Origin of the sequence: Mesomycoplasma ovipneumoniae (assembly GCF_038095975.1) — a bacterium.
GTDB classification, from domain to species: Bacteria; Bacillota_I; Bacilli_A; order Mycoplasmatales; family Metamycoplasmataceae; genus Mesomycoplasma; species Mesomycoplasma ovipneumoniae_C.
This window is the reverse complement of sequence record NZ_CP146003.1, coordinates 230687-288357: the sequence shown is the minus strand read 5'-3', so window position 1 is coordinate 288357 and position 57671 is coordinate 230687. Positions and strand designations below refer to the sequence as shown.

The window sequence follows — 57671 nt, the reverse complement described above, 5'->3', positions numbered from 1 at the left end:
AATAGGGATAAATTAGTACATATTAAAACAAAAACACCTAAAAAGGTTACGCTTTTTTAGGTGTTTTTTTCATCTTTAGTAGTTAAATCAGTTAAATATTGCTTACCTTTTGAAGTTATTCGGCGACCTCTGGGAGTTTTTTCAATTAATTCTTTTTCAATCAGTGGTGGCTCAATTATATTAATAATTGTTTGGCGATGTTCTTTTAAAACATTGGCAAGCACATCGAGTGCGACAGATTTTCCTTTAAAAATTTTGAATAGGGTATTTAAATATTCAATGTTTATTTGCGAAAGACCTTGGTTATAAATACCAATGCTGTCAAAAGTTTTGTTGACAATTTCACGGTCAATTTTCTTTTTATTCAAAACAAGTGCAAAATCGCGAATTCTTTTTAATAAATTATTAGCAATCCGGGGAGTGTTGTTTGAAAAACTAGCAATGTATTTAATAATTTCCTTGTTGACTTCCAGTTTCAAAATGGCTGCCGAATTTGAAATAATTTGAACCATTTCATCAGTTGTATAGTTGACAATTTTAGCAATATAACCAAATCTGTTTTGCAAAGGTGTTGAAATTTGTGCTAGTTTTGTTGATGCAGCAATTAGTGTAAAATGAGGTAATTTCATCCGCATAATTTTTTGCTCGCCATCAACACCAATTTGTAGATCAATTACAAATTCCTCCATTGCTGAATATAAAAGCTCTTCAATATTTTTATTAATTCCGTGAATTTCGTCAATAAAAAGAATTGTGTCTTGAGAAATATTTGCTAAAACAGCAAGAACATCGGCCTTTTTTTCGAGCAATGGTCCTTGGACGTACTTAATTTTGGATTCAAGAACGTTTGCTACAATATTTGCTAAGGTGGTTTTGCCCGTTCCAGGAGGTCCATAAAATAAAATATGGTCTAAGGCCTGTTTTCGTTTTTGAGAAGATGAAATTAAAATTTTCAGTGTTTCAACCAATTTTTGTTGGCCAATAAAATTATCAAAATTTGTTGGCCTAACTTCTAAATTCTCTGGCATTTGAAATAATCTTGATAGCTTGTTCTATTAAGTTTTCGAAATTTTCATTAGGCTCAACTTTTGTCAGTGCATAATTAATTTGGTTAGGTTTAAAGCCAAGCATTTTTAGCGTTTCTTCAAGTTCGGATGATGTTTTTTCTTCGACTGAATTATTTTGGAGAATTTCATCATTCAAATCATCAGTTTTATCAACTTCTTTAGAATCAGTTTCAAGAATATTTTCCTGATTTTGTTTTTTGTCATTCTCAAGGAATTTTTTGTATTTTCCGTGAAATTCAAAAACAATTTGTTTAGCATTTTTTTCGGAAAGATAAGGAATTTTTGAAAGACCTTTTCAATCATTTCCAGCTATTAAATTAATTGTGTTTTGCACACCGCCGTTAAGAACAGAAATAGCAGTTTTTGGACCAACCCCTTGAATTGAAATTAGATCTTCAAATAAAATTCTTTCACGGAAGCTTGCAAATCCGTAAGTTATTTTTGAATAATCATTTTCATATTCGTAAAGATAAATTTTTCTATTTTCATCGATATTAAAACGGTCAATCCGCGGCACATACAGTAAATATCCGCTTCCTTGATTTTCAATAATTAAATAATTTTTATTTTTTGAGACAATTTTTCCATATTGATAAATTTGCATTTTTGCTCCCTTATAGTAATTTGTTGCAACCTAAATTAATTTTTTAACCGCTTTTGGCCAAAAAAAGGAAAAAATTAGGAAAAAGAAGCAAATTTTACTATTTTTTACCAATAATAGAGAGGAAAATTCTTATTCCCAAAGTTAAATTTTGTTATATCTTGCTTTTTAAAAACGACTTTTACTTTTTCACGACGTGCATATTCGCCAAGTGATGAGACAACAATGTCATTTCCATCGCTAAAATCGGTAAAATCATTAAGATTTTTAATGAATAAAAAAGGCGGTTTATTAATTGCTAGATAATAAAAAAGCTTAGAATCAACTATTTTTTGATAACAAATATTAGGAATATGACTAATATTTGTTTCTGGTATATTAATTTCTGTTTCAATTAAAAATGTTAATTTTCCAAAATCAATTGGAAAATTACGAAGTTTTTGTGCGATTATATAGTTAATTTTGTAAATATTTTGCGAATGATCATATGACGGGTTTTGAGTTAAAAATTTTAATATTTCATCGATTTTTTGGTTGCTATGAAAGTCCAAATCAAAGACGCTATAAACAGGGTTTTTATTATCAAATTGATAAATATGGGCAAGAAAATGATTTTGTATATTAAATGTTTGCTGAACTTGACTTTTATTGTCAATAATTGACTTAAACTGCCCGCTGCTTGAATTTACCTCGAGAAATGAGGCTTTTTTTGCTGTTATTAGGTTAAAAAATTTTTTTATTTCTATTTTTCAGTCATAATTTATTTGACTGTCTAAATTTATAATTACTCAAGACAAAAAGTTACCTAAATTATGGGTTTTTGCAAAATTTTTGTATGAATTTCTAATTTTTTCCAGCATTTTAGGTGATTTTGCACATATTTGCATAATCAAAATATTTTCAAAGTAAAAAATGGAAAAATTAGAAATTTTAACAAAAAAAGGCAGAATTTTGTTGTACGAAATATAAAAATTTTTAGCAAAATCAGCCGTTATTTCAAAAGGAAAACTAAAACTTACCAGAAAACTTGGACTTGCAAAATCAAGAATTAGTTTGTCAACTAGTCGATTTTTAAATTTTTTTTTGTATTTAGCTATGTCAAAAATTGATTTTTGGATTTGGATCAGAACAAAGCCGTTTTTTGAGCTATCCTGAAAAAAAACTTGAAAATTATTGTTAAAAAGGAACCTTTTTTGAAATTTGACTGTAATTGAACCTTTTCTTCAATGGTTAATCCGTGAAAGAAATAATTTTTGGTATGGCTCTTCAAGGAGCGAAATAAAATCAGATTGACTCACCCAAAGTCCTGTTAGTAAATTGTTGTTTTCAACAATATATTTCAAACTAGGAAGTGAAAAAACATCGCTCACACGGATTCTTTTTAAATCGGCATCATAAGTAAAAGGAATTAAAGGGAGAATTTTTGTTTTTTTATTATTGGCAAAAAGTAAAACTATGATCAAAAAGCAAACAAAAAAAATACTAATTAGCAAAATTAGCGCAACTATTAAATAAGTTTGAATTTGTGCAGACATTTTTACGAAATTTTTTCAATGGACTTATGAGTTTTAACAAGTGTTTTTATCCCTTTATCACCAGGAATATCGAAAAATTTGACCAAAATTGAGTCAGCGCGCACTTCCAAAATGATTCCTTTACCAAATTTTAGATGAGATATGTGATTTCCAGGGGCAAATTCAACATTTTCTGAATCAGTTTTTTGGTAATTAAGCTTTCCAGTTGCATCAAGTTTACGAAATTGATAAAACTGTTCAGCCTTAATTTTCATCTCTTTAATAAACGGTGAAATTGAATTTTGATTAGATTTTCAACGGCGACCAAAATCATTATGAAAACTACCACGAAATCCGTTTGTTATATATAAAACTTTTTTTGCACGGGTTACTGCGACAAATGCTAGCCTTCTTTCTTCTTCGTATTCGCTCTCAAGATTTTGGTCAAGAACTTTTTGCGAAGGGAAGACCCCTTGATTCATTCCAACTAAAAAAACATACTCAAATTCAAGTCCTTTTGAAGAATGAACAGTTAATAAGTTAATTCGATTTGGGCTTTCAGTTTGTTCAAAGTGAGAAATAACTGCATAATCAAGGTAGTCAGCTAATTTTTTGTTAGGATTTTGGATTTGTCAATTATCTAGTGATTCGTAATATTTTCCTAAAAGTTCTTTTGTGTCTTCTTCTTGTTTAGGGTCTTTTATTGAGCTAAAGTAGTTAATTTTTTTCAAAAAAGAGTCAAGAACTTGCGAAAAAAGTTTAAAAACTGTCGGATTTTTTTCTTCAATTTCAATCTTGAAACGTCTTGCGGCGGTTATTCGTTCAAAAAGATTTTTAATTTTGGCTTGATTTTCAATAGTTAGCGGAATTTTACCGTGAGTATCTTTTAAATTGATTTTTCCTGAATAGTATTTAAATAAAAAATCGTACAAATTTAGTTCAAATTTAGCCGCCAAATCATTTAGTTTGTTAATTGTTATTGCACCAATTTTTTTTGCAGGCACATTAATAATTTGCTCAAAAGCATAAGGATCAGAATTTTCAATGACTTTTAAAAAATAAATAGCTTCACGAACTTCTTTTTTTGCAGCAAGAGGAGAATTTCCGTGTTTTATATAAGGGATATTGTAGGCATCAAATTTGTTAATTATTTGTGCAAAATAAAAATTTGAACGTGCTAAAATTGCAATATCGCGATAATTTACTTTGTTTTTTGTGATTAAATTTTGGATAGTCTCATAAATTCAATCAACTTCAGCGCCTCTTTCATTGCCAAGATCTTCAAAATGAATATCAATTTTTTCGGTTGAATGAGCTACTAAATTCTTTTTTATTCGGTTTTTATTATTTGCAATTAAATGGTTGGCCGCATCAAGAATATTTTGTGTTGAACGGTAATTTTTGTCAAGAATTACTGTTTGTAAATCAGGATAATCATTTTCTAAATTAAGAATAAGCGATGGATCAGCACCTCTTCAGGAATAAATAGTCTGATCAGGATCGCCAACAACAAATAATTTTGTATTATCTTTGATAAAATATTTTAAAATAGAATACTGAATTAACGAGGTGTCTTGAAATTCATCAACTAGCACAAAGTCAAATTTTTTCTGTCAACGCTTTGCAATTTGTGGGCTTTTTTCAAATGCTATTTTAGTATAAAGCAGTAAGTCGTCAAAGTCAATTATGTTATTTTCCCTTGTTTTTTCGATATAATTTTTATAAACATTGGCCTTAATTAATTCAGCCTTAGTATTTGCGAGCTTGAGCGCTTGAGCTGGGGATTGCTCTAGATTTTTGGCTCTTGAAATAAATTCAATCGCTTGAAATGCACTAATTTTTTTATCGTCTTTATCTTCAGTAGTTTTAAGATTTGCACCTAAAAGTTTTTCAATAATTTTACGCTGATCTTGCTCGTCAATTATATTAAAACGGTAATCATCTATCTGAATTTCGTCAATTTCAACAATATTTTTTGCTTCAGTTCGCAAAATTAAATTACATAGTGAGTGAAAAGTTAAAATTTGGACGTCTTTTGCCTTTTCATGAACCAACTTTTCGACACGAGTTCGCATTTCTTCGGCTGCTTTATTTGTAAAAGTTAAAGCTAAAATCCGATTGGGATATGCCAAGGATTCATTAATAATATAGGCAATTTTTTTTGTTAAAACAGTTGTTTTTCCGGTTCCGGCGCCTGCAACGATTCTGAGATGCGAACTATTGCTAATAACAGCGATTTTTTGTTTGTCATTTAGTTGTGAAAGAATATTTTGTGATGACATGATTAATTAACCTCCCAATGAATTGAACTAAAATTTGCATGAATTGAACTTAAATAATCCGCTTTTATAAGCGTTTTTTTCAAGCAAATAGTTGTTTTAGAAAAAGAATCAATAATTGTTAATTTTTTTGAACCTAAAATTGAGAGGTTATTTACAATTAAGAAGAAAAAGTTAACTTTTGAAAATAAAGCGGGAAAACTTAAGCTAATTTGTTGGAAAAAAGTTAAATTTTGACTTGAACTTTTAAAAGTTTGAAAAAAGTTAAGATCAATTCCAAAACTCAGATCTAAAATAATTGAGGAAAACAAAAGTGAAAATATTCAATTAAGACTTAAAAATGTTTCCCTTTTTAGTAAAATTCAGAATTTTTTGGAAAAATTAGGGTTTTCATCAAAAAAAACAAGTTTAGTTTTTGTTAAAAACAGTCCAATTGTTTGCTTTAAAAAAATAATTAAAAAAATGCGGTAAAAAATTACAAGTAAAAAAACAGTTATAATTCAAAGGTAAAATTTTATTTTTGATCACTCAGTTAATACCAAAAATAGGTAGAAAAATACTAAAAAAGTAAGAAAAAGAAATACAAAATCAATTAATCCTGCAAAGGAACGTCTTCAAAAACCTGCTTTTACAAAATCAATTTTCAATTTAATTTTATCCTTCTTACATTAAAATATTTTTATTTGTTCTTGGGAAAGGAATTACATCACGAATGTTATCAATTCCAGTAACAAACATTAGTAATCTTTCAAAACCAAGACCAAAACCACTTGAGCCAGGGTTACCAAATTTACGCAAATCAAGGTATCATTGGAAATCTTCAACTTTCATATTCAGTTCGTTCATTCGTTCAAGTAGTTTTTCATAACGAACTTCACGTTGAGACCCACCGATTAGCTCACCAATTCCTGGAACTAAAAGATCAAAAGCTGCTACAGTTTTTTCATCATCGTTCTGGTGCATGTAAAATGCTTTTAGCGATTTTGGATAATTAATTACAACAACAGGGGCGCGGAAAATTTGCTCAGATAAAAACCGTTCATGCTCAGTTTTTAAATCAGCACCAAAAAACAGGTTCTTTTCCTCAAATTTATCAATGTGTTCTGAAAGTAATTTAATTGCTTGTTCGTAAGTTACTTGGGCAACTTGAGAATCACAAAATTGAATTAAACGGCGGCGCAAGTTTTTATCGCCAACTTTTTCTAGAAATGCAAATTCATCTTTGTTACGAATTATTACAGCCTTTATTACTTTTTGAAGCAATTTTGTCGCTAATTCAATAATTTCATCAAGATCAAAAAATGCCACTTCAGGTTCAATCATCCAAAATTCAGCAGCGTGTTTTCTAGTATTTGATCTCTCAGCGCGAAATGTAGGGGCAAAAGTGTAGACTTTTTTAAAACCAAGAGCATAGGCTTCAGCATGAAGTTGCCCTGTAACACCTAAAGTTGTTTTTTTGTTAAAAAAGTCTTTTTGTTCATCGTCAACAATAAAAGTTTCACCAGCACCTTCGCCATCATTTGAGGTTAAAATTGGTGCTGAAAAATTAACAAATCCTTGACGACGAAAAAATTTATGAATTTCATAAAAAAGTGAAGATCTTAGTCTCATTAGCACACGAAAAAGTCGAGTTCTGTGACGAAAATGTGGAATTTGCCTTAAAACTTCTAAGGAAATTTCTTGATTTTGAATCGGAAAATTATTGTTATAATTGCGACCTTTAACTTCTAAATCCTCAACTAAAACCTCACCATTTTGTTGGCGCTCAGGGGTGCTTGTAAAAACACCACTAATTTCAATAGCTTCACCAATTGCTAAATTTTCTACTTTTGTAAAGTCAATATTATCACTTTTAAGGACACATTGTAAATTTTTAAATGACGAACCATCGTTCAGTTCAACGAACATTATTTTTAGATTACCGCGAATATTTGTGATTCAACCTTGAACTGTAATTTTCTTCTGATCATACAACTCAGGATGTATAAAAACTTCATTAATTGATACCGACATTTTATTTACCCCATTTTTCAAATATTAAATATTATACCAGAAATTACTGGTATTTTATCTATTTTTTTTAAATTATATAAAAATTAGATTAAAATCCCAAATTTCACAGTTTGATGAGATAATCTTAAAAGAGTGTCTGCTTTTGGACGCTTTTTAACTTTTTTAGCAAACTCAGGAAAAATAACTATCAATGCAAAAACACTAAATTTTAAATCTAACACTCGCGAAAGAAAAATCTACTTATTAATCAAATAAAGCAAACTAAAAAAAGCTATAATTTTTACCTTAAAAAGCAAAATTATGAAATTTCTAAACTACTTTTTTTGTTTAAAACACTGGCAAAAATCAATTTATGATAAAATGACAAAAATCATAAAAAAATACAACTACTATTTAAACTCAATGCAAATAGAAAACTCGTTTTTATTTAAATTGAGCCTAAAAAAATATATGAAGTTTTGAAAGAACAATAAAAAAAGCCTTAAATTTATAGATTTCTAAACAGGTAAATTTAAGGCATACCATCATATTTGAAAATACAATGGAAAAGTCACATTTTCAGATTTTTTTATGACAAAAACATAATCAAGTCCCCCTTAATTCAATATCAATATTTATTAATTCATTCTTAGTGAAACTTATTATAACACAATTTTATTTTTGACCAAACATTTTTTTTTTTTTTTTGCAAAAGATTGATTTTAAAATAATAAAAATTAAGATTCTAGGTAAAAAAACGTATTTACGGGTATTTTTGCATATTTAGATACACTAAAAAGTGAATTTTTGCCATCAAACTGTCAAAGTCAGGTATCTACCCCATTTTTCAAATATTAAAAAAATATACCAGAAAATACTGGTATTTTATTTATTTTTTAAATTATACAAAAATTAGACTGAAAATATAGACCCTAAAAAATTATCGCTTTCCGTCTTCTGCAGTTACAAAATTAACTTTAATATTTTCAACATCAAAAGCAAACTGGAAAGAATTTCCTGATCCGGCCCTAATTCGGTTGATAGTTCAGAAAGTATCGACCTCCATAACTGGAATAATTGGTGCAAATTCACGGATTATTTTTTCAAAAACTAGCACAAATTCAAAAACTCTGTTCTGAGTTCAGCCTTCTTGTTTTTCTTTGTGTGTAAAAATTGCATTAAAAAATGAATCAATTCTGTTGTTATATTCGTCTAAGGGCTCAGAAAATTCTGGCACTAAAATTGGCTTATTATTATAATCAGTTGCAGGAATTTTTTGCTCTTTGTCAAGGTAGACTTGTTTAAAAATAGGCTTTCCTTGGGCGTCAAGTTTTAATTTTCGGGTGATTAGTTCTTCAAATTTCTTTAAAAAAATGTCAGAAATCTCGAGTCTTTTTGCAATTTCAGCTCTTTGCTGAGGTGAAATTTGATTTCACATTTTCCAGTAAGTCATCGAAGAGGCTGGGTTAGATTCAAGTCCTGAGAATTTATTATCACTTGGCGAAATTTCATCTGTGTTGAAAAACGCTTTTATATATGAATGAGGTTGAGAACCACCGATGTTGAAAAAGTCAAAGTTTTTCATTGTCAAGTCAAAATCACCAGTTGAGAGTCTTTGTTGGTAAATTCCATCAGGAAGTCTAACAGGGTCAATTTCGATAAAATTATCGGTATTTCGGGCTAAAATGTCCTGTAGACCGATAGCAACTTTTTCTTCGGCATCATCTTTATAAATAAAAGTTAATTTTACTTTTTCAACATTAGGATTATTCTTTTTAAATCTTTCAAGGAAAAATTTTGAAGTCTGCGGATTATAAGAAGAATCGACTCTTGGGACAGATTCAAATCAAACCCCTTTTGCTAAATGTGAGCCATAATTTTGGGCTAAAACTGGAAATTCAACTTGTTTTCCGTTTGAGTCTAAAAATTCTGAACGGTAGTTTCTGTTTTCCAAAAAGGTCTCTAATGGATAGCCACGAGAAGTTAGTATACTGTCAAAATTAGTTCAAGTTGTCTGTGGAAAAGAGTGGTCAAGACCGTATAAATTGAGTAAATCGATACGATTTATGCCATAAAGAATCGCTTTTCTCAGATCTGAATCTTGAAGATAAGATTTTCCTTTTTTGACATTATCTAAATTAACTTGGATTCCAATTGTACCAAATCCGGTTTGTTTTTCCATGTATCTTCTTGTTCTTTCTTCAGATCAGAATTTAGACTGAAAAGTTGAAGGAATTTTCGTTTTTGCAATGTAACCATCCAAAAAAAGTGACGATAGAAGTTCTGGTTGTTCAGCAAAAAAGACTTTAATTTTATTAGGAATGGTTTTATCTGATGAATAATAACCTTGTCTTTTTGTTAGAATCATTGAACCTTGAGATCCCAAATTAAGTTCAGAAATATCAAAAGGACCGTTAATTAAAAATTTTGACAAATCGGTTCCAAAATTATTAATTCCGCCAGCTTCAATCTCGACAAATTCCCGATTTATCGGGAAAATTATATCAGGATGAATGATCTGTCTAAATAAGTTAATGAATTTTTTTGCCGCTGAGTCTTCAAATTGGATTCTAAGCCCATATTCGTCTCCAGGTAAAAAATCGTATCTTGGGATTAAATTAGGACCGTCAAAAACTTGTGAAGGATCTAAAAATGGATTTTTTGTTAGTTTTATTACTGATATTTGGTTGTTTTGAACAACGTTAATTTCAGTTGAATTAGCACTAAAATTTGGGTTTAGTGATAAATTAGCCTGAACTAGATCAACAACTTCCTTGTTTGTCATTTGTTCAAAAATTTGACCTGTATACATTCCAAAATTTCTTGCATTTTCTTTAAATTGGGCAACATATTCTTCATCACCAGAGTTTTGTGATTCAAAAACTTTTTGGTCAAAATCAAGACTAACTTTGCCAGTTTTTTCATCTTTTATGTATCTTTTTTGACCAAAAGGATTTAGATAAGGATTTCCAAATTTTGAGACATAATCTTGTTGGAGCGAGATCATTTTTTGGGCATTTTTAATATTCACTGAAAGAACTTTGACTAAATTAGGGGATGCGACATTAATATTTAAGACATATAAAATGTAGTCAATAAAATTTTGGGCAATAACAGGTTGATTATTGGCTCATTTTGAGGCACCTTTATTTAGAAAAATTGAAGTTGAAACAATTGACTGTGAAGAATTTTGAATTCCAACAAAAGATTTTGCCCCTCCACTTGAAGGCGCAACCGAACCAAGAGCCAGTCCAAAATCGCTAATTGTAAAAGAAGAACCATCTGGAGAAATACCTGCTGGGTTTTGTAATATTTCATCACCCGCCGTGCTTTGAAGATTTGTATTATAAAGTTCAAAGGAAATTGCCGGTAAATTTAATTTTGCCCCGTATGAATTTGAAGCAGATGGACCTGGTTTTACAAAAGATTCAACTAAAGAATTAAGAATTTGGTGGGAAGAATTATTTTTTACGTAATTTAAAGTGTTAATTGTTGTTGTTGAAACTCCAAAGTCAAATTCTTGACGATTTCTTTCAAGAGCAGAAGCACATGAGAGCAAGAAAAAAGTCGGTATTACAACAAAAGAGTTTAAAATTAGTAACTTTTTAATTTTTTTCATATTAAGTCCTATTTAAATTGAGGTCGAATTACAAGGAATGATTGATTTGCTTTTTGTTCAATGTATGTTGGGGCTAAGTTGAAATTTTTACCATTTTCAGCAAGATATTTTGATTTACCTAATGTAAATAATCCTTCAATTTCATGCCTGTTTTGGTCTGAAAAGTAAATTCTGAATTTTTTTAGACCCTCAGCTCCTGGTCTTAGAAGCGCATTTTTAAACTCACCAATAATTGACCAAGATGAAATTCAAGAACTATATCCTTCATCTTTTAGCGTCCATTTTGTTGATAAGTCAGCCTGTTTTTTTAAGTAAAAAATGTTGTTTGTGTCATTACTTGCTAATTTAATGTAGAATTTTTGGGCTGTTTGTTCATCCTCAAGAGTTAAATATTTAGCTTTAGCAGCATCTTCGTTTTTTAAAAAGCCTCAAAAAGCAACCCTGTCTTGTTTTGAATCACGTCAAATTCCTGAAAGAGATCTTTGGCCAACGCCTTGAGTTTTAAGAGAGTAATATCAAAAAGCCTCAGGTCTGTTTGTGACTTTTTCACCTTTTAGGTTAGTTATTCTTATTGTATTATCCTGAACAGGTTCAAGATTGTCATCATACAATTCTCAATTTAAAACTTTTCTTTGGAACCGATCTTTAAAAAACCCGTTATTTGTAGAGACATTTTGATTAATATAACCATTTCTTCAACGGAAATTACCAACAACAGGTTGAATATTTCCATCACTATATTTTTTTGAATCAGCAAGCTCGCCTTTGTAAGCTGAAAGCACACGAGATAATTCAACTGAAATTTGGGCAAAAATTTCATCTTTTTCGGTTTTATATTTGTTTTTAATTTTCTGAATTTTTTCCTGGTTTTCAATATTAGCTAAAGTTTGATCAATGAATTTTTCAGGTTTAGGTTGATTTTCTATTTCAGCAATTTCCTTCTGTTCTTCTTGGCTAATTACAAAAGATTGATTATAAAGTTCCTGATCCTGAGCTTTTTTGAAAGTTTCTGTTAAATTTTTGTATAAAGAATTTAAATTTTCTGAATTTTTTGAAGTTACATTATTAGCTAGGAAAAAATTAGTAAAAGGACTAATTAAAGTTTGTGAATATCCTTGGGCAATATCAAAAGCTGGAATGAAATTTTTAATCCATTTTCTTGTATAAATTGCATCAACAAAATACTCATTACCGGTGTTAGATTCGGAAATATTTTTAAAACCAGGCATAATATTATCAAGCGTTTTATCACTTGGAGAATAATGAATTTGGACAAAATCTCTTGTTAAAGATTCAGGGAAATTATAGACATAATTGCTGAAAAAATCATCTGGTTTTGTTTCAAATCTTGCTGAATTTTTTGCACGGAACCATGAAAGTTCAAGGTCTGAGTTCATTCGTTGGAATTGCTGAATTCGACTATCTCTGCTAAGTGAATAGTCAACGAAGGTTTTTGTCCCTACTAAGTATTGCAATTTGAACAAATCCAAGTCCTTTGCCTCTATTTTTGCTTGACTTAAAAAGTCCTTAAGTCATCTAAAAACTTCTGATTTTTCTGGATCATTTAAATCTGAATTAACAAATGATTCATCATCTAAAACTAATGAATTTGTTTGGTCATACCCTGCAAAAGTCAATCATGCAATTTTAATTTTATCATTAATGTCTGTAAGTTTACCAAATTTGGTTGCCGGTAAATTTGTCTGTGTTTTTCGAGCAAAATTTTTAAACCCCATAAATCCAACAGATGATAAAAATAGGTGGTCAATATTTTTGTTATCTATTTTTACATTTTTGATCAACAAGTTTAGAGTTGATTGTTCAAAGGCTTCCATCAACGTATTTGCAAAATTTTGTAAATTTTGTTGCAATTCTTCTTGAGAAATATCAAAAATTGACAATAATTTTTCAAATTTTGAGTCAAATTTTTCGCCTTTAACTCATTTAAGCGAAGAATTTTCTGTTTGATTTTCTTTTAATCTGAACTTTTCAGACAATTTATCAAAACCATATTTGTAAAGGTCAAACTTAGAATTAACATAGTCAAAATTTCAATCTCTAACAAATTCACCTTCAGCTTTTTTTGAAATTTTAAGTGCAAATGGATCAATTGAAATAAACTCTAAAAAATCTGAAATTGATGAAAATTCTGTTTGATTTTTATCGTTTTGATATGCAAAATAATTATTTTGGTAATCAAAACCAAAAAGAGTCTTGTCTCAAGCATCAAGATAAATTTTAGAACCATCAATTTTAGAACCATCCGTTCCAGAATTTGTAACATTAAATTTAAAATCTTGGGCAATTCCAAAAAACGGATTTTTAGCACTAACATTTGAAAATTTTAAAAGTTTTCCAAGAGGTGAAGTTCAGCGCTCTGATAAATCTTTTCTCTCATCAAATTCACTCTGATCAAGAACGTTGTCAAGTTGAGTTTGGGCTTGAGTTTGAATTCTAACATTGAAGTCATATTTTGGGTTTTGATAATATTGATTTCCATTTACTGAAATTATTTTTCCATAATATAAACTAGAAAAAATTGGACCGTTAGTTAATTGTGCAATATCTGGATTATTTCTTGGTGATAAAATGTTAAATTCATCTAATGATAAAAGTAAGTGACTAGGATTAATGCTATTTCCATTTTTGTCAGTGAATTTTATAATTTTGTCTAAATTTTCATATAGTTTACCTATAAGTTGGTTCGAAAAGGCTCCAGTCAACATTCTAACCGCAGAATCGTTTTGGGGTTTAGATGAGAAAGAAGTAACTAAAGTTTGAAAATAAACAGTATATAAAGTTTCAAGAATTGAAGCTATTTGAGCTATTTTTCTGAAAAGCGAATCTTTAAAAGTTGAAATATTAGCTAAATTTGTGTGTAAATCCAAATCCTTTTGGCCAGAAATACTAATAATTTGGTTGAGAAGTGGTTGAATTTTATCTTGGAAATTAAAGGATTTTTGAAATTCTGCGATAACTGATGAAATTTGACCCGAAGAACTTGGTTGAGTTCCTTTAAGTAATTTAAAAAAATCAAGAAACTTAAATCCGAAAGATTCTTGTTTATCCAATAAATCTTTTGCTAAATCAGCAACTGGTTGAGGTGTGGTAAGCGAAAATTGAATTTGTGTAAGAAATTGTGACAAATCAAAAATTGAATCAGGAATTTCAACACTAACATTTAAATTTTTCGGGTTTTGACCAATAATTGTTCCAAAAAATGCTTGATTTTCAACAGGATTATGCAAAATTGAATTAAGTGATTTTTCAAACAATGGAGATGATGGCGAAAATCTGGTAAAAGACTGAGGGCTCGAGTCTCATCCATTATCACGAAAGTTTTTGACTATTTTATTCTCAAATTCGTCCTGAATTTGCTTAATTTTTTGCTGTAATTCAGGAAGACTATTAGGATTATTAAATGTTAAAGGATCAATTACTGATTTCCCATTTTCATAAAATAAGTGAACTTTTAAATTGGTAAAAGTTCTTCGGTCCGGGCTTGGTTCAAAGTCGGCAACACGAATTTTTCCTTGTTCGTCAAATTGGATTTTATTTCCGGCTCCATCGGTTAATGAATTAGCAAAAATGCCTTGAATATCGTTAGAATTTATAAATCCTTTTTGTTTTTTAGTCTCTTGATCTGATTCATTTTCAGTATTTTCTTGCGAAGTTGAATTTCTATTTCGGAAAAATTTGGAAACTCCAGAAGTTCCCGGATTTATTGTTCCTGAATCTGGATCAATTGAATTTAGAAGAAAAAGATCATATAATTTTAGTTTTCGAATGTCTGCTGCAGTTTTAAGACCCTCAATAGTTTGCAAAAATCTACGAGATTTTTTGGAAATTAACTCGTCAATATTTTGATTTTCATTTGAACCAAAAATTTGTGACTCACTCTCAAAATTATTTCCATTATCAAAGCTAAAGTTTGGGTAAATTCCTTTATCTTCAGGATTTAAACTAGGAGATGCTTTTCGCAAACTTAGCCCTGAAGATCTTGCATTAAGATATAACTGAAGAACATCAAAATTATAAAAAGACTGTAAACCTAGTCCTGCGTTTGTCGAAATCGCGTTCAAAACTACGTTTGAATCAGGGTCAGAATTATCTTGTGCATAATTCAAAGTTTGGTGATGTCCATACTCATGAGCACCAACATATTTTAGATAGTTTATTCCTGTTGTTTTAAAAAATGGCGAAGAAGCTTTTAAAAGTGCAATATAAGGAATTCTTGATGAGTGTGAATAGCCGACAAATTCGCCATGTTTTGTGGTATATTTTTTCAAACCGGTTTCTGGATCGATCTCAAAATCAACATAAGTTCCAACAAGATCTTCGCCGTTTGTTAATTTATCTCTTAAAACTTTATCAATTAGCCCGTCAAAAATTTCGCCATAAAGTTGGTAAACTGTTGTGGTTTTTCCGTCTTTAAGAGTTTCAATTTCTTGGATAACCTTTGGAATTGCACGATTTTTTCAGTCAACAGCAATTTTAAAACTATTAAATTCTTCAACATTTTTGGCATAATTTGGATCTTGTGGGTCAAGATTAAAACTTATTGTTTTTGTTGAACTTTCAGGATCTTTTGAATCTGTTAATTCAACTTCTAATTCAGTATTTGATAGTTTTTTGAGCGACTTAATTTGATATGATGATCATAAATTAGCATCAAATTCAGATAAATATTCGTTTTGAGCTTCAATTGAAGGACTTTCAGTGCCAACACCAAGTGGAAAAAATAGCCTATTTTCAGAATCTTTTTGATAAATACCGATCGTTTTTCCAACTGGATGATTTATATTATAAAGATCATAAAACCCGTTTTTTACAATTTCGTCGACTTTTTGGGAAATTTTAGTCGCTAATTCAGCGGCAATAAGTGTTGAAATATCAGGATTTACATTTTGAGTTAATAAAAAATCTGTTGTTTTTTTACCGTTAGCAGGAGTTGTTTGGTCTTCAGAGGTTGAATCAGAATCAAGACCTTCAAGATCTAAAGAAAGAACTCCACGCGGAACATTATTATCGTCATTTTTAAAAGCGGGGCTAATTGTGTTAGAAATATCACGTATTTTATAGGTTTTTTCAAAATCTTGAGGGAAATTTAAACTATAATTTTTAGGTAATTGGATGTCATTTTCATGGGCAAACATGAGAGCTGCTAATTCAAATTTTTTCTTAACATCTTCAATTGTTTGACCTTCGTTTTCAAAGACAAAAAAATTCTCAGGACCGTTAAATTTGTCTAATTTAGCAAGAATTCCTTCATCGTTAGCAAATGTATCTTTTAAAATTTTAACTATGTCATAAAGGTAAATTTTTTCATTTTTAACAAGATCAGTAGCAGGAATTCCAGCAATAATTTTGGATTTATCATAATTTGCTAAAACTTGTTGCTGCGGAATTTTTTTAAAATATTCATCAAGAGCTTCTTTTGAAATTGCATCTTCAAAAATTTTGTAAGTTAAATTGTCCGCTCCATTACCTCTTCCGGCTAATTCTGAATAAATTGGAAATGACCCAAAAAATGAATCTGGATAAAATTCTATTTTTGCTTCTTCTTTTCTAACAGCTGAATGCTGACCTAATAATAAATTATTACCTGATCGAGTTACACCCTTTTTTAGCGCAAAATGTTCTAAAGTTAGAGCATCTGGACCTCAAGAAACATTTTTAGTAAATCATTTTGCATATTGAAGAAATTCTGAAGGAGAAATAGCATCCCAATATTCGTTGACAAACTTCATAACCCCTAATTTTAGTTCAAAAATTGGGGTTTGACGGTTATAATTTATGGCAAATCAGTCTGCAAACTCTGATTCAGTAAAAACTCGTTTTTCTGATTTGATGTTTGGATTTAAAACAATTTCGTATTTGCCGTCTTTGCTGTCTTCTACAGGTACAAATGCAGCAACATTTTCGCCTTGAGCGTTAAAAAAATTAGCATAAACTAACTCACCTTGCTTAGTTTCATCAATGGTGTCTGAGGTAACATCAAGATTGTAAACTCCAAGTTCGTTATTGTTTGCATAAAGTTTAATTCCGCCCATAATTCCGCCAACTGCTGCAGTCAGGCCGCCGCCAGCAAGCAGATAACTAACTAAAATACTAGTTTTTTTCATAATTATAGTCTCCTAATCTCCAACGTTTTACTTCAGAAAAAGTGGCTAAAATATAGTGATTATTTCCTAAATCAATCCACTCAGGTTGGTTAGATTCTGAATATTGGTGCATTTTTGGATCATAAATATATCCTGCAAGTGATTCGCCTTTTGATTCAATTGTTGGGATTGATTCAATTAGTGATTTTGTATAAGGGTGTAAAAATTTTTGGGTTATTTCTTTTGTTGGGCCAATTTCTAAAATTCGACCGCGATAAACAACGGCAATTCGGTCTGAAATATATTCAACCATTCGAAGATCATGCGAAATGAAAAATATTGTTAAATTATATTTTTCCTTTAAATCTTTAAAAATGTTGATAATTTGGGCTTGAATTGAAACATCAAGCGCCGAAATTGGCTCATCGGCCACAAGAATTTTTGGTCTAAGTAATAAAGCACGACAAATTCCGATTCTTTGCTGTTGTCCTCCTGAAAATTCTAAAGGAAATCTTGACAAAACTGAACTGTCAAGTCCAACTGATGCAAGCATGTCAGTAACGTATTTATAAGTAACATCTTTTGTCGGTTTTTCTAAAATATTGTTTAAAAACTGTGACTTTTTTTCAATAAAATCGGTGATTTTTGGGTGAATTGCACTGATTTTTTTAAGGTGATTGATTAAATTTCTAAATAATTCAGGAACTGAAGCCTGGGCTGTGTTTTTGTAAAATAAATCGCTAATTTGGTTTATTAAATTTAGGGGAACTTTTTGGTTTTTAAGAATTTTCACTAACATTTCAAAGGTATTTTGATAATAATGTTGTGAAAATAGTAGTTTGATTGAGCCTTTTTTGCGCTGTTCAAGGTTGACTATTCCTTCGGTGACTACATCATAAATATTTTTATAAGGATTTAGTGAAGAAAGTGGATCTTGGAAAATCATTTGCACATTTGAAACTAGCTGATCAAGAATTTTAGCCCGGATTTTACGAGTATTTTTTGGCAATTCTAAATTATTAATAGTGATTTTCCCAAAACTTCGCGGAATTAAGCCAGCAAGTGCAGACCCGGTTGTTGACTTTCCTGAACCAGACTCGCCAACAAATGAGAGAACCTCACCTTCATAAATATTGAAGCTTATGTCGTGAATAACTTTGTTTTTTCGATTTCCGCTTCCATAAGTAATATCGACATTTTCAAAGCTGACAATTGGTTTTTTGCCGCTAGATTCAAGCATTTTTTTAACACCAGGAGTCAACTGACGCCAAGTTTGACGGACGATCTTACCAAAAAAATAAGTGTTTTTTTCAAGATAAAATTTAGAATTATTGCTCATTGTTTTGCCTCATTTTTTGAAATTGGAGTCATTTTTGGTAAATAATTTTTGGCGGCATAACCTTTGGTGCTTTTGGATCAAGAAGTGCTGATTTTATACGGTGAGTTGGACTTATTTTATAAAATTTTGGCTCAACAAAAAAATCTTGTTCTAAGGCATAATCATTTCTAACCGCAAATGCATCACCGACAATTGAATTTAATGAAGATGGAACTACCCCACGAATTGATGCTAGACGATCACCTTTATTTATGTCCGGCATTGAAGTAATTAGTCCTCAAGTATAAGGATGTCTTGGATTTAAAAGAATTTCGTCTCTTGTTCCTTCTTCAACAACTTGACCAGCGTACATAATTGTGATGTAATTTGCAAGTGAAGCAACTACTCCTAAGTCATGAGTTATAAAAATAATTGTAATTTTCAGTCTTTTTTGCAAATCACGGATAATATCAAGAACTAAAGCCTGAACTGTTGTATCAAGGGCGGTAGTGGGCTCGTCCATAACAATAATTTTTGGCTCAAGTGAAAGAATTGCTGAAATGACAATTCGTTGAATCATACCACCTGAGAGTTCATGAGGATATAATTTCATAACCATTTCAGGATTTACAATTTTTGTCATTTTTAAATATAAAAGTGCTTTTTCATAGGCTTCTTTTTTATTTTTGACAATTTTATTTAACAGCATTCCTTCCATTATTTGGGCGCCAATTTTTTTGGTAGGATTCAAAGTTGACATCGGATTTTGGAAAACAGCAGAAATTATTTTTCCCCGATAATTTGAAAGTTCCCAAGCCCGAAAATCAAAATTATGAACTGGATTGTTAAATAATCTTATTTCTCCTGATTCAACAACAGCATTTTCGCCTGCAAGTCCATAAAGACAAGAAGTAATTACCGATTTTCCTGAGCCGGACTCGCCGATTATTGCATGAATTTTACCTTCATAAAAATCAATTGAAGCATTACGAATTACGATGTTTCGGATTGAAGGATTGGCTGGATTTACAAAGGATAAATTTAAATTTTTAATTTGGGCGACAATTTTGTACTTTTTATTGCCAATTTGTTTATAAAGAACGTTCTTTGAAAAAGCTTCAAAATCAAAGTGAGAACGGTTAAAACTTGTGTGCCAATATTGTTGAATTCTGTTTAAAATAGCTTGGATTTTATAGGATTTTTTTGATTTATAATGTTTTTTTATGTTAACTTCATAAGCTAAAAATTCTTCTTTAAGTTCAAGGAATTTTTCTTGATATTGCTTTGGATCCAAGTTTTTTTGCTTTAAAAGTTCTAAGTCTTTTTTAAACTTTTCTAAATTTTTTGCTAATTTATAACACAAAGTTGGATTTTCAGCATTTTTGCAATCAGAAAATTTGGCCAAAAAATAAGAAATCATTTATCTTTGCCTCCTTAGAGCATCTTGAACTGAATTTCCGATCATTTGAATTGACGAAGTTAATAAAATTAAAAAGAATGAAGGAATTAAAACATAACGAGGATATAAGGTTACAATTGGAATTCCGGAATTAATTGCATTTCCTAAAGTTGGAACGTTTGGTAGTGAAAGACCGATAAAAGCAAGACCAGTTTCGCCAAGAATAGTACCTGGAATTACAAAAACAATATTTGTAATTAAAAGTGGAATAATTACTGGCACAAAATTAAGGAGAATTTTATAAGAAGGAGTCCCTAAAACACGTGAGGCAATTACTCATGTAAAGTTTCTAGCTCTTTTTATTTGAGCGCGAACTTGATTTGCAAGTCCGATTCAGCCGGTAAGTGAAAATGATAAAACTAAAACTCAAAAGCTCGGGCGCAAAACTAATGTCATCAAAATAATTACTAAAATTGTTGGTATATTTGAAACTATTTTAATAATAAAGGTAAAAATTTTGTCAAAAAGGTCAAAATTACCCATTAGTGTTCCAAAAAGAGTTCCAAGCGCAACATCAAAAAGTGCAACAATAAAACTTAAAATCAGTGAAAATTGCAATCCGTGTCATAAAAATGCCCAAACATCGCGACCTTGAGAATCAGTACCTAAAATAAATCCTTGTGTAAAATAGTTTAAGTTTTTCATATCAGGTCGAAGTTGAGTTGGCGATCCAGTTGTAAAAGGGATAATAATTGCTAAAATTAACATGAAAATAATAGTAACAATTCCAAAAACACCTGAAAAGGAACGGGAAAATCTAAGGAAAACTTCGTAAAAATTATTTCGAGGCTTACCAAAATAATTACGATCAAAACTTTTTGACTGAGCAACCATTAATTTTCACATTTGGTATGAAAAGGGTTGCAAAAATGGATTAGGTTTTAAGTTTTGGTCAATATATTTTTCAATTGACGGAAATTGATTCATTATTTTGCCCTCCTTCTAATTCTAGGATCGAGCAATTCGTAACTAATATCACGTAATGTATAAGAAATTATTGTTAAAAGTGAGTAAATAATTACTAAAAAGAGAATAATATTATTATCTTTTGACTGAATTGCATCAATCATGATCCCTCCAGATCCTGAAATTAAAAAGATTTTCTCAACAAAAATCGATCCAACAAAAGAACCTAGAACAACTAAAGGAAAAAATGTTGCAATTGGGAAAAGTGAAGCCTTAAGTGCATGAGTTCAAACGAAGCGATTTCTTGTTAAATTTTTTAAATATGCAAATTTGGCATGCATAGAATTTAACTCATTATTAAGCTCAAATCGAATGTATCGCACATAACTAATTACAGATCCAATTGAAAGGGCGATGGCAGGTAGGACAAAAGTGGAGAAATCCTGTATATTAAAAATGTAAGGAATTCCGGCTTTTTGACCAAAAATTAGAAGAAAAATTGCAAAAACTAGCGAAGGAATTGAGGAAAAAATCGCTATTCAGACTGTCGCTAAATTGTCAAAAAACTTACCTGGATTTTTTCCAACAGCAATTCCGAGTGGAACTCCAACTAAAAGTGTTAAAATAACTGAAACGATACCTATTGAAAAAGATGTGAAAAATCTCTGTCAAATAAAATCGCTAATTTCGACACGGGGTCTAAGACTATATGAAATTCCAAAATCAAAATTAATAAAATTCCAAAGGTAGTTAAAATAACGTTGTGCTTGCGGCAAATCAAGTCCATAAAGTTGTTTTTCTGCTGTTTTTTGAGCATCATTTAGGCCATCAAGAAACCCTGGCTCACCTGGAATTGAGTCAATCAGAAGAAAAACTAAGGTCGCAACAATTCAAGCCACTATTACAAATTCGAGAAAAATTTTTACAATTTTTTTCGAAAAACGGAAAAAAAGCGATTCAAAACCGAAATATTTTAATAGTGGATTTTTCTTTTTCTTTGTTGGCGGAATAGTATAAATAAAGTTATAATCAATAATTTTTCTGTTTATACCTATTTTTAACAGATCTCTGCGATGTTCACCATCATTTTTTAGGGTCATTTTTTTCCTTATTATTTAGTTTTAAGTGTTTTTAAATAAAAAAACGGGTTTTTGGCCCGTTTTCAAATTAAATTTAATGCTATTTTAGAAATTTCACAAAATTAAATTTGAAATGGCCAAGTTTTTAATATTATTAAAAATATTTTTATTTTTGTAAGAGTTAATGGATTTATAAAAGGCATTGAAAAAAGAATATGCAAAAAAACTGATTTTTTTGGAAAAAACCATTGACATAAACTCTCGCATTTTAAAAATATTTAAAATAAATTGCATATTAATTTCCTTATATTATGAAAAACAATTAACATTTTAACACAAAAAATAAAAAATAAGCAAAAATGTTTTTTTTTTTTTTTTTACTCAAACGATAAACTTACGTAAATAACCTAATTTTCATATTTGAAAAAGCTTTTGGATTAGTCAAATTCATAATCAAATTTAAAATTATCGCTTTCAAAATTAGCAACACTGTCTTGATATGGAATAGCAAAACTTTGAATAACAACACGAAAAATAGGGTCTGTGTCTGAAATTTTGAGGGGACTTTCAGGCATTTTTGGATTTAAATCAGAAAAATTAAAACTATAATCAGCAACAGATTCGGGTTGGTCAATATTATTAATTAGCTGTAAATCATACTCAGAGTTTAAATCTTCTTTTGAATTAAGCTTAATTTTGAATGGATTTTCTAAACTTTGATTATGTCAAAAAAGCCTTAAAATAGGGGTTGGTTTTATATTTGGGGCGCTTAATTTTCATTTTTTATCAGATTTTGTCTCAGTTTTTTCATTAGTTTGAGAATTTGAACTGTTAAGAGGGGATGAAAAAATAAATTTATATGCATTAATTAAAAGATAATTTTTATTGTCTTTTTGAATAATATTTGGTTTTAATAACTTAGTTTCAATATAACGTCAGTTTTGCACAAAAATTTTTGAAATTTTTTTATGTTTTTCAAAATTATCTTGATCTGAATCATTTAAAAGGTCGGTATTTCCGTCATTTATTTTTTTACCTGAATAAACTGCAAACGTTTTTTGAAAAATATTTTTCAAAAAATTTGGATTAGTTTCCTCAGATGAGTCAAAGTTGTCCTGAAGAGCTAAAATTCGATTTTTATTATCAAAAACAAAACTTTTTGCAACATCAGAAGCATAAATTTTACTTTTTTCCTCAGGCAGAAGATTAATTAAGCTAGGTTTATTTAAAAATCACTTTAATCTAATAGCATTTACTTCCGAAACATAAAGATCAAATGAGCGCGGATTTTGTTTTTGAAATTCATCCTTGTTTTCTGAAATTGGAATAATCACTGATGGAATAGAAGAAATACTTATTTCTGTTTCTGGTTGAGAGCAGGAAATCAAAAAGATTGGCAAAATTGCTAATCCACTGAAAAATTTATAAAAATGTTTTTTTATTGCCACCAAAAACCTCGCTTTTTAATCATTTTATTTTAGCTTTTTTAATCTTTATTGAAAATTAGAGGTCTAATATTAAATTTTAGAAGTTATTTTTTATTAGGTTTTTACTTTAATTTAATAAAAATTGTAATATAATTTTTAGATATTTTACTAAATTATAATTTAAAGAGACTCAAAATGATTGAAATTAAGGATTTGTCAAAAATTTTTGCCGATAAAGTTTTATTCCAGAATGTAAATTTAAAATTTACAGAAGGAAATACTTATGGAATTATCGGTGCAAACGGAGCTGGAAAATCAACTTTTTTAAAAATTTTAGCTGGTTTTATCGAACCTTCATCAGGATTAATTCAAACTTCACAAAATCAAAGAATTTCGGTTTTATCACAAAATCACTATGAATTTGATGATTTTATTGTTACTGATGTTGTAATAATGGGAAACCAAAAATTATACGAAATTCAACAGGAAAAAGATCAAATTTATGCAAACCCGGATGCAACAGAGGCTGATTATAACCGCGCTGGCGAACTTGAAGAACAATTTGGACTTTTAGGCGGTTGAAGTGCTGAAAATGATGCACAAATTTTACTTTCAGCACTTGAAATTCCTAAGGAATTTTGATACTCAAAAATGTCAGAATTAAAATCATCATATAAAGTTAAAGTACTTTTAGCAAAAGCGCTTTTTGGAAATCCTGATATTTTGATAATGGATGAGCCAACTAACCACTTAGATTTTAAAGCTATTAAATGACTTGAAGAATTTTTGATTAATTATAAAAATATTGTTTTGGTTGTTAGCCATGATAGCGATTTTTTGGATCAAGTTTGCACTCATACTGTTGATATTGATTATGGTGAAGTTAAAATTTTTACTGGAAATTACAGTTTTTGAAAACAATCTTCTGAGTTATTAAGAGAACTTCAAAAAAATGCTAATGCAAAAAAAGAAGAGCAAATTGCAAAATTAGAGGCATTTATAGCAAAATTCTCTGCAAATGCGTCAAAATCTGCCCAGGCAACTTCGCGAAAAAAATCACTCGAGAAAATTCAGCTTGAGGAAATCAAACCTTCATCACGAAAATACCCTTACATTCGTTTTAATGTTTTCCCAAGACCTGGAAAACAAATATTAAATGTTGAAAATTTGAGTTATAAAAATCCTGAAACTGGCGAGTTTCTATTTAAAAATGTGTCTTTTACACTTTTACCAGGTCAAAAAATGGTAGTTTTTGTTGATGATGACTTAATAAAAACTAAATTACTTGACATTATTGCCGGAAAAGAAGCCCCAACTTCAGGGACAATTACTTGAGGCTCAACAATAAAATTTGATTATTTACCAGCAAACACAGATGATTTTTTTAATTCAGATTTAGATTTAATTTCTTGAATTTCACAATGGCCAATTTTTAACACCCAAGACGAAAATAAAGACAATTCAACCCATAGAATGCGTGCTTTTTTAGGAAGGATGTTTTTTAGCGGCGATCAAGTTTTCAAAAAAGTCAATGTTACATCTGGTGGAGAAAAAGTTCGACTAATGTTTTCAAAAATGATGCTAAGTGAATCAAATTTTTTAATTTTTGACCAACCACTTAATCATCTTGATTCTGAATCAATTGATTCTTTCATTGAAGGTTTAAAACTTTATGATTCAGGAGCAATTTTTACAACTTACAATCTTGCCTTAATAAAAGAAGTTGCAAATGCCATTTTGGATATTAAGCAAGATTCCGCTGTATTTTTTCAAGGTTCGCTGGCTGAATATGAGAAAAAAATAGGAATTTAGTACATAAAAGTATTTTTTTTAACTTTTAAATTTAATTTAGGAATATATTAAATGGTTTTTGACACAATTTGTGCGATTGCTTCAGGAGCAATAAATCAGGCAATTTCGATCATTAGAATTTCAGGGCCAAACGCCTTTAAGATCATGGAAAAAATTTTTACCGGGAAAATTGGTAATTCCATGGAAATAACTTTTGGCTGAATTCATGATAATCAAACTAAAATTGATCAGGTTTTAGTTTTATGATTTGCAGGAGATAAAAATTTTGTTGGTGAAGAAACTGTAGAAATAAACGCTCATGGCGGAGTTTTAAATACAAATTTAATTCTTGAAACTATTTTAAAAACTAAACTCGCTAGACTTGCAAATCCTGGAGAGTTCAGTTTGCGTGCTTTTTTAAACGGAAAAATTGACTTAGTTAAAGCTCAGGCGATTAATGATTTAATTCATGCTCAAGTTAAATCACAACACAATGTTGCTCTTAAACAGTTTTCAGGCGTAAGTTCAAACTTTATTAAAAAATTAATCCAACAAATCGAGGAAATTATCGGGACTATTGAGATAAATATTGATTATCCCGAATATGATGATGTTGAAATTCTAACAAATCAGATTCTTATTCCTAAAATTGATGAATTAATAAAAAATTTTAATGAATTAATAAAAATAGCCGATAATTCAAGACTAATTTATGAAGGAATAAGAACATCTTTAATTGGCGAACCCAATAGCGGCAAGTCTTCGCTTCTAAATGCTTTAATTGACGAAAATAAGGCGATAATAAGTGAAATTCCTGGAACAACTCGTGATATTGTTGAAGGTAATTTTGTGATTGACAATTTGCTTTTCAAAGTTTTTGATACTGCCGGAATTAGAAAAACTAAACAAAAAATTGAGCAAATTGGAATTAGTAAAACTTTTGAAAACATGGAAAAATCTGATTTAATTTTACATGTTATTGATACAAGTCAAAAAAAATCTAAACATCTTGATTTAAGTGAAAAAATTAGCGAAAATCAAGTATATTTACAAGTCTATAATAAATCTGACCTAATTCAAAATAAGGAAGAATTTGCTGATAAAATATTAATTAGTGCTAAAAACAAAGAAATTGATAGCTTAATTGAAAAAATTAAAACTATTTTTGCCTTTTTGGGAAAAGAAAATCAGTTTGTCGCTAATTCATTCCAAATTTCACAGATAGAATTGGCAAAAACAGCAATTATTGAGGCTAAAAATAGTCTAGAATCTGGTTTTGGACCTGAAATTGCTATCGTAGATTTGCGTAATGCTTGAAGAGAGTTGCAAACTATTTTTGGCAGAACAGACGATGAAAACTTGCTTGATTCAATTTTTTCACGGTTTTGTCTAGGAAAATAATAAAAATTTCCCACTTTAGCATGATCATATGACGGCATTTTATCTTTAATAATGAATAAATGTACGCTAAATTCGATCACACGAGCAAATTTTTATGCTAATTTATGCGTTAAAACCATTCTTTTTTAAATGTTTTGTGCAAAATCAAAGCTTGTGTACAAAAATTAGTCTGTTATATCGTGATATTTTAAGAAATTTTTTAACTTAAAAATCATTTATTTATGAGTTTTTAATCAAACATTTTGTTTTTTAAATTAACAGGAACTGGGGCTAAAATACTATAAATATACGTTGCACTATCAAGTAAATTAAAATTAGCGCTGTTAGCAATCACAACTCGATAGAAAAATCTTATTTTGAAAATTTGTTTCTACCTTAATTTATAACAAATTTTTGATTCAAATCAATAATTTGTTGATTCTCAGTAGTTTTCATATGCTCCATGATCTTTTTTTGACTTGATTTTGATTGAGATTTTTTTCTTTATACCGGCCTTTAGAGATTGTTTCTGCAAGCTTGACTCTAAAATTTTCACGATTTTTAATTTTAATTTTGTACATTTCATTTTTTTTAACATTCCATAATTTTCCTGTCTCAAGATCTAAGGCTAACATATACGAAGCTGTTTGTAAAAAATGATCATCTGTTAAATAGTTAACAAATTTAAGTTCATAAACTGTATTATCTTTTACAACATCAGCTATTCCGCGAACATTCATTGTAAAATTATTTGCGTTATTATTATATTTTAACGAGCAGGGTTGTTGAATTTTTTCGTTCCTACTAAGCTCCTTTGATAATCTTTTGTTCATTTGTTGAATAACTTTATCATTGACAAAATTTCATTGCGCTTGTTCAATGTATCTTTCTTTGCCTGTTTGCAAATAACGATAAAATAGTATTAAATCGTTTAATGATTTTCTATTTTTATTATTAATAAAATCAATGTATTCGTCTCGTCGTGGTGATTCCTGATTCTTATCATGGTAGTTTGGAATTAAATTTCAAATTTTCTTAACCATATAGTAGGTATTAAAATAATTTGCTTCAAGAAAAATCCCAATACATGGACTAAGATCGATAAACCCATCAAGGTTTTTTACCTCTATTACGGTTTTATCATCAGTATGAATTTGTTCTACATCAAGCATTTGACGCATTTCGATTTTATCTTCATCATAATTATTTTGAAACATTGTTGACATTGAATATTTTTCTAGCCTATCTTTTTGAGGTTCACTAGATAGGGTTTTTATAAGAGTATCTCTGACAAATATTTTATCTTCGTCATGGTCAGGTGGCTTTAAGAATATGATTTTTTCTTTTCCTCTACTTGCCGCTACACAAAATAGATTTCTTAAAATTTCATAATTACTATCAATCTTTTCTAAACGTTTAAATCAATAACTTTTAGTAAAATCAAAAATAACACAAATAGGTCTTTTTATCCATTTTGAGCTATCGAATGTTGTAAAAATAGCCGAATTTTTTTGGGGAAACAAATTTACATCTCTTTCTCATGTAGAAACATAAACGGTTTTTTTATCAAAAATAGCACTATGATTTTTTTCAAGATAATTTAGTACTTTTAACATTTGTCCATCATTTTCGCCTAAACATAAGATATCTGAAGGTTTTTGCTTAGATAAGAATTCCTTAATTTGGTCAAGCTCCATATATTCGACCTGGCAATTTTCATTAACCCCATTAATTGTTTTATTCCAAACTTTACTCAACATATTAGCATGATCTTTAGGCATTGTAAAAGAAATTGTTAATGAACATTTTTTATATGATACTAAAAATTTATCAATAAAATTCTCAACATCTAATTTAGTGTTATCATGAATTTTTTGTTTAATATCCCCGACAGCAACAATTTGGATGTTAGGATTTTGTGTTTTTATTCTTTCTAATAACAAGGATATTAGAAACCCAATATCTTGATACTCGTCAATTAATAAAACATCAAAGGTTCCAACAGATATATCATGGTCTAAAAATATTTTAATTGGATTCCCGGAAGAATGATTAATATCTTGTTGGTCTAACATTGATTTTGCAAAATCATGATAATTTTCTACCGTAATTTTTCTCTTTTTAATCTTATTTTTAAACTTTTTTTTAATCTTGTTTTGAGCTTCAATTTTTAATGGTCAATTGTAGGTTAAGTACAAAATTTTTTTATCAATAGGAAATTTGTCGCACAAAGCTTGAATTACTGTTGTTTTTCCACTCCCAATGCAACCATCAACTAGAACATTTTTGCCTTTTAATGCTAAATTAATCACTTTCTGTTGTTGCGGTGTTAGCTTCATAAATGTCAAATTAGTCCTGTTTTTCTATCCATAATTACTTTTTTATTTGGAAAATTCTAATAATGCCAATATACGTTTCTATTTTTCCGTGATTGATTTTAATTTTTTAGCTATCAAATCTTGTAAAACTGATTCGACAGTATTTTTAGTTTTTAATGAGTAAATTTTTATTATCTTTAAAACCTACAAGACAAAATAAATTAATTAAACAATTAATAAATTATTTTATCATAAATCTTGATTTTTCGAATTAGCTTGGAATTACTACAATTTCAAAAAATTTTTAATCTAATTTATTATTATTCTAATTTATTTTTGCTTTTATAAGTTATAATTTTTAAAAGAAACAACCAAATTTATACTAGCAAGATTTTAAAAAACGCTATAAAAACAAAGGTTATTTTAAAAAAGAGAGGTAAAATGGACAAATTCATTCTTTTTGATATTGGTGGTACAAACATTAAAATGGGAATTATTGATAATAACAATTTTTTTCACCAAACAAAAACTTTTAAAACCAATATCAGTTCAATTCTAAAGAATTTAGAAGAAATTATCAACTCAATTTTAGAAAAATCAGATTTTTCTAAAGACATAAAAGGAATCGCTATTGCTACAATGGGCGGGGTTGATGTTGAAAAAAAGAAAATTATTTTTGTAAATCATAAAACATTACCATATTTTGGCAGCGATTTTTCTATTTTAGAAAAAAAATTTAATTTGCCTATTGTTGTTGAAAATGATGCAAATGCCGCTGCAATTTCAGAAAAATTTTATCACAAAGACCTAAAAAATTACGCAACAGTTACTTTAGGGACTGGCGTTGGAATTGGAATTGTCAAGGATGAATTAATTCGTGGCGAAAATTTTCTTGCTGGTGAATTTGGTTATCTAATTTATGATGGTCAACGGCTTGATGATTGACTTTCTTTTAGTTTGCTTGATAAAGAAATTAGTAAACTTTATAATATTAGAATTTCTGAATATGAAAAGTTTGATGATTTATATAAAACTAACTCTGATTTCCAAAAAATGATTGATGATTATTTCCAAAAAGTTGCTGACTTTACTTATCAACTTGCAATTTTTCAAAATTTAGAAAAAATCTTTATTGGTGGAGGGTTTTCCTATATAAATAAGAAATACTTTGCAAAAATTCAGCAAAAATTCCTAAAAATGTTAGAACAAACTCCTTATAAATGCGAGCTTTTGATCGCCGAATCCAAAAATAATGCCGGTATGCTCGGTGCTTTTTATCTTTTAAGGCAAAAATTTAATTTTTAGTAAATAAATTAACAAAAACTAACAAAAATAAAGAAAAATCCCGTTTTTGAAAAAAATACGGGTTTTTTTATGTCCGGCATGCTGGCGGTTTTTTTATGTTTCACGCCAAAAATTTAATCTTTAGCAGATAAATTAGCAGAAACTGACCAAAATAAAGAAAAATCCCGTTTTTGAAAAAAATACGGGTTTTTTTATATATAATTATTTTATATACAAAAAATAGGAAAATCAACATAAAAGATTTTTCTATAAGAAGGAGGCTAATATGGAAAAATATCATGGATTTTTCCCCGCTTTAATAAGTCCTTTTAACGAAAAAGGCGAACTAATGACTGAAAATCTTGAGGATATTCTTGATTTTTTAATTGATGTCCAAAAAGTTGACGGTCTTTATGTCACTGGATCAACCGGCGAATTTTTGCTAATGTCTGTTGAAGAACGACAAAAAATTTATGAAATTGTAGCTAAAAAAGCAAAAAATAAAGTAACTTTAATTGCTCAGATTGGAAGTTTGAATCTTGATGAAGCAATCCAACTAGGAAAAAAAGCTAAAGAACTTGGTTTTGATGCAATCAGCGCAATCACACCTTTTTATTATAATTTTTCTTTTGATGAAATCAAAAACTACTACGAAGAAATTGCAAAAAACGTTGATTTGCCGATGTTTATTTATTACTTGCCTCAACTTGCAGGCTCAAAAATTAACATTGAACAATTTGGCAGCATTTTAAATCTTAAAAATGTTATTGGCTGCAAATTTGGGTCAAATGACATCTTTTTATTCGAAAGACTAATCAAAACTTATCCAGAAAAAATTTGAATGTACGCTTTTGATGAAGCTTTTGGACTCGCTTACCTTTTAGGAGCTCGCGGATTTATCGGTTCAACTTATAATACAAACGCAATCAAGGCAAGAAAAATTCTTGATTTAGCAAAAAAAGGTGATTTACTAGCCTTTAAAAACGAAATTCATGTCTATAATGACTATATTCAATCACTTTTGGAAGTTGGGCTAATGCAAACAATCAAAGCAATTATGCAACTTTATGGTGTTGATGCTGGTTATAATCGCCTTCCATTTAAAAAAATTTGCCAAAAAACACTGAATCAAAAGGCGCTTGAAATTAAAGAAAAATTTTTAGACTAGCTTTAACTTTTTCAAATTTTTAATTACAAAAAGTTGAAAAAGGGGGAAATATGGATGAAAATAAATCAAGTTTTTCAACAACTGATTGAATTATTTTAGCAATTTATATGCTTTCAATGCTGTTGCTTGGACTATTTTTTTGGTATCAAGAAAAAAACAATAAGCAAAAAAGCACTGATTCTTATTTTAGTAGCCAAGTCAATTAAAGTGCCTTCAATTGTTATTGCTCTTTCGATTTGGGCTACCGGGCTTTCGTCCCTTACATTTTTAGGTCTCCCCGGACTTGCTTTTAAAACAGGATGAATGTGATCTGTCGGGCAAGTGGCAATAATTTTGATTAGTCCGGTTTTAATTAAATGAATTATCCCTTTTTATCGCCAAATTACCGCAAATACAGCCTATGCTTATCTTGAAAGTCGTTATAATTATTTAATTCGGGCTTTAAGTGGCGGTTTGTTTGCTATTTTTCACATTTTTCGGATTGCAATTGTTCTGTATATTCCTGCACTGACTCTGTCACTTTTTGTTGATTTAGACATTTATTTGATTATCGGAATTATGGCGATAGTCGTAATTTTAAACACTTTTTTAGGTGGTTTTAAAGGTGTTTTGTGAACTGATGCAATCCAAGGTCTTGTTTTACTTTTGGGAATTATTTGCATTCTCATTTTTGGACTAGCGCAAACTGACTGAAGTAAAGGCGATATTTATCAGTCAATTTTTAATGCAGGTCAATGAAAAATAAGTGCCGCTAGTGGTGGTATGTTCCTTCTTTTTTTAGGAAAATATGTTGAAACTATTTTCTCATATACAGCATCTCAAGACATTGTCCAAAGATATAAAACCTCTAAATTCATTTCCGGAACTAATAAAACTATCTATATTAATGCAATTTTAACTCTTATTACTATTTTTGTGTTTTATGGCGTTGGTTCAATGTTGTATAGTTACTTTAAATCCCAAGGATTTGATGTTGATGCCAAAAATGCAATTGACCAAATTGTTGGTCGCGAAAACGCGGCAAATAATCAACTTCTTTCATTTTTCATCATAAAAGTTTTGCCAACCGGACTTTCTGGTTTGATTATTGCCGCGGTTTTTGCCGCAAGTCAATCAACAATTTCTTCTTCAATGAACTCGCTAGTTAATGTTATTGTTAGTGACTTTATTCAACCAATTCGTAAATTCCGGAAAAAAGCACCTATAAAAGACCGAATAATGTTGATTATTTCAAAAATTTTAATTACATTTTTCGGAATTCAAGGAATGTTAGTTGCTTTTCTTTTGGCATATTCAGAACAAACTAATTTATTTAACCTTTTCCTTGCAGTAGTTGGACTTTTTGGTGTGCCAATTGGTGCTGTTTTTATGTTAGGAATTCTAACTCGAAGAACAAATTCTTTTGGCGCCGTTCTTGGAATTAGTGTTGCTTTTATTACTGCTTTATTTTTATGAATCTTTACAAACAAAAGACTTGTTCCTGAAAATTTAGCAATTGAATTTGCTAGCGAATATGTAGCGCTAATTTCCTTTTTCCTTACAATTATTTTTGGCTATGTCGGTTCAATAATTTATACTTTTTTTAGTAAAAAAGAGAAAAACTTAACAAATTTAACAATTTGAACAAAAACACCCGAATTTGACCAGCTAATTGCCTTAGAAAAACAAATTGCAAAAAATGACTCTAAGTTGCAAAAAGTTGCCAAAAAAGTTGCAAAAACCGTGCCAAATTTAATGCCAAAATGGCATCAAATTCTAATTTTTGGACATCCTAATTATAGAGAAAATGAGACAATCCAAACAAATCAAGAATTTTCTCAAATTCAAAAAGTTCAAGACGAAAAATTAGACCAATATGAAAAAATAAAGGAAAAATTAGCAAAAATCGCTAGTTAAAGGGTAAAAAATGCGTCTTTTAAAAAATAGTTTCATTGTCTCATGTCAAGCTCTCGAAGATGAGCCGCTTTATGGGCCAAAAATAATGCAAAAAATGATGAAAGCTGCACTTTTAGGCGGGGCTGATGGTATTAGAACTTCCCAAATTGACAATGTTAAAGATTTTTTTGAACTAAACCAAAAAGTACCTTTAATTTCTTTAATTAAAAAAACTTACCCAAATTCAAGTGTTTTTATTACGCCAACATTGGCAGAACTCAAAGAATTAATGCAATTTGATAACCAAATAATTGCAATTGATGCAACTCTGCGCAACAGGCCGGCCGAAAATCTTGATGAAATTGTTGATTTCTTCCATAAAAATCGAAAAAATAACCAATATTTACTTGCAGATTGCGCTGACTATGAAGATGTTGAAAATGCAATTAGATTAAAATTTGACTATGTAGCCCCAACCCTACGCGGTTATACAGAAACAACAAAAAATCACAATAATATTGAAAATAATTACGAGTTTTTACGCTGGATGGTTGAAAAAGTCCGTAATACCGGCATAGAAGTTGTCGCTGAAGGTGGTTTTAATGAACCTCAAAATGTAATTGACGCTTTTAAAATTGGTGCTCATTCAGTCGTTGTTGGTTCAATGATAACTAGACCTTATGTTATAACTAAATTTTTTGTTGACAAAATTCGCAAAGAAATTAACTAAGAATTTAGACCTATTTAAAAATAAAAGCTTCTTGTTGATTAATTCAAGAAGCTTTTATTTTTAAAATTTTCATAAATTTTGCTGAGTTTGTCAGTTTGATGGCTAAAATTCACTTTTTAGTCAATATAAATATACAAAAATACCCGTAAATCCGGTTTTTTCACCCTAAAATCTTAATTTTTATTATTTTGAAATGAACCTTTGCAAAAAAATTTTAAAAAAATGCTTGGTCTAAAATAAAATTATGTTATAATAATCCTAACTAAGAATAGTTAATAAATTTAGAAATCAGAATTAAGGGGGAATTACTTATGTTTTTGCCATAAAAAAATCAAAAAATGCTAATTATCCATTATGTTTTTAAATATAATGGAATGCCTTAAATTTAACCGTTTAGAAATCTTTAAATTTAGGGCTTTTGGTTATTGTTCTTTCAAAACTTCATATGTTTTTTTAGGCTTGCTGCAAATAAAAACGAGTTTTCTATTTGCATTGAGTTTAAATAGTAGTTGTATTTTTTTTGTGATTTTTGTCGTTTTATCCATAAATTGATTTTTACCAGTGTTTTAAAATAGGTAATTAACTTTTGCCAAAAAAGTTAAAAAGTGCCCAAAATCGGACACTTTTTAAGATTATCTCATCAAACTGGTAAACTAGGGAGTAATTTTAAGAAGAAAATAATTTGTCTTTATTTTCTAAAAGAATATCGATAGTTCTTGCGATTGTGTCAGATTTACAGCTTCCAATTTTTCTTGAGGCTACCTCAATTAAATCAGGAGTTGCATCTTGCATTGCAAAACCATAACGAGCTAGTTTTATCATTCCATAATCGTTAGAACTATCGCCAAAAGTTATTAATTTTTTGGTACTTATGTTATTTTTTTCTAGTAATTCTAAAATTGCAGTAGATTTATCGACATTTAAAGGATTAATATCCAAAAAAATTCGGTTTGTTATTGTTACTTTATATAAATTATTTAGCTTTTCAGCCCATTTTTTATGAAGATTTATAATTGCTTTTTCATCATTCCGAAAGGCAATTTGTGTTATTGGATCTGCTTGAATAATTTCTATAATTTCAAAATCATTCAGTTTTGTATAGTGTTTTAGGTCCATTATATGCTGATTTTTTAATCAATCATAATTTTTATGAGGAGAATATTCAAAAAGATTGTGTGGGGTTGAAAAAGCACAAATTGAATTAGTATCTTTACAATCTTTAAATAAATCAAGTGCAACTGATTTTTTAAGTGTGCCTTTGTTTATTGTTTTTTTGGTTTTAATATCATAAATTAGAGTGCCATTATTTGAAACAAGATAATGAAAATATGGATATTGTTTTGCTAAATCAATGCAAGCTGACAAACCTCGACCAGTTGCTACAACTAAAATGTGCCCTAATTCATAGAGTTTCTTTAGCATTTTAACATTTTCAGGATGGATTGTATTGTCATAGCGCAATAATGTTCCATCAAGATCAAAAGCAAAAAATAGTTTCATTTTAATCCTTTTTAGATTTAAGTTGTGGAAATAAAATAACTGACCGAATGGATTCATTATTTGTTAATAACATCACAAGACGATCTATCCCAATTCCGCAGCCTGCCGCTGGAGGCATTCCATACTCAAGAGCTTGAATAAATTCGTGGTCAACTTCTGAAGCTTCTTGATTTCCTTTTTCTTTTTCGTTAATTTGTGCTTGAAAGCGACCTAATTGATCAATAGGATCATTCAACTCATCAAACATATTTGCAAATTCTTTTGTAGCAATAAAGAGTTCTGCTCTAAGCGTAAAATTGCGATTATTAGGATCAGATTTTGCTAAGGGTGAAATTTCAATGGGATGACCGGTAATAAAAGTCGGATTTATTAAAGTAGGTTCAACAAATTTTTCAAAAAATTCGTTGATTAAATGACCTTTTGTAAAAAATGGTTCAATTTTTATATTGTGTTTTTTAGCTTCCTCAACTAAAGCTGAAAAATCTGCATTTTTAAGGTCAAAATTCATTTTTTCCGAAGTTATTTGGACCATATCATACCGTGCAAATTTTTGTGAAAAATCAATTTTATTATCTCCATATCAGTGTTCTGATTGATTTAATCCGAGTTCTTCAAACAAAAAGCGAATTAAATTTTCAGTTTGATTCATTATCTTGTTTAAATCTGAATAAGCTTGGTAAAATTCAATTGAGGTAAATTCGGGATTATGAGTTGTATCAAAACCTTCATTACGAAAAATTTTCCCAATTTCATAAACAGCATCGATTCCGCCAACTAATAATTTTTTTAGCGGTAATTCAGTTGCAATTCGTAGGTAAAAATTTTGACTTAATGAATTATAAAATGTTATAAACGGTTTAGCCGAAGCACCACCTAAAACTGGTTGCAAAACAGGGGTGTCAACTTCTAAAAATCCTTGTGAGTCAAAAAACTTGCGAATTAAGGAGATGATTTTGCTTCTAATAATAAAAGTTTGTCTTGATTTTTCATTTACTAATAAATCCAAATAGCGCTTACGATATTTATCATCAGCATTTTCAATTCCATAATATTGATCAGGTAATGGGTGGAGTGATTTTACTAAAATTGAAAAAGTTTCTGCTTTAAGACTTATTTGATTTGTTTTGGTTTTAAATAAATATCCAGAAATTTCAACTATGTCGCCAAGGTCTAAATTTGAAAAAGTAAACTGATTTTGTGTTTGAAAATCTTTGTTTGCATACACTTGAAATTCTAATGATTGACTATAAATAATGAAAAATGGGGAACGTTGGCGAATAAGACGACCTGCAAAAGCGACTTTAATCTGATTTTCAACAAAAAAATCATGACTTTTATCTTGATATTGTTTAATTATTTCACCCAAATTATCATGCAAGAAAATTGATTTTGGATAATTAAATCCTTTGGACTGTAAATTTTTAAGTTTTTCAAGGCGAAATTGTTGTTGGTCGTTTAATTTTGACATAGTCTTATTCCTTAAAACGTCAATTTAATTCTGAAACTATTTTCAGTATTTCTAAATTTTAAATAAAAATGAAAAAAATTTTAATTAGTCTTGTTTTGGGGTAGTGTCTGAATTTTCTTCTGAATTTTCTTCAGGGTTTTGTTCTGAATTTTGTTCAAGGTTTTCTTGTGAACTTTGATCTAAATTCTGTTCAAGGTTTTCTTGTGATTCTTGTTCAAAAATTTGTTCAGAAATTTGTTCAGGATTTTCTTCTGATTTTTGTTCAAGGTTTTCGCCTGAATTTTGTTCAGAATTTTTCGCTGAATTTTGTTGAGGATTTTCTTCTAAATTATCTTCAGGATCTGGATCTACTGATAAAAGTTCATCCAAAATATCAGAAGGTTTTACAGCGGTGGTTTGAACTGGGTCTGATTTTGGAAGCGGTTCAAGAGTTTCGGCTAATTGTTGAATTTCTTCATAAACAATTGTTTCTTTTTCTAATAAAGTATCCTTAATTAATTCAAGTAAATCTAAATTATTTTTAATTGTTTCAGAAGCTTGTTTGTAAGCATTAGAAATAATTTGGCGAATTTCAATATCAATTTCGTGACCAACTTTTGAAGAAAATGATGTATTTTTTATATAATCTCTTCCTAAAAATGGCGATGATTGATCTTGTTCATACTGAATTGGGCCAAGCGATGACATTCCAAGTTCGGTAACCATTTTACGGGCAATTTTTGTAGCTTTTTCAATATCATTACCAGCACCAGTAGAAATTTCTTGTTCACCATATTTTATTTCTTCAGCTGCTCGACCACCCATAAATGCCGCAATTGTTGCTAAAAGTTCTGATTTTGTACTGTTATATTTTTCTTCTTCAGGAAGCATTAAATTATAACCACCGGTATTTCCACGAGGAACAATTGTAATTTTTTGAACTTTTACCCCGGATCTTAATTTTAAACCAACAACGGCATGTCCAGCTTCATGATAAGCAACCATTATTCTTTCTTTTTCAGTTATTACCCGATTTTTCTTGGCAGGTCCACCAATTACTCGGTCAATTGCCTCGTCAATTTGCTCACTTGTGATAACTTGTGTTTTTTCACGAACTGATAAAAGTGTTGCTTCATTTATAACATTTTCTAATTGGGCCCCTGAAAATCCAGGAGTTCTTCTAGCAATATTTGCAAGTGTGATATTTTTAGAAATTCTTTTACCTTTTGCATGCAATCTTAAAATTTCTTCACGTTCTCTAACGTCAGGAAGTCCAACAATTATTGAACGGTCAAAACGACCCGGACGTAAAAGGGCTGGATCAAGAACGTCAGTTCTATTTGTCGCTGCTATTACTAAAAGCCCGGTATTTTCAACCATACCGTCCATTTCAACTAGAAGTTGATTTAGTGTTTGCTCTCTTTCGTCATTACCCCCACCAATTCCTGAACCACGGGAGCGTCCAATTGCATCAAGCTCATCAATAAAAATTATCGCCGGAGAATCATTTCGTGCATCTCTAAATAATTCACGTACTCTTTTTGCTCCAACTCCAACATATAGTTCCACAAAATTAGATGCAGAAATGAAGAAAAAAGGCACATTTGCTTCACCAGCAGTAGCTTTTGCAAGTAATGTTTTTCCAGTTCCCGGAGGACCTCCTAGCAAAATTCCACGCGGAATTTTTGCACCAGCGCTAGAATAACGACCAGGATTTTTTAAGTAGTCGATAAATTCAGAAATTTCTTCTTTAGCTTCAACATTTCCTGCAACATCTGAGTATTTTTTATCAGATTTAATACGGATTGCTTGATTTTTTCCGGGATTGAAAAAACCTGCACCTCCTTGAGAATTTTTGTTCGCACGATAAACAAAAAAACCAATTATTAAAAATGGTATAACTATTGGGAGAAGTGAGAGAATATATTGAACAAATGTTGTAGATGGTCTATCAGCTGAAGTAAAAGAAGGCAAATAGACATTATCTTGGGGTCTTTGTGCGCCGACTAAATCGTAAAGTTCATTAAGAAGGGCTTTATTTCCATCTGTAAGATTTGTATAATTTGAGGGGGCTGTTTTAACTGAAAGTGAAACTAATTCTGAATATGTTGTAATATTTGAATTTTGCAGTTGATTTTTAATCAAGGGGCTAAGTTCAGCAGCACCAGATTGGAATTTTGTAATAACAGCAGGATTTGCTATTACAGAATAAGCAATTATTTTACCATCAGTAGCTTCAACTACACGAATTCGATAAGCATTAATATCAAAAATAATTGAGTAAAAGAAATTACCATCGGTTGTGTTTTTGGCATTTTTAACTAACTGTTCTTCGAAATGAGATAAACTTTTAACAGTAAGGTTGGGTTGCAATTGAGTATATATAAGATAAGTAATCCCCCCTAAAAGTATAATCAAAAGAACAATTCAACCGACCGATGGTTTCTTTTTTTGTTTTACTTGCATGATTTTCCTTTCTAGTTCAACAAATCTTACTAAATTTTACTAGATTTTGCGTATATTTTTAGTTTTTTTTTAATTATATAGTTATTTTTTTTTATTAAAAACGATCCGTTGGGTGCTTTTGAACTAATAAAGTCAATTATTGAATTGATTTTTCCCTTTGATAATTTAATATTGTCAAAATTTTGGTGCAAATATAAAAAGATAATTTCTGGTTTTTTTCGAATTTTTTGGAAAAAATAAGCATGATATTCTGTTTTTTTCCACTTTTCAAGAGTTTTATAATTTTTTTTTAGTTCTATTAATTTAAAAAAATTTGCAATGAAATGAACAGAAAAAGTAAAAAATAAAGAAAAAGTGCTTAATTTTTGCAATTTAAAGCGAATTGCGTTCCTTCTATATTTGTCTGTAAAATTTGAATCATCATCAAGATAAGGGATTTTTCTTTTTTTACAACTTTTAAGAATTCTTTTTTTTGCGTAAAAATACAAAAGTGGTCTTGAGATTTGCATTCCAAAAAGGAAATTTTGCCCGCGGATTCCTCAAAATGTTACTAACTTTTTTTGCTCTTTTTGCAAAAAAATTGTCTCAACAAAATCATTTCAGTGATGAGCCACAAGTAATTTTGTGCATTTAAAATGTTTATAAACTCGGTAAAAAAACTCGTAACGAACCTTTCTTAAATTTGCTTGCAAATTTCCCGAAACAGAAAAACTATCAAAGGATAAAATTTTAAGCATTAAATTATATTTTTGGCAAAATTTTGAAACTAATAAAGTTTCAAAAATGGCCTGTGGCCTCAAATTATAATTGACATGAACAACAATTATATCTTTATTTTTATATTTGTCAAGTAAAAACATTGAATCAGAGCCGCCAGAAACTGCAATTAAAAATCTTTCTTTAGACCTTGTTTTTGTTAGCATTAAATTTTTGAACCGTAGTCATAAAACTATTTGATAAATAAAAAATAAGAATGTCAGCGGCTTGATCAACAACTTGTTTAACTTTAATTTTGTCTTGATTTTCAAAAGGACTAAGCACGTATTCCTTAGAATTTTCGGCCCGCGAAATACCAATTTTTAGTCTTTTTATATCTTTAGTACCACATTTTTCAATAATATTTTCCATTCCTCGCTGGCCACCTGCACTTCCTGTTGCTCTAATTAGTGCCTGGCCAATTTCAAAATTCATATCATCATAGACGATTATCACATCAAGAATGTTAATTTTGTAAAATTGGACTAATTCAAAGACAAAATCACCTGATTTATTCATGTATGTTGTTGGTTTTGCAAGAATAAAATCACTTGTTTTACAAAAAACACCATTTTCAGTTTTTTGATCAAAGGTCAGTCCGAGTTTTTCAGCTAATAAATCAAGAACTCAAAATCCAACATTATGTTTTGTTTGAGCGTATTTTTCACCTGGATTACCAAGTCCAACAATTAGTTTCATCTTAATTTACCTTTGATTTTATAGCTTTTTTTGCTTTATTTTTTAATTCAGGAACTCTAATTGCTTCGTTATCACTAAGTTCCTCAATTATATCATCATAATCAGTTTCAGGCGAGAAATTATTGAAAAAAGTAAAAGGATCAATTGGCTTGTCTTCAAAAATGAACTTGTTTGTGTCAAAAAATTCACTAATTTGCATCTCTAAAAGTTCAATAGTCTGGTCGTCAAATTCAACAAAGGTTTTTGTAGTTTCTCAAGTATTTCTGTCAATTTCAAAAGCAAGAATATTTTTTTTCTCATCAAAAACAACAGAAAAAATTCTTAAATCTTCAAATTCAGTATAAAAAAGTGAATACAGTTTTTCATAACCCGGATTTGTTGAATTAGAAATTTCTTTTGCGATTATTACTCGCTGTGGGTCTGAAAGGTTTATTGGTTCTTGGGTTAAAGTTTTTTTATTTTTCATATCCATTTTGTGTTTGTAAAAATCTTTCAAGTATAATTTGAGCTGCTAATTTGTCAATAATTTTTTGTCGCTTTTTAAAGGACAAGCCTGAGTCAATTAAAATTGAGTTTGCTTCCTTGGAAGAAAGTCGCTCATCTTGGAAAAAAAGCTGTATTTTATAGTGTTTTTTTATTAATTGAGCAAATTCTTCAACCATAATTGTTCTTGGCGAAATTTTACCTGATAAAGTCAAAGGATAACCTAAAACAAGAGTAGAAACGGAATATTGATCCAATCAAAAACCAATTCGCGCAATAACTCTTGCAAAATCATACCTATTAAAATTATATTGCTCAAGGGGCAAAGAAATTTTCCAATCTGAATCAGAAATTGCAAAGCCGCAAGACTTAACCCCTAAATCAAGCGCTAAAACTCTGGGTCTAATGCTCATAAAAGCTTAATTATATCGTCTTTTATAGGTTTTTTCTTGATTTTTGCCTGCGCTATTTTAGAATTTCCACCTCCTGCACCATCGTAAATTTCCATAATTTTTTCAAGAATAACATTTGATTCTAAGTTAAAAGATGCAACTGTAATTAAATAATTTTCATCTTCGAGATTTGCAGCTAAAATAAATGTAGATTTTGGGTTTTTTTGTCTAAAAGTAGCTGCTGATTGTTTTAGATTTTTGGAATTAAATTCCAAATCAATGTAGAACTTATTTTGATTAATGTCAACAAAATTTTCTGAATTTAATTCTAATGATTGAGAAATATCTTGATTTTTTAGGATTTTTTTGTATTTTTCTTTGAGCTCTTCTTCAATTTTTGTCAAGTGCTCAAATTCTAAATCTAAATCAGTAAAACTTGGAAAATCAAAGGTAAAATCTTGACTAATTTTTGCAATTTTATTAACTAATGAACTAATTTGAAACTTTAAAAGTTCAATATTTTGCTTTAAAAACTCAACATTTTTGGCAAAAGAGCTAACCGCACGAATCCGGTAAATTCCTGAACCCTTAGTTTGGTAGGATAAAATTGTGAATTTTTCTAATAATTTAGTGTTTTGAATGTGAGTTCCACCACATAAATCTGTTGTAATTCCAGGAAAAACTACAAGCCGAAGTGCATTAGGATCCATGTATTCTGATTCTTCTAATGTCATAATTGCATTTAGTTTTTGGGCTTTTTCTAGGTTTGTGACTAAATATTCACGCTGAACTTGTTTACTTATATATGAATTTACACGATTTTCAACAGATTTTATTTGTTCTTTTGAAGGTTTTTGAGCACAAGGAAAGTCAAAAGTCAGTCGTTCTTCATTATTATCAGAACCAAGTTGCTTAATTTGAGGACCAAATTCTGCCCGAAGTGAAGCAAATAAAAGGTGAGTTGCTGAGTGATTTCGCTCTAAATTCAAACGGTTGTCTGAATTTAACTCTAAAATTACCGGTAAATTTTTTGACAGTTTACCTTCAAAAACATGGACATTATTTAAAAATTTATCTTTAAAAACGTCAATAATTTCAATTTTTTTGTTGCCTTGAATTATATAACCCTGATCATGTTTTTGACCACCGGCTGTTGCATAAAATGGAGTTTTTTCAAAAATTACATATGAAATTTCGCCTTCAGAAGTTTGGTCAATTTCATTAAATTGATTTGCTAAAAAAGCAATTTTTGTTTCAGTTTTGTGAAATTCATAACCTATAAATTCTGAAATTTGTGACTTAACTTGATTTAAAGAATCAATAACTTTTCCCATGCCTTTTTTAATATTTGCACGGGAAATTTGAGCGTGTTTTTCGTGATATTCTTCTAATGATTTAAGGTCAAAACTGATATTTTTTTCTTGAAGAATTTCCTGAGTTAGTTCAGGAGGAAATCCGTAAGTAACAAAAAGTTTAAAAACAATTTCTGGTGAAATTTGGCCTTCAGTTTTTTTTATCTCATTTTCTAAAAGTTCATGGCCGATTTCAAGAGTTTTTATAAAATTTTTTTCTTCATGATAAATCACGGACTCAATTTTTTCAATATCAAAATTAGCATTCAGCGTTTTAGCGACAATTGGAACCAATTTGTGTAAAAACTCTTCTGAAATTCCTAATTTTTTCCCGTTTCAATAAGCTCTTCTAATTAAACGCCTAATTATATAGCCTCGGTGTAAATTTGATGGCATAACTCCATCATTTACTGCGGCACTTATTGCGCGAATGTGGTCAGCAATTAGTCTAAAACTTTTATTGATTTGGGCTTGTTTTGCATCTTTTTTAAAATAATTTTCAATATCGTATTTAAAATTAGTGTACTTTTGGATTTCTGCAATAATTGGCAAAAATAAATCTGTATCATAATTAGTTGGACCATTTTGCAAAATTGAGACGATTCTTTCAAAACCTGCACCAGTATCGATATTTTTTGACATTAAAGGCGAATAATTTTGTTCTCCGTCGTTATTAAATTCTGAAAAAACAATGTTTCAAATTTCGATAAAACGGTCATTTTCGATGTCATTTCTTATTAATTCATCGCCACGAGCATCAAATTTTTCACCACGGTCAAAATAAATTTCGGTACACGGACCACAAGGACCTTGACCTAAGTCTCAAAAATTAGTTTTTTTACCGCCGGGAATAAGTCTATTTTCAGGAAAACCTAAACTTTTCCATTTATTTAAAGTCTCAAAATCACTATCATAATATGTTATATAAAGTTTTTCAGGGTCTAATTCTAACCATTTAGTCAAAAATTCAAAGGCAAAATCAATTGCTTCAAGTTTAAAATAGTCGCCAATTGAAAAATTTCCTAGCATTTCAAACAAAGTGTGATGCCTTGAGGTTTGGCCAACATTTTCAATATCATTAGTTCTTAGTGCTTTTTGCGAATTAACAAGTCGTTTTGAAGGTGGAATTTTTTTACCAATAAAATAATCTTTTAACGCCGCAACTCCTGAATTAATTCAAAGAAGTGAATCATCATTTTGGGGAACAAGCGGTTTAGATTCTATAAGAAGATGATTTTTTTGCTGAAAAAAATCAAATCAAAGTTGACGAACTTCATTAGCTGATAATTTTTTCATTTGTTTTATCCTTATAATAATAATTTTACTTAATTTTTAGGATTTGTAAAATTTTATATTAAAATTTTATCTATGTTCCGTTTTTTTGTTAGTGAAAAACAAGAAAATTTTTTCATTCTTGATGATTTAAATTTAAATCATATTAAAGTTGTGCGAATTAAAAACGAAAATTTTATTTGTGTTTTCAAAGGTGAATTTTACCTTACAAAATTAGTTCAAAATTCAAACAAAGCTGAAATTATTGAAAAACTTGAATTAAATAATGAACCTAAAAACAAGGTTATTTTAGCACTTGCAATTCTAAAGACAAAATCTTTTGAATTTGCAATTCAAAAAGCTGTTGAAATTGGCGTCAGCGAAATTTGACCGTTTTTTAGTAAAAATGTAAGTCAAAAATTAGAGGGAGATTTAAGAAAAAAACTAAAAAGATGAGAGCAAATTTGCCTCCACAGTGCACAACAGAGTTTTCGAAATTTGATTCCAAAAATAAATTTACCTGTAAATTACAGTGATATTTTGAAAAACTCTGTTAATTTTAGTCAAAAATTAATCGCCTTTGAAGGTGAGAAAAACCAAACAAAAATAGACCAGTCAGGAAGCGATACAATTATAATAATCGGTCCTGAGGGCGGTTTTGATAAGTCAGAAATAGATTTAGCCCAAAAATTTGATTTTAAAGTTGTGTCTTTAGGCAAAAGAATTTTACGCTCTGAAACAGCAGCAATTTTTTTATTAAGTAAGTGCATAAATGATTAACTTTTTAGTAAAAAAGTGCAAAAATCCCCGAAATTTAGTAGTTTTTCCTAAAATTTCGAAGATTTTTTATTTTATTCCTTATTTTTTTAATTGTAACTTAATTTTAATAAAAAATTGAAAAATATTGTATAATTTAATAAAATTAAATTTAATTTTTTTACTCCCAAAAAAACACTAAAATAGGAGATTTTATGAAAATAATATCAATCGGAACTAACCATGCCGGAACTTCGTTTTTAAGAACCCTAAAAACTATTTACCCACAAGCAGAACTTGTCTCATATGATAGAAATACAGACATTTCGTTTTTAGGTTGCGGAATTGCACTTTGAGTTTCTGATGAATTTAGCGATCCATCTGGACTTTTTTATTCAAGTCCTGAACAATTAAAATCAATGGGAATCGATGTTCATTTACAGCATGATGTTCTCGAAATTGACCGTAAAAATAAAGTTATTACTGTTAAAAATTTAGTTAGTGGCGAAATTTTTAAAGACAGCTATGATAAATTAGTTTTTGCCGGCGGAACTTGGCCGATTATTCCACCTTTTGAGGGAATTGATCTTGAAAATATTTTAGTTTCAAAAACATTTACTCACGCAAAAGAAATTAAAGCAAAAGCAGTTGATCCAACAATTAAAAATGTAATTATTATCGGTGGTGGTTACATTGGTATTGAATTACTTGAAGCTTTTCACAAATATGGCAAAAAAACAACACTAATTGACATGCAAGATAGAATTATCCCTAATTATTTTGATAAGGAATTTACTCAAAAAATTGAGGATAAAATTGTTGAGGAAGGTATTAATTTACAATTTAATCAAAAAGTTGTTCGTTTTATTGCTGATGAAAGTGGAAAAAAAGTTGCTTTTGTTGAGACAGATAAAGGTAAATATGCTGCTGATCTTGTAATTTTAGCTATCGGATTTGCACCAAATACTAAAATTTTAACAGACGTTGAAAAAACTGCTAATGGTGCAGTTAAAGTTGACCAATTCCAGCGTTGCCTAAGTGATGAAAATCTTTATGTAATTGGTGATTCAGCTTCAATGGTTCACAATGTAACTAAACAACACGCTCACATTGCACTTGCAACAAATGCCGTAAAATCAGGAATAGTTGCTGCTTTCCACATCGCAGGACGTGAAGATATTCCTTTCCCAGGTTATGTTGGAACAAATGCAATTTCCGTTTTTGGATTTAATTATGCCTCAACTGGATATTGTGAAAATGCTTGTCCAAAAATGGGCTTAGATAATGTTGGTGTTGAATATCTTGAGGACTGAGATCGGCCAGAATTTATGCAAAATAAATCAAAAGTATGAATCAAAATCGCTTATGACAAAGAAAGTCTAAAATTAATTGGGGCACAAATTGGTTCATATGGAAAAGAATATAATCACACTGAAGTAATTTATTTCCTTTCACTAGCAATTCAAAAAGGTCTAAAATTACCTGAAATTGCTCTTTCAGATTTCTACTTCTTACCTCACTATAATAAGCCATTTAACTTTGTAATCCAAGTAATTTTAAATGCGCTAGGGCTAAAATATAATAAAAAATAAAATTTTTAGCTCAAAAATTTAACTAAAAAAACCAGCTTTGCCTGGTTTTTTTAGTTTTGCAAGTTTACCAGTTTGATAAGCTAATCTTAAAAAGTGTCGTGATTTATAGACTTTTTTAACTTTTTCGGAAAAAGTTAATTACATATTTTCCTGAGTTTGACCGGTTTTTTTATTTTTTAAAATTCAAGGCAAATTTTAGAACTAAAGTTTTTTCATAAGCAAGATTGACTGTCGTTTTTCAATAATATTTTGACTAAATTGTAATTTAGAATTAAAAATAACATCAAAATCTTCAAAATCATAGTCATAAGAATTGGCTGAAAAATTATGAATCACCTTAATAATTTCATTTTTAATTTGGATGCTAAAAATAATTAAGCCTTTTTTATTGTCAACAGTCTCAAATTTTATCGAATCACAAATTGTTTGATTATCTGGCAATCTGAAAAACTGGGTTTTTAGGCGAAATTCGTTAATTTTTGCTAAAAAATTAAAAATTTTAGTTTTAATTTCGCTAATTTCAAGAAGGCTAAAATCAAGACCATTTGTAAAATCGGTAGTTTTGTTTGAATAAAAATCAAGAAATTTATGAGCCTGATATGGAAAAGGTGGTTTTGTTGCATTTAAATTAAGTTGACAATTCGAATAACTTGCGCCGGAAAAATCGCACGCTTTTGAAAAGGCAAATTCAGTTCCTGAACTCAAAAGAACTTTTCCTTGAACAAATAAAGTCATCATTAATGCTTGACGATAAGTTTCGATAAAGGCGTTTTTTGTCAGTCCTGAGGCACTTGTTAAAATTTTGTCAGCTAAAGTAGGACCATCATATGAAGTTATATAAGAAACATTTATACTAATATCGTTTGCAAAAAGGTCATCTCTTCTAGCTGAGTGATAAAAATCGCCAAAATCAAAGTCAAAAATCCCACCTGGAATCAGTGAGACATATGAGGCAAATTTTGAACTATTTTTTGACAAAATTAGACCTTTATCACCAGGAACATTAGATCCGCGAATAACATTTGGAAGTCCATAATTTAAATAAGCAAAATTAAAATTATTAGAACGACTAGTTTTTTCAGTTCGATTTTTGTGTTGTAAATCAGTTTTTTTACAAAACTTACCAAACAAGATAATGTTAGGATTTATTTTTTTCAGTTCGATGCTTATAATTTCGAGTGATTTTTTATCAAAATATGAGGCTGCATCAAAGCGAAATCCATCAACTTTATAGTATTTAACAAAAAAAATGAGTGAGTCTAAAATTAGTCTAAATGCCATTGGCTTTTGCGAGTCAAGAGGCGGAAATTGGGAAGGGAAAGATAAGGCCTCATCGCGATAAAAATAGCCACGGGCAACATCATCTAAAATAGATTTGCGAAAAGTTTGACTAAAAGCAACATCAAGAATAATTCCAATATTTTTTTTATGAGCTGAGTCAATAAATGCTTTAAATTCTTTTATTTTTAAATACGGATCTACTGGATTTGACGAGTAACTTGAATTAATTGAAAAAAAACCAAGTGGATCATAGCCCCAATTATAGTTTGTAAAACGACCTTTTCCTTGACCTTTTTTAAGAATTGAAATATTTTTTTGACTAAAAGTATAACAAGAATGAACTGGTAATAATTGTAAAAAATTAAAATTTAAACTTGACAAATAATCAAAAATTTTCTGATCTAGATCCCCAAGAAAAGTACCTGGATTTGCTATGTTTGAATTTTTTGAACTAAAATCGCGAATATTTAATTCATAAATTAGTGCATTATTCAGCGGATTTTTGCTTTGAAATGATAATTCTGAAGGACTTTCACCAGCCTGAGGTGAATAAATATCAATTAAATAACTTTTTGGAACTTCATTTTTAGTTCAATCAAAAGGACAAATACTATAAGAATAAGGATCCAGTGCTTCGGTTATTGTTGAATCACGGTGTTCAATTAATAAATTATAAAGATATCCGTGAAATTTTTCATCAATTTCACAAAATCAGACATCAGATCGCTTTGTCATTGCGATTATTTCGGTTGGATTTGTGTCTTGAAAATTTTCATAAATTGCAAAGTGAACCCGCGTTGCATCAGGTGATCATAAATAAAATTCAAAACGGTTTGAATTAAAAATTAAGCCTAGCGGTCCTCAATATGATTCCCCGCGCGAATTTTTTCTAATTAAAGCAGTATCATAATTTATAAACATATTTACTATAAAAACCCAAAAAAGTGCTAAAATAAACGATAAATCTAGAAGTTGTTATAATACTTATGTTGAAAAAATAGCAAAACTTCTATAAATGTGCTAAAAAAACATATTTTTTAATTATAACATAATAGCTAAAAATCATTTACTTTTAATTTTTTATTTTAAAAAAATTTTAAAAGTTGTATAATTATTTTAACCTTTATAAAATTAACATTTCAATAAAAGGTTGTCCTTGTGACGACTTTTTTGTTTTAAACCTAAGAAACTATTGAAAACATTGAAGAAAAAGGAGAAAATTTGAATTTAATACAAAGGTTAAAAGATGAATTTAATGATATTTTGTCAATTAATTTTGTTTTAGAAGACGGTCTGAACTATTTAAGAGTTGTTACAAATTATAATTCACTTGATCAAGTTGAAGCGATTTCTAAAAAAATTTCTGAATTTATTGATAAAATTGAATCTAGTGAAAATAATTTTATTTTAGAAGTGCTTTCAAGAGGACAGGATTGCCAAGATGAATAGAAAAAGAGAAAAAGTTACTAAAATTAACCCAAGAGACAATGCAAAATTAATTGTTCAATCAATTAAGGAGGTTGCTAAAAACAGCGAACTATCGCTGGATAGAGTTGTTGACATTTTCCAAGAAGCTATTGAATTTGTTATATCACGAAAAATTGACCCTGATGCGCATATTTTGATTGAAGCTAATCTGGAAGATTCAAATTTTAAAGTTTTTAATACAAACGGAATTGTTGTTGAAGATACTTATTTTGATGAGCTGACAAATGAAGAAAAAATTAATGAATCTATTTCATTTATTTTAGTTTCTGATGCAAAAAAGGTTAACGAAAATGCCCGTGTTGACGACATTTTTTCAATTGAACTTGACCTTACAGCTTTTGAGCAATGACTCTTTACAGCAATTATGCACACTTTTAAACAAAAAATTTCTGAAATTGTCCGTAATAATGTTTTTAATAAATACTCTTTATTAAAAAATCAAGTTGTTTCTGCGACAATCACAAACAAAATTTCAGCTGGTTATATTTTTGAAATTGATGATGACAAAGTTTCTGCTTTTATGCCAAGTCATTATGCAACTGGAAATAATTTAAAAATTGGTTCACGTCATGAAGTTGTTATTGAAAATGTAACTAAAAATACAAAACAGTCACAAGTGGTTGTTTCATCAAAATCAGTTCAACTTGTTAAGAAAAAAATAATTGATGCAATTCCTGAATTACAATCTAAATATCTTGAAATAGCTTCAATAGCGCGAATTCCTGGTGAAAAATGTAAAGTTGCAATCCGAAAAACTGACGATGCCGAAGCAAGTGATATTTCCGAAATTGGCTCAGTTGTTGGTGAGACCGGTTCAAGAATTTTTGCAATTAGTCAAGAACTTGATGGCGAAAAAATTGAAGTTATTAAATATGATGACAATATAATTCAATTTATTGTAAATGCAATGTCACCTTCAAAAGTTATTTGCGTAAAAGAGTTCAAAATAAGTCATAAATTACGGCGTTTTACCGTGGTTGTGCCTGATTTTCAACATAGCCTTGCTATTGGAAAAAACGGTTCAAATGTAAAATTAACAGCCGATTTAACTCGTAGTCAACTTCAAATTTTGCCTTATTCTGCAGTTCTAAAAGACAATAATTTCCAAATTGAATGAAACGGAAATGTTAAGGATCATCAAGAGCTAATCGATCTCAAAAACGAATATATGCAACGTCAGCAAAATCGCGCTTATCAAAATCAAAATAAGTGAAATTCATATAGTCGACCTAGCAATAGTTTTGACTCAATTTTGCAGCAATTTGAATCTGATATTCTCGAACTTGAAAAACCTTATGGGGTTGAGAATGAATTTATCCCTAGAAGTAAGCTAAAATCTGCTAAAACTCAGCCAGAAGTTGCTAAACCAGCTAGTCCTGTAAAACAACCAGCAACTAAAAATCGACCTTCAGCTAAAGTCGGCAATAAACAAGAAAATAAACCAAATTACTCAAATTATCAATCGGATTCAGAAGAAAAATCATACTCTTTTTCAAATGTAAGTCAAAAAAAATTTTTTGATGCCGATTCTTTGTTTGACTCAGCCCTTAATGAAGCAATTAGCGAAAATGAATTAATCGACAAACAACATTTAGAAGAAGAAGGCAAAAAACAAGAGCAAAAAACTCCAAAAGTACAAGTCAGTCCTCGAACCGAAGAAGACAATGAATCATATATCCAAAATGAAAAACAGATTAAAAATTTCAAATCAGATGATGATCTTGTAAAATACACCGGTGTTGATGATATTGATATTGACGATTTTGACTTTTAAGGTAAGAAAATGAAAAATCACACAAGAAAATGTATAGTTGATCAAAAAGTTTATCCTATAAATAATTTAATTAGGTTCACTTATATTAATCAGAAATTAATTATTGATAAGCATTTTGATAAAAAAATTGGTGGCAGGGGCGCTTACATTTTCAATGATTATGAAAAAATTCAATATGCGATTAAAAGAAAACTTTTTAATCGCGCTTTTAAAACAAATATTTCCGCTTTTGCTTACCAAAATTTAGCAATCGAGGTAGAAAACTTATGAAAAAACCGCAAAAAAGAATCTCAAATGTAGGCGAAATTAAGGCTCAACTAAAAACTGTTGAAACTAAAGTTCACAACGGAGTTTTCCTCTTTTCGGGAATAATGACAATTAGCGAACTTTCAGAAAAAATTAATGTCTCTGTTAATGAAATTATTACTTATTTTTTCAAACAGGCAAAAATGTATAATTTAAATCACAGTCTGTCTGAAGATGAAATTGCCGAAGTTTGTCTTGAATTTGGACTTGATTTTAAAAAAGAAGTCCAAATTGACGCATCAAATTTCATGGAAGAAGTAAGTATTAAAGACGAATCTGATCATCTCAGCCACCGCCCACCAATTATTACGGTTATGGGTCATGTCGATCACGGAAAAACAACACTTCTTGATTTTATTAGAAAAACTAATGTTGCAAAAAATGAGCGTGGCGGAATAACCCAACACACCGGTGCTTATCAAGTTACTTTTGAAGACCATATTATCAATTTTATTGACACTCCAGGTCATGAAGCCTTTACCCAAATGCGTGCTCGCGGGGCAAAAGTTACCGATATTATCGTCCTTGTTGTTGCCGCTGATGATGGGGTTATGCCTCAAACTAAAGAAGCTATCAGTCATGCTACTGCCGCAAATGTGCCTATTATTGTTTTTGTTAACAAAATGGACAAACCTAATAAAGACCTCGATCGGATCAAAAATGAACTTTCAGCATTAAATATTGTCACCGAAGAATGAGGAGGAAACAATATTTTTGTCTACGGTTCGGCGCTAACTGGTCAAGGAATTGATGAACTTTTTCGGTCTATTTTGCTAGTTGCTGAAATACTTGAGCTTAAGGCAAACAAAAATCGCTACCCAATTGGAACCGTTATTGAAGCAAAACTTCACCATAATAAGGGAACAATTGCAACTCTAATGGTGCAAAATGGAACTTTGATGGTTCGAGATTTCATTGTTGCTGGTTGTCAATACGGTCGAATTCGTTCACTTGAAGACACAAACGGTAAGCCAATTAAATTTGCGCCTCCGGGAACTCCAGTTATTGTCACAGGTCTAAATTATGTTCCTGAAGCTGGTGATAAATTTTTTGGTTTCCATGAGGAAAAATTCGCCAAACAACTTGCATTAGAAAGAAGACAATCAGAAAAGCTTTCAAAAACAAAAGCCCAAACTACACAACAAACAAAAGAAAAAACCTTAAATATTATAATAAAAGCTGACGTGACTGGAATCGCCCAAGCTTTGCACTCAACAATTGAACAACTTGCTTCAAAACATGTTCATATTCACATTTTACACTCAGGAGTTGGGATTATTAACAAAGCCGATATTTTGCTAGCCCAAACTTCAAATTCAACTATTTACACTTTTAACCTCCAAGTTCCACCAGCAATAAAAGCACAAGCCAAACAAGCACAAGTCGAAATTCGTGAGCACACTATTATATATAAAATAGTTGATGAAATTAAAAAACAAGTTAGAAGTATGCGTGAAATCAAATATGAACTTCAACATATTGGAACTGCCAAAATTATTGCTAAATTTTGATTTTCAAAAGTTGGTTCAATTGCCGGATGTAGTGTTGTTAGTGGAAAATTTGTTGAAAATTGCAAAATTGAATTGTGAAGAAATTCCAAATTAATTCACTCAGGAAAAATCGAATCACTTCAGCGCGATAAAAATCCTGTAAAAGAAGTAACAATTGGAAATGAATTTGGAACACACATCTACAAATTTGATGACATCGAAATCGGTGATGAACTTAGATCTTTTATTGAAGTTGAAATTGATAACTAAAGGAGAAAATTATGTCTGTTAGTCATGAAAAACGGCAAACTTATTATCACCAGTTGATTTCAAAAATTATCGACTCACATTTTTCTGAAAGAATGCCAATTGCTGTAAATTGAGTTCGACTTTCAGGTGATAATTCTCATCTTTTCATCTATTTAGAGTTTGAATATGATGAAGATAAGTTTCTAGGCGAAATTATTAAAGCTGAAAAATTTATCCGACTCAAATTTGGTAACCTTCTTGAAGGATTTAAGGTTCCAGAACTACACTTTAAACTTGATCCGGTTGCAAAACGTGTCGATGAAATGGACAAAATTTTTGCTAGAATCAAATCTCAAGATGAAAATGATGAAAAAAACTAACTATTTTAAATACGAATCTAATACCCGAGTTTCCCAGTTTCAAATAAAGTAAACTAAAAAAGCTAAAATTTTAACTTAAAAAGCAAAATCATTAAAAAATACAACTACTATTTAAACTCAATGCAAATAGAAAACTCGTTTTTACTTACATTGAGCCTAAAAAAATATGTGAAGTTTTGAAAGAGCCATAATTAAAAGCCATAAATTTATAGATTTTTAAACGGTTAAATTTATGGCATTCCATCATATTTAAAAATATAATGGAAAATTCGCATTTTCTGATTTTTTTATGCAAAAAACATCCTTGATTCCTCCTTAATTCAATATCAAATTTATTAATTATTCTTAAGTGATGCTAATTATAACATAACTTTATTTTTGACCAAGCATTTTTTTTTTTTTTTACAGAAGGTTAATTTCAAAACTATAAAAATTAAGATTTTAGCCTCAAAAAAGACGGATTTACCGGTATTTTTGCGTATTTATATCCACTAAAAACTGAATTTTTACCATCAAACTGTCAAACTCAAAACTACTATTTTAAAAAGTTTTTCAAGGAAAATTCATTTATTTTTTGACATTTTTTCAAAAAATAAATGAATTTTTTTAAATTTAAAATAAAATTACTTTAAATATGAATCTAATAAATTTACACACAAGAAGCGAATATACATTTTTATCATCAACAATCAAATTAGACTCACTAATTGATTTTGCGCTAAAAAATAATCTAAAAACATTGGCTCTAACTGATTTTAACACGATGTTTGGGGTTCCAAAGTTCTACAAATTATGTAAGGAAAACGGGATTAATCCTGTAATTGGCCTTGAAATTGAAATTGAAAAATTTCACTTTATTTTGCTTGCAAAAAACTATCAAGGCTATGTTTTTTTGTCGACAATCTCGACCAAAAAAACAAAAAATGAGGACATTTTTCTTGGCGACTTGCAAAATCAAAATGACATAATTATTATTGACCACCCCAGAAAAGGGTTTTACTTTCAAAAAAAGGTGCAATTATCAACTTTTTTAGGACAGAATAATTTAAAAAACTACTATATTGTCGAAAATAATCCCAAAATTAGCAATGCAATTTATGTCCAAGAACGAAATGTGCTTCATGCATCAGAGAAAATTTATTTAGAAGCGCTTTACAAAATCAAAGGCGAAATTTTTGATGCTAGCCAAAAATTGTACGATTTTGATGACTGAGAAGTTGAAATTGAACCTGAAATTATCAAGAGAACAAACGGGCTTGTTGAAAATATTAAAATTGAATTTCCTAAATTTGGGATTAATTTGCCAAATTTAGACCAGACTGGCCAAAGCGATCCTGATATTATTTTAAAAAATGTTTTAAGAGAAGGAATTAACAAAAAAAAGGCAGAACTTGAAAATTACAACTGAACCCCAAGGTTGCAATATGAATATAAAATAATTTGTGAACTAAAATTCAGTAACTATTTTTTGATAATTTGAGATTTACTTAAATGAGCTAGAGAAAATAATATTCTAATTGGTCCAGGTCGAGGTTCGGCTTCTGGATCGCTTGTTGCTTATTTATTAGATATTACCGCCGTTAATCCTTTAAAATATAACCTAATTTTTGAAAGGTTCTTAAATCCTAAACGAATTTCAATGCCCGATATTGACATTGATATTCAAGATACACGCCGAAATGAGGTAATTGATTATCTTTTTCAAAAATACGGCCCGGAACATTGTGCGACAATTATCACTTTTTCGACACTTGCGGCAAAAAGTATTTTTCGCGATATTTCAAAAGGCTTTGGTATTCCTGAGGTTCAAATTAATAAAAACGCTAAATTAATCAGTGCAAATACGACACTAGCTCAACTTTATCAAAATACTAAGTCCGAATTTTACAAACTAATCCAAAAAGGCGACAATTTTCAAGGCCAAGACAACAGCGCTATTTACAAAAAAATCTATGAAATCAGTGTCTTTTTAGAAGGAATGCCCCGCCAGTCATCAACTCATGCAGCTGGAATTGTTCTTTCAAAAAGACAAATTTCTGAGCTAGTTCCCCTTCATTATTCAAAGGAAAATCTTAATCAGATTCAGTATTCTGCTGAATTTATTGAAGATTTTTCACTTTTGAAAATTGACCTTTTAGGTCTAAAAAATTTAACTATTGTGGCAAATATTCTTGCCGAAATTAATAAAAAAGGTCACAATTTGCAATTTAATGAGCTTCCTATCTATGATAAAAGTGCAAATAAACTTTTATCTGAAGGAAAAACAAGCGGAATTTTCCAACTTGAGTCGCCTGGAATGACAACAAGTATTAAAAAAATCGGCGTAAATTCAATTAATGATGTTGTTGCGGTAATTTCTCTTTATCGACCTGGACCAATTAAGCAAATTCCGACCTATGCAACAAACAAAGAAAGCAAAAATTGACCTAAATATTTCCCTGAATATGACAAAATTCTTGAATCAACTTTTGGAGTTATTATTTACCAAGAGCAAATTATGGAAATTTGTCAAGTTGTTGCAGGTTTTGATTTGGCTCAGGCAGATATAATTCGTGTTGCTATTTCCAAAAAAGATGAATCAAAACTGGAACAAATTAAGAAACATTTCCTTGAAGGAGGTGCTAAATTAGGGCGTGATCCTAAATTAGTGGCTGAAATTTATGATAAAATTTATGAATTTGCTGACTATGGTTTTAATAAAGCCCACGCGGTTGCCTATGCAAATTTAGCCTATAAAATGGCTTATTTAAAAGCTAAATTTCCCCTTTATTTTTTTGCTGAACTTATTTCAAATGAAAACGGAGCTCAGGCAAATATTAAAAAATATGTTGCAGAAGCAAAAAATTTTGGAATTCAGATTTTACAGCCAAATATTAACTTTTCTTCCCACAAAGCGACTTATTTTGAACAAAATAACAGGATTTATCTTCCACTTTTAATGATAAAAGGTCTTGGAGCAATCGCAATTAAATCAATTATTGACGAGCGCCAAAAAAATGGAAAATACAAGTCTTTCCTTGATTTTATAAGGCGAATGAAAATAATTAATTTTTCAAAAGTTGCAATTGAAAAATTAATTTATGCAAATTCACTAAAAGAATTTGCAAATCAAGAAACATTAGCTCATAATTTAGATTTACTTTGAAATCATGCAACTTTAGTCTTAACTGACAAAGACGGAAATTTGGTTGCCCTTGAAAATAATAGCGAAACTGAATCAAATTTGCTTGAAAAACTACCTTATAATGAAGATGAAAACTACAATAATGAAATAAAATATCTCGGAATGTCTTTTATTGAAAAAAAACAGACATCGGTTACAAATCAAACTCCACTTAAAGATTTAAGACCTAATAATGAATATTTATTATATCTTGAGTTAAAAAATGTAGAAAAACGCGATGTAAATAATGGCTATATACTTTATTATCTAACTCTAACAGATGGAGAAATGAAAATCGGTGTCTATTCAAAAAATTCGTATTATTATTCCCTTGAATTAGGAAAAACTTATAAATTTAAATTACTTCTAAGAAATGATGGAAAATATTCAATAAAAAAATAATTACAGAATAAAGTTGACAACTATGGATAAAAAAATTTTACTAATTGATGGAAATTGACTTGCTTTTAAGTCATTTTTTGCTGGATACTACGGAAATCAGCTAGTTAATTCTAAAGGTGATATGACTTTTGCAATTCATATTTTCTTTAATACTGTTTTTAAATTAATTAAACTTGTTGAGCCAAACAATATTTATTTTGCATTCGATTTTGGCTCAACAACCAGTCGTCACCAAAGCTATCCTGACTACAAAAAAGGTAGACAAAAACCACCTGATTCTTTATTTCTTCAAATAAATATAATCAAAAAAATCCTTAGTTTATCAGGATTTTTTTGATCTCAAGACAGCGAATTTGAGGCTGACGATTTAATTGCATCTATGCAAAAAATAATAAGAAATACCGATCCTGAAACAGAAATTTTCATTTTTAGTTCAGATCAAGACTTACTACAATTAGTAGATAAAAAAACAACTATTATTAATAAAATTAAAAATGATTCTATTAATGCAG

General features: G+C 29.6%; 39 protein-coding genes (1 of these 39 cut by a window edge). 16 read left to right on the top strand and 23 right to left on the bottom strand.

The window, feature by feature from the left end; genetic code table 4:
* Nucleotides 1-56: 56 nt before the first annotated feature.
* From ruvB to V3255_RS00990, 13 genes are all read right to left on the bottom strand, one after another.
* Nucleotides 57-1028, bottom strand: a complete 972-nt coding sequence (gene ruvB, locus V3255_RS01050; RefSeq protein ID WP_044284468.1) for a Holliday junction branch migration DNA helicase RuvB — start codon at nt 1026-1028, stop codon at nt 57-59.
* On the bottom strand, nt 1006-1671 hold the full coding sequence (gene ruvA, locus V3255_RS01045; protein WP_129643787.1) for a Holliday junction branch migration protein RuvA: 666 nt from the start codon (nt 1669-1671) through the stop codon (nt 1006-1008). Before ruvA ends, ruvB begins: the two co-directional genes overlap by 23 nt.
* 104 nt (nt 1672-1775) lie before the next feature.
* Nucleotides 1776-3203: a hypothetical protein gene (locus V3255_RS01040; RefSeq protein ID WP_341516279.1), complete on the bottom strand. Its 1428-nt coding sequence runs from the start codon at nt 3201-3203 to the stop codon at nt 1776-1778.
* A gap of 2 nt (nt 3204-3205) precedes the next feature.
* Nucleotides 3206-5464 (bottom strand): ATP-dependent helicase, encoded by a 2259-nt coding sequence (locus V3255_RS01035; RefSeq protein WP_337902967.1) that lies wholly within the window; start codon nt 5462-5464, stop codon nt 3206-3208.
* Between the two features lie 2 nt (nt 5465-5466).
* The gene (locus tag V3255_RS01030; RefSeq protein ID WP_337902968.1) at nt 5467-6108 is read right to left on the bottom strand and encodes an RDD family protein; all 642 of its coding nucleotides are present in this window, start codon (nt 6106-6108) and stop codon (nt 5467-5469) included.
* 16 nt (nt 6109-6124) lie between these two features.
* The gene (gene asnS / locus V3255_RS01025) at nt 6125-7474 is read right to left on the bottom strand and encodes an asparagine--tRNA ligase (RefSeq protein WP_303437841.1); all 1350 of its coding nucleotides are present in this window, start codon (nt 7472-7474) and stop codon (nt 6125-6127) included.
* 919 nt (nt 7475-8393) lie between these two features.
* Entirely contained in the window at nt 8394-11072 is a 2679-nt protein-coding gene (locus V3255_RS01020; RefSeq protein ID WP_341516278.1) for an ABC transporter substrate-binding protein, read from the bottom strand.
* A gap of 8 nt (nt 11073-11080) precedes the next feature.
* Nucleotides 11081-17197, bottom strand: a complete 6117-nt coding sequence (locus V3255_RS01015; protein ID WP_337902972.1) for a PDxFFG protein — start codon at nt 17195-17197, stop codon at nt 11081-11083.
* Nucleotides 17184-18515: an ABC transporter ATP-binding protein gene (locus tag V3255_RS01010; RefSeq protein WP_333503782.1), complete on the bottom strand. Its 1332-nt coding sequence runs from the start codon at nt 18513-18515 to the stop codon at nt 17184-17186. Before V3255_RS01010 ends, V3255_RS01015 begins: the two co-directional genes overlap by 14 nt.
* Nucleotides 18505-19914: an ABC transporter ATP-binding protein gene (locus tag V3255_RS01005; protein ID WP_069099225.1), complete on the bottom strand. Its 1410-nt coding sequence runs from the start codon at nt 19912-19914 to the stop codon at nt 18505-18507. The genes V3255_RS01010 and V3255_RS01005 overlap by 11 nt, the downstream gene beginning before the upstream one ends.
* Complete coding sequence (locus tag V3255_RS01000) at nt 19915-20880, bottom strand: ABC transporter permease (protein WP_044284458.1); 966 nt, start codon at nt 20878-20880, stop codon at nt 19915-19917.
* Nucleotides 20880-21959, bottom strand: coding sequence for an ABC transporter permease (locus V3255_RS00995; RefSeq protein ID WP_044285862.1), 1080 nt, complete (start codon nt 21957-21959; stop codon nt 20880-20882). The genes V3255_RS01000 and V3255_RS00995 overlap by 1 nt, the downstream gene beginning before the upstream one ends.
* Nucleotides 21960-22375: 416 nt before the next feature.
* Nucleotides 22376-23386 (bottom strand): hypothetical protein, encoded by a 1011-nt coding sequence (locus V3255_RS00990; RefSeq protein ID WP_333503809.1) that lies wholly within the window; start codon nt 23384-23386, stop codon nt 22376-22378.
* A gap of 174 nt (nt 23387-23560) precedes the next feature.
* Between V3255_RS00990 and V3255_RS00985 the strand changes: the two genes are divergently transcribed.
* Together V3255_RS00985 and mnmE are read left to right on the top strand one after the other, a co-directional pair.
* Nucleotides 23561-25177 carry an ABC-F family ATP-binding cassette domain-containing protein gene (locus V3255_RS00985; RefSeq protein ID WP_333503783.1) on the top strand — a complete coding sequence of 539 codons (1617 nt, stop codon included), beginning with the start codon at nt 23561-23563 and terminating at the stop codon, nt 25175-25177.
* Nucleotides 25178-25228: 51 nt separating this feature from the next.
* Nucleotides 25229-26557 (top strand): tRNA uridine-5-carboxymethylaminomethyl(34) synthesis GTPase MnmE, encoded by a 1329-nt coding sequence (gene mnmE / locus V3255_RS00980; protein WP_333503784.1) that lies wholly within the window; start codon nt 25229-25231, stop codon nt 26555-26557.
* A gap of 380 nt (nt 26558-26937) precedes the next feature.
* Here mnmE and V3255_RS00975 read toward each other — a convergent pair whose 3' ends face one another.
* The gene (locus tag V3255_RS00975) at nt 26938-28875 is read right to left on the bottom strand and encodes an AAA family ATPase (protein ID WP_333503785.1); all 1938 of its coding nucleotides are present in this window, start codon (nt 28873-28875) and stop codon (nt 26938-26940) included.
* Between the two features lie 420 nt (nt 28876-29295).
* On the opposite strand from V3255_RS00975, the gene V3255_RS00970 reads away from it, so the two are divergent.
* The 5 genes from V3255_RS00970 to V3255_RS00950 all read left to right on the top strand — a co-directional run bounded on the left by V3255_RS00970 (nt 29296) and on the right by V3255_RS00950 (nt 33911).
* A complete protein-coding gene (locus V3255_RS00970; RefSeq protein ID WP_337902973.1) occupies nt 29296-30159 on the top strand; it encodes an ROK family protein in 864 nt (287 codons plus the stop codon).
* Nucleotides 30160-30424: 265 nt separating this feature from the next.
* Nucleotides 30425-31306: an N-acetylneuraminate lyase gene (locus tag V3255_RS00965; RefSeq protein WP_333503787.1), complete on the top strand. Its 882-nt coding sequence runs from the start codon at nt 30425-30427 to the stop codon at nt 31304-31306.
* Nucleotides 31307-31356: 50 nt separating this feature from the next.
* Nucleotides 31357-31512, top strand: coding sequence for a hypothetical protein (locus V3255_RS00960; RefSeq protein WP_337902974.1), 156 nt, complete (start codon nt 31357-31359; stop codon nt 31510-31512).
* Nucleotide 31513: 1 nt separating this feature from the next.
* Entirely contained in the window at nt 31514-33202 is a 1689-nt protein-coding gene (locus V3255_RS00955) for a sodium:solute symporter family transporter (protein WP_337902975.1), read from the top strand.
* A gap of 10 nt (nt 33203-33212) precedes the next feature.
* Complete coding sequence (locus tag V3255_RS00950; RefSeq protein WP_303465643.1) at nt 33213-33911, top strand: N-acetylmannosamine-6-phosphate 2-epimerase; 699 nt, start codon at nt 33213-33215, stop codon at nt 33909-33911.
* Nucleotides 33912-34577: 666 nt separating this feature from the next.
* Here the strand turns inward: V3255_RS00950 and V3255_RS00945 are convergent.
* From V3255_RS00945 to alaS, 8 genes are all read right to left on the bottom strand, one after another.
* Nucleotides 34578-35411, bottom strand: coding sequence for an HAD family hydrolase (locus V3255_RS00945; RefSeq protein ID WP_069099208.1), 834 nt, complete (start codon nt 35409-35411; stop codon nt 34578-34580).
* A gap of 1 nt (nt 35412) precedes the next feature.
* Nucleotides 35413-36879, bottom strand: a complete 1467-nt coding sequence (gene lysS / locus V3255_RS00940; protein ID WP_333503791.1) for a lysine--tRNA ligase — start codon at nt 36877-36879, stop codon at nt 35413-35415.
* An 84-nt stretch (nt 36880-36963) separates the two neighbouring features.
* Complete coding sequence (gene ftsH, locus V3255_RS00935) at nt 36964-39324, bottom strand: ATP-dependent zinc metalloprotease FtsH (protein WP_337902976.1); 2361 nt, start codon at nt 39322-39324, stop codon at nt 36964-36966.
* A gap of 29 nt (nt 39325-39353) precedes the next feature.
* Entirely contained in the window at nt 39354-40247 is an 894-nt protein-coding gene (tilS, locus tag V3255_RS00930) for a tRNA lysidine(34) synthetase TilS (RefSeq protein ID WP_337902978.1), read from the bottom strand.
* Nucleotides 40225-40779, bottom strand: a complete 555-nt coding sequence (gene pth / locus V3255_RS00925; RefSeq protein WP_333503794.1) for an aminoacyl-tRNA hydrolase — start codon at nt 40777-40779, stop codon at nt 40225-40227. The genes tilS and pth overlap by 23 nt, the downstream gene beginning before the upstream one ends.
* Nucleotide 40780: 1 nt before the next feature.
* Entirely contained in the window at nt 40781-41245 is a 465-nt protein-coding gene (locus V3255_RS00920; RefSeq protein WP_333503795.1) for a hypothetical protein, read from the bottom strand.
* Complete coding sequence (gene ruvX / locus V3255_RS00915) at nt 41235-41675, bottom strand: Holliday junction resolvase RuvX (protein WP_303437878.1); 441 nt, start codon at nt 41673-41675, stop codon at nt 41235-41237. The genes V3255_RS00920 and ruvX overlap by 11 nt, the downstream gene beginning before the upstream one ends.
* The gene (gene alaS, locus V3255_RS00910) at nt 41651-44302 is read right to left on the bottom strand and encodes an alanine--tRNA ligase (protein ID WP_333503796.1); all 2652 of its coding nucleotides are present in this window, start codon (nt 44300-44302) and stop codon (nt 41651-41653) included. Before alaS ends, ruvX begins: the two co-directional genes overlap by 25 nt.
* 72 nt (nt 44303-44374) lie before the next feature.
* Here alaS and V3255_RS00905 point away from each other — a divergent pair, with 72 nt between their 5' ends.
* Together V3255_RS00905 and V3255_RS00900 are read left to right on the top strand one after the other, a co-directional pair.
* Nucleotides 44375-45058 carry a 16S rRNA (uracil(1498)-N(3))-methyltransferase gene (locus tag V3255_RS00905; protein ID WP_333503797.1) on the top strand — a complete coding sequence of 228 codons (684 nt, stop codon included), beginning with the start codon at nt 44375-44377 and terminating at the stop codon, nt 45056-45058.
* A gap of 191 nt (nt 45059-45249) precedes the next feature.
* On the top strand, nt 45250-46626 hold the full coding sequence (locus tag V3255_RS00900) for an FAD-dependent oxidoreductase (protein WP_333503798.1): 1377 nt from the start codon (nt 45250-45252) through the stop codon (nt 46624-46626).
* 201 nt (nt 46627-46827) lie between these two features.
* Here V3255_RS00900 and V3255_RS00895 read toward each other — a convergent pair whose 3' ends face one another.
* Nucleotides 46828-48828, bottom strand: a complete 2001-nt coding sequence (locus tag V3255_RS00895) for a pullulanase (protein ID WP_341516277.1) — start codon at nt 48826-48828, stop codon at nt 46828-46830.
* A 300-nt stretch (nt 48829-49128) separates the two neighbouring features.
* Here V3255_RS00895 and V3255_RS00890 point away from each other — a divergent pair, with 300 nt between their 5' ends.
* The 7 genes from V3255_RS00890 to V3255_RS00860 all read left to right on the top strand — a co-directional run.
* Nucleotides 49129-49356, top strand: a complete 228-nt coding sequence (locus V3255_RS00890; protein WP_044284445.1) for a hypothetical protein — start codon at nt 49129-49131, stop codon at nt 49354-49356.
* Nucleotides 49349-51169, top strand: a complete 1821-nt coding sequence (nusA, locus tag V3255_RS00885; protein WP_333503800.1) for a transcription termination/antitermination protein NusA — start codon at nt 49349-49351, stop codon at nt 51167-51169. Before V3255_RS00890 ends, nusA begins: the two co-directional genes overlap by 8 nt.
* Nucleotides 51170-51178: 9 nt before the next feature.
* Nucleotides 51179-51469 (top strand): YlxR family protein, encoded by a 291-nt coding sequence (locus tag V3255_RS00880; RefSeq protein WP_044284434.1) that lies wholly within the window; start codon nt 51179-51181, stop codon nt 51467-51469.
* Entirely contained in the window at nt 51436-53235 is a 1800-nt protein-coding gene (gene infB / locus V3255_RS00875; protein WP_318050998.1) for a translation initiation factor IF-2, read from the top strand. The genes V3255_RS00880 and infB overlap by 34 nt, the downstream gene beginning before the upstream one ends.
* A gap of 11 nt (nt 53236-53246) precedes the next feature.
* Nucleotides 53247-53594: a ribosome-binding factor A gene (locus V3255_RS00870; RefSeq protein ID WP_044285845.1), complete on the top strand. Its 348-nt coding sequence runs from the start codon at nt 53247-53249 to the stop codon at nt 53592-53594.
* Between the two features lie 634 nt (nt 53595-54228).
* On the top strand, nt 54229-57159 hold the full coding sequence (gene dnaE / locus V3255_RS00865; RefSeq protein ID WP_333503801.1) for a DNA polymerase III subunit alpha: 2931 nt from the start codon (nt 54229-54231) through the stop codon (nt 57157-57159).
* A 22-nt stretch (nt 57160-57181) separates the two neighbouring features.
* Nucleotides 57182-57671 carry the 5' portion of a 5'-3' exonuclease gene (locus tag V3255_RS00860; RefSeq protein WP_333503802.1) on the top strand. Its footprint extends 401 nt past the window's final position, so 490 of the gene's 891 nt are visible here — the first part of the coding sequence; its start codon is at nt 57182-57184; its stop codon lies beyond the right edge, outside the window.